The organism is Paenibacillus sp. MDMC362 (genome assembly GCF_003269305.1).
Taxonomy (GTDB): Bacteria; Bacillota; Bacilli; order Paenibacillales; family Paenibacillaceae; genus Paenibacillus_AQ.
Genome location: NZ_QLYT01000061.1, coordinates 1 through 57,671, shown reverse-complemented (window position 1 = coordinate 57,671; position 57,671 = coordinate 1). Strand labels below are relative to the sequence as shown.

Annotated in this window: 49 protein-coding genes, 2 pseudogenes and 1 other annotated feature (1 of these 52 running past the window's edge); of the genes and pseudogenes, 18 read left to right on the top strand and 33 right to left on the bottom strand. The window is 51.2% G+C overall.

The genetic code is table 11. The features are described from left to right. Window positions 1-225 (bottom strand): annotated as a pseudogene (locus DP091_RS26275) (SAM-dependent methyltransferase); its annotated part reaches 540 nt to the left of the window's first position; the annotation flags it as partial. Between the two features lie 18 nt (window positions 226-243). Continuing rightward, entirely contained in the window at window positions 244-1,062 is an 819-nt protein-coding gene (locus DP091_RS26270; protein ID WP_113061094.1) for a nucleotidyltransferase domain-containing protein, read from the bottom strand. Window positions 1,063-1,267: 205 nt separating this feature from the next. Between DP091_RS26270 and DP091_RS26265 the strand changes: the two genes are divergently transcribed. Next, window positions 1,268-2,599: a helix-turn-helix transcriptional regulator gene (locus DP091_RS26265; protein WP_113061089.1), complete on the top strand. Its 1,332-nt coding sequence runs from the start codon at window positions 1,268-1,270 to the stop codon at window positions 2,597-2,599. Next, window positions 2,568-3,383: a WYL domain-containing protein gene (locus tag DP091_RS26260; protein ID WP_113061088.1), complete on the top strand. Its 816-nt coding sequence runs from the start codon at window positions 2,568-2,570 to the stop codon at window positions 3,381-3,383. Before DP091_RS26265 ends, DP091_RS26260 begins: the two co-directional genes overlap by 32 nt. Before the next feature lie 171 nt (window positions 3,384-3,554). Here the strand turns inward: DP091_RS26260 and tatC are convergent, their stop codons facing one another. From tatC to DP091_RS26235, 5 genes are all read right to left on the bottom strand, one after another. Next, on the bottom strand, window positions 3,555-4,334 hold the full coding sequence (gene tatC, locus DP091_RS26255; RefSeq protein WP_113061087.1) for a twin-arginine translocase subunit TatC: 780 nt from the start codon (window positions 4,332-4,334) through the stop codon (window positions 3,555-3,557). A gap of 78 nt (window positions 4,335-4,412) precedes the next feature. Further along, complete coding sequence (locus DP091_RS26250) at window positions 4,413-4,649, bottom strand: twin-arginine translocase TatA/TatE family subunit (protein ID WP_076324711.1); 237 nt, start codon at window positions 4,647-4,649, stop codon at window positions 4,413-4,415. Between the two features lie 219 nt (window positions 4,650-4,868). Further along, window positions 4,869-5,360, bottom strand: coding sequence for a MogA/MoaB family molybdenum cofactor biosynthesis protein (locus DP091_RS26245; protein ID WP_076324712.1), 492 nt, complete (start codon window positions 5,358-5,360; stop codon window positions 4,869-4,871). 49 nt (window positions 5,361-5,409) lie between these two features. Then, window positions 5,410-5,886, bottom strand: coding sequence for a cyclic pyranopterin monophosphate synthase MoaC (moaC, locus tag DP091_RS26240; RefSeq protein ID WP_071222520.1), 477 nt, complete (start codon window positions 5,884-5,886; stop codon window positions 5,410-5,412). A 3-nt stretch (window positions 5,887-5,889) separates the two neighbouring features. Beyond that, window positions 5,890-6,537 carry a 5-formyltetrahydrofolate cyclo-ligase gene (locus DP091_RS26235; RefSeq protein ID WP_258394703.1) on the bottom strand — a complete coding sequence of 216 codons (648 nt, stop codon included), beginning with the start codon at window positions 6,535-6,537 and terminating at the stop codon, window positions 5,890-5,892. Window positions 6,538-6,891: 354 nt separating this feature from the next. On the opposite strand from DP091_RS26235, the gene DP091_RS26230 reads away from it, so the two are divergent. After that, window positions 6,892-8,844, top strand: a complete 1,953-nt coding sequence (locus DP091_RS26230; RefSeq protein WP_113061085.1) for an ABC-F family ATP-binding cassette domain-containing protein — start codon at window positions 6,892-6,894, stop codon at window positions 8,842-8,844. A 479-nt stretch (window positions 8,845-9,323) separates the two neighbouring features. Here the strand turns inward: DP091_RS26230 and DP091_RS26225 are convergent, their stop codons facing one another. From DP091_RS26225 to tsaE, 6 genes are all read right to left on the bottom strand, one after another. Next, entirely contained in the window at window positions 9,324-10,847 is a 1,524-nt protein-coding gene (locus tag DP091_RS26225; protein WP_113061084.1) for a 2-isopropylmalate synthase, read from the bottom strand. Between the two features lie 153 nt (window positions 10,848-11,000). Continuing rightward, window positions 11,001-11,339 (bottom strand) — a binding site (T-box leader). A 198-nt stretch (window positions 11,340-11,537) separates the two neighbouring features. Beyond that, complete coding sequence (locus tag DP091_RS26220; RefSeq protein ID WP_113061083.1) at window positions 11,538-11,768, bottom strand: hypothetical protein; 231 nt, start codon at window positions 11,766-11,768, stop codon at window positions 11,538-11,540. Between the two features lie 94 nt (window positions 11,769-11,862). Next, the gene (gene tsaD / locus DP091_RS26215; protein WP_113061082.1) at window positions 11,863-12,912 is read right to left on the bottom strand and encodes a tRNA (adenosine(37)-N6)-threonylcarbamoyltransferase complex transferase subunit TsaD; all 1,050 of its coding nucleotides are present in this window, start codon (window positions 12,910-12,912) and stop codon (window positions 11,863-11,865) included. Further along, window positions 12,909-13,433, bottom strand: coding sequence for a ribosomal protein S18-alanine N-acetyltransferase (gene rimI, locus DP091_RS26210; protein WP_071222510.1), 525 nt, complete (start codon window positions 13,431-13,433; stop codon window positions 12,909-12,911). The genes tsaD and rimI overlap by 4 nt, the downstream gene beginning before the upstream one ends. A gap of 19 nt (window positions 13,434-13,452) precedes the next feature. Continuing rightward, the gene (tsaB, locus tag DP091_RS26205) at window positions 13,453-14,244 is read right to left on the bottom strand and encodes a tRNA (adenosine(37)-N6)-threonylcarbamoyltransferase complex dimerization subunit type 1 TsaB (RefSeq protein ID WP_113061081.1); all 792 of its coding nucleotides are present in this window, start codon (window positions 14,242-14,244) and stop codon (window positions 13,453-13,455) included. Further along, a complete protein-coding gene (gene tsaE / locus DP091_RS26200) occupies window positions 14,231-14,701 on the bottom strand; it encodes a tRNA (adenosine(37)-N6)-threonylcarbamoyltransferase complex ATPase subunit type 1 TsaE (RefSeq protein ID WP_113061080.1) in 471 nt (156 codons plus the stop codon). Before tsaE ends, tsaB begins: the two co-directional genes overlap by 14 nt. 250 nt (window positions 14,702-14,951) lie before the next feature. Here tsaE and DP091_RS32115 point away from each other — a divergent pair, with 250 nt between their 5' ends. Continuing rightward, window positions 14,952-15,479, top strand: coding sequence for an epoxide hydrolase family protein (locus DP091_RS32115; RefSeq protein WP_258394702.1), 528 nt, complete (start codon window positions 14,952-14,954; stop codon window positions 15,477-15,479). A 24-nt stretch (window positions 15,480-15,503) separates the two neighbouring features. Beyond that, entirely contained in the window at window positions 15,504-15,908 is a 405-nt protein-coding gene (locus tag DP091_RS32110; protein WP_258394701.1) for a hypothetical protein, read from the top strand. Window positions 15,909-16,017: 109 nt separating this feature from the next. On the opposite strand, the gene DP091_RS26190 is transcribed toward DP091_RS32110, so the two are convergent. Next, complete coding sequence (locus tag DP091_RS26190) at window positions 16,018-16,200, bottom strand: H-type small acid-soluble spore protein (RefSeq protein ID WP_113061079.1); 183 nt, start codon at window positions 16,198-16,200, stop codon at window positions 16,018-16,020. A gap of 3 nt (window positions 16,201-16,203) precedes the next feature. Further along, complete coding sequence (locus DP091_RS26185) at window positions 16,204-16,491, bottom strand: hypothetical protein (RefSeq protein ID WP_113061078.1); 288 nt, start codon at window positions 16,489-16,491, stop codon at window positions 16,204-16,206. Between the two features lie 393 nt (window positions 16,492-16,884). Between DP091_RS26185 and ku the strand changes: the two genes are divergently transcribed. The 3 genes from ku to ligD are packed head-to-tail and all read left to right on the top strand — an operon-like array spanning window position 16,885 to window position 19,648. Then, window positions 16,885-17,814, top strand: coding sequence for a non-homologous end joining protein Ku (ku, locus tag DP091_RS26180; protein WP_113061077.1), 930 nt, complete (start codon window positions 16,885-16,887; stop codon window positions 17,812-17,814). Window positions 17,815-17,828: 14 nt separating this feature from the next. Then, window positions 17,829-18,725 (top strand): ATP-dependent DNA ligase, encoded by an 897-nt coding sequence (locus tag DP091_RS26175; protein WP_258394700.1) that lies wholly within the window; start codon window positions 17,829-17,831, stop codon window positions 18,723-18,725. A 5-nt stretch (window positions 18,726-18,730) separates the two neighbouring features. Beyond that, the gene (gene ligD, locus DP091_RS26170; RefSeq protein WP_113061075.1) at window positions 18,731-19,648 is read left to right on the top strand and encodes a non-homologous end-joining DNA ligase; all 918 of its coding nucleotides are present in this window, start codon (window positions 18,731-18,733) and stop codon (window positions 19,646-19,648) included. Here ligD and DP091_RS26165 read toward each other — a convergent pair. Continuing rightward, window positions 19,631-20,722: an SPL family radical SAM protein gene (locus DP091_RS26165; RefSeq protein ID WP_113061074.1), complete on the bottom strand. Its 1,092-nt coding sequence runs from the start codon at window positions 20,720-20,722 to the stop codon at window positions 19,631-19,633. The two genes, ligD and DP091_RS26165, sit on opposite strands and share 18 nt — an antisense overlap. A 210-nt stretch (window positions 20,723-20,932) precedes the next feature. Between DP091_RS26165 and DP091_RS26160 the strand changes: the two genes are divergently transcribed. Beyond that, on the top strand, window positions 20,933-22,003 hold the full coding sequence (locus DP091_RS26160; protein ID WP_113061073.1) for a serine hydrolase domain-containing protein: 1,071 nt from the start codon (window positions 20,933-20,935) through the stop codon (window positions 22,001-22,003). Between the two features lie 57 nt (window positions 22,004-22,060). Here the strand turns inward: DP091_RS26160 and DP091_RS26155 are convergent, their stop codons facing one another. Together DP091_RS26155 and cls are read right to left on the bottom strand one after the other, a co-directional pair. Then, a complete protein-coding gene (locus tag DP091_RS26155; protein ID WP_113061072.1) occupies window positions 22,061-22,978 on the bottom strand; it encodes a YitT family protein in 918 nt (305 codons plus the stop codon). A gap of 166 nt (window positions 22,979-23,144) precedes the next feature. Then, window positions 23,145-24,575 (bottom strand): cardiolipin synthase, encoded by a 1,431-nt coding sequence (gene cls / locus DP091_RS26150; RefSeq protein WP_113061071.1) that lies wholly within the window; start codon window positions 24,573-24,575, stop codon window positions 23,145-23,147. Between the two features lie 238 nt (window positions 24,576-24,813). Between cls and DP091_RS26145 the strand changes: the two genes are divergently transcribed. Continuing rightward, complete coding sequence (locus tag DP091_RS26145) at window positions 24,814-25,785, top strand: M23 family metallopeptidase (protein ID WP_113061070.1); 972 nt, start codon at window positions 24,814-24,816, stop codon at window positions 25,783-25,785. A gap of 32 nt (window positions 25,786-25,817) precedes the next feature. After that, window positions 25,818-26,237 (top strand): bactofilin family protein, encoded by a 420-nt coding sequence (locus DP091_RS26140; RefSeq protein WP_113061069.1) that lies wholly within the window; start codon window positions 25,818-25,820, stop codon window positions 26,235-26,237. A 132-nt stretch (window positions 26,238-26,369) separates the two neighbouring features. On the opposite strand, the gene DP091_RS26135 is transcribed toward DP091_RS26140, so the two are convergent. Together DP091_RS26135 and DP091_RS26130 are read right to left on the bottom strand one after the other, a co-directional pair. Beyond that, a complete protein-coding gene (locus tag DP091_RS26135; protein ID WP_258394699.1) occupies window positions 26,370-27,143 on the bottom strand; it encodes an ABC transporter permease in 774 nt (257 codons plus the stop codon). Next, window positions 27,136-28,053 (bottom strand): ABC transporter ATP-binding protein, encoded by a 918-nt coding sequence (locus tag DP091_RS26130; RefSeq protein ID WP_113061067.1) that lies wholly within the window; start codon window positions 28,051-28,053, stop codon window positions 27,136-27,138. The genes DP091_RS26135 and DP091_RS26130 overlap by 8 nt, the downstream gene beginning before the upstream one ends. Window positions 28,054-28,634: 581 nt before the next feature. Here DP091_RS26130 and DP091_RS26125 point away from each other — a divergent pair. Further along, a pseudogene (locus DP091_RS26125) lies at window positions 28,635-28,826 on the top strand (helix-turn-helix domain-containing protein); the annotation flags it as partial. Window positions 28,827-28,936: 110 nt separating this feature from the next. Here DP091_RS26125 and DP091_RS26120 read toward each other — a convergent pair. Further along, a complete protein-coding gene (locus DP091_RS26120) occupies window positions 28,937-29,863 on the bottom strand; it encodes an LCP family glycopolymer transferase (RefSeq protein WP_113061066.1) in 927 nt (308 codons plus the stop codon). Window positions 29,864-30,881: 1,018 nt separating this feature from the next. Between DP091_RS26120 and DP091_RS26110 the strand changes: the two genes are divergently transcribed. Beyond that, entirely contained in the window at window positions 30,882-31,250 is a 369-nt protein-coding gene (locus DP091_RS26110; protein WP_113061064.1) for a helix-turn-helix domain-containing protein, read from the top strand. 90 nt (window positions 31,251-31,340) lie between these two features. On the opposite strand, the gene DP091_RS31495 is transcribed toward DP091_RS26110, so the two are convergent. The 4 genes from DP091_RS31495 to DP091_RS26095 form a co-directional block, all read right to left on the bottom strand. Next, window positions 31,341-31,487 (bottom strand): hypothetical protein, encoded by a 147-nt coding sequence (locus DP091_RS31495; protein WP_162939086.1) that lies wholly within the window; start codon window positions 31,485-31,487, stop codon window positions 31,341-31,343. A 324-nt stretch (window positions 31,488-31,811) separates the two neighbouring features. Continuing rightward, window positions 31,812-36,407 (bottom strand): glutamate synthase large subunit, encoded by a 4,596-nt coding sequence (gltB, locus tag DP091_RS26105; protein WP_113061093.1) that lies wholly within the window; start codon window positions 36,405-36,407, stop codon window positions 31,812-31,814. 546 nt (window positions 36,408-36,953) lie between these two features. Then, window positions 36,954-39,221: a YhgE/Pip domain-containing protein gene (locus DP091_RS26100; RefSeq protein ID WP_113061063.1), complete on the bottom strand. Its 2,268-nt coding sequence runs from the start codon at window positions 39,219-39,221 to the stop codon at window positions 36,954-36,956. 199 nt (window positions 39,222-39,420) lie between these two features. Further along, entirely contained in the window at window positions 39,421-40,002 is a 582-nt protein-coding gene (locus DP091_RS26095) for a TetR/AcrR family transcriptional regulator (protein ID WP_071222484.1), read from the bottom strand. Window positions 40,003-40,336: 334 nt separating this feature from the next. On the opposite strand from DP091_RS26095, the gene DP091_RS26090 reads away from it, so the two are divergent. Next, window positions 40,337-41,512, top strand: coding sequence for an MGDG synthase family glycosyltransferase (locus DP091_RS26090; RefSeq protein ID WP_113061062.1), 1,176 nt, complete (start codon window positions 40,337-40,339; stop codon window positions 41,510-41,512). Between the two features lie 87 nt (window positions 41,513-41,599). On the opposite strand, the gene DP091_RS26085 is transcribed toward DP091_RS26090, so the two are convergent. The 3 genes from DP091_RS26085 to thpR form a co-directional block, all read right to left on the bottom strand. Further along, window positions 41,600-42,283, bottom strand: coding sequence for a metal-dependent hydrolase (locus DP091_RS26085; RefSeq protein WP_113061061.1), 684 nt, complete (start codon window positions 42,281-42,283; stop codon window positions 41,600-41,602). A 42-nt stretch (window positions 42,284-42,325) separates the two neighbouring features. After that, a complete protein-coding gene (locus DP091_RS26080) occupies window positions 42,326-43,222 on the bottom strand; it encodes a cell wall hydrolase (RefSeq protein ID WP_113061060.1) in 897 nt (298 codons plus the stop codon). Between the two features lie 97 nt (window positions 43,223-43,319). Continuing rightward, the gene (thpR, locus tag DP091_RS26075; protein WP_181469928.1) at window positions 43,320-43,901 is read right to left on the bottom strand and encodes an RNA 2',3'-cyclic phosphodiesterase; all 582 of its coding nucleotides are present in this window, start codon (window positions 43,899-43,901) and stop codon (window positions 43,320-43,322) included. Window positions 43,902-44,202: 301 nt separating this feature from the next. Between thpR and DP091_RS26070 the strand changes: the two genes are divergently transcribed. Together DP091_RS26070 and DP091_RS26065 are read left to right on the top strand one after the other, a co-directional pair. Further along, on the top strand, window positions 44,203-45,156 hold the full coding sequence (locus DP091_RS26070; protein WP_113061059.1) for a D-2-hydroxyacid dehydrogenase: 954 nt from the start codon (window positions 44,203-44,205) through the stop codon (window positions 45,154-45,156). 182 nt (window positions 45,157-45,338) lie between these two features. Continuing rightward, the gene (locus DP091_RS26065; protein WP_113061058.1) at window positions 45,339-45,650 is read left to right on the top strand and encodes an MGMT family protein; all 312 of its coding nucleotides are present in this window, start codon (window positions 45,339-45,341) and stop codon (window positions 45,648-45,650) included. Window positions 45,651-45,663: 13 nt separating this feature from the next. Here the strand turns inward: DP091_RS26065 and DP091_RS26060 are convergent, their stop codons facing one another. The 3 genes from DP091_RS26060 to DP091_RS26050 all read right to left on the bottom strand — a co-directional run bounded on the left by DP091_RS26060 (window position 45,664) and on the right by DP091_RS26050 (window position 49,314). After that, on the bottom strand, window positions 45,664-46,644 hold the full coding sequence (locus tag DP091_RS26060) for a TRM11 family SAM-dependent methyltransferase (RefSeq protein ID WP_113061057.1): 981 nt from the start codon (window positions 46,642-46,644) through the stop codon (window positions 45,664-45,666). Window positions 46,645-46,684: 40 nt separating this feature from the next. Then, window positions 46,685-47,788, bottom strand: a complete 1,104-nt coding sequence (locus DP091_RS26055) for an MsnO8 family LLM class oxidoreductase (protein ID WP_113061056.1) — start codon at window positions 47,786-47,788, stop codon at window positions 46,685-46,687. Window positions 47,789-47,898: 110 nt separating this feature from the next. Then, window positions 47,899-49,314: a deoxyguanosinetriphosphate triphosphohydrolase family protein gene (locus DP091_RS26050; RefSeq protein WP_113061055.1), complete on the bottom strand. Its 1,416-nt coding sequence runs from the start codon at window positions 49,312-49,314 to the stop codon at window positions 47,899-47,901. 427 nt (window positions 49,315-49,741) lie between these two features. On the opposite strand from DP091_RS26050, the gene DP091_RS26045 reads away from it, so the two are divergent. Together DP091_RS26045 and DP091_RS26040 are read left to right on the top strand one after the other, a co-directional pair. Continuing rightward, a complete protein-coding gene (locus DP091_RS26045; protein ID WP_113061091.1) occupies window positions 49,742-51,061 on the top strand; it encodes a polysaccharide lyase family 7 protein in 1,320 nt (439 codons plus the stop codon). Between the two features lie 101 nt (window positions 51,062-51,162). Then, window positions 51,163-56,154: an alpha/beta hydrolase fold domain-containing protein gene (locus DP091_RS26040; RefSeq protein ID WP_113061054.1), complete on the top strand. Its 4,992-nt coding sequence runs from the start codon at window positions 51,163-51,165 to the stop codon at window positions 56,152-56,154. A 334-nt stretch (window positions 56,155-56,488) separates the two neighbouring features. Here DP091_RS26040 and DP091_RS26035 read toward each other — a convergent pair whose 3' ends face one another. Continuing rightward, window positions 56,489-57,274, bottom strand: coding sequence for a glycoside hydrolase family 73 protein (locus tag DP091_RS26035; RefSeq protein WP_113061053.1), 786 nt, complete (start codon window positions 57,272-57,274; stop codon window positions 56,489-56,491). Further along, the coding region (locus tag DP091_RS26030) for a phage holin family protein (RefSeq protein ID WP_113061052.1) at window positions 57,261-57,671 on the bottom strand (411 nt) is incomplete at its 5' end. The genes DP091_RS26035 and DP091_RS26030, both read right to left, overlap by 14 nt.

Sequence of the window (57,671 nt, the reverse complement as noted above, 5' to 3'; positions counted from 1 at the left end):
GTTATAACGGGACACGTTCAAATACTCGAAGCTCTCCCCTTGATGCTGTTTGAAGGATACCTCGTTATCCGCATCCTTGAAATACACATTAAACGCAGCTGATTCGGAATACCATCCATATGCCGTTCCTTGCCTCACACTCCGAAGCTGCATGCCGGAGTTCGGGTTCTTCTTCATGAGAAACGAAAACTGCGGATTCGTTGATGTGACCTGTATAATTGCCAAAATGACTCTCTCCTTTCGTCAAACCGTGAATGACTGCGGTCCGCCGGTTCCCCACGCTTCAACCAGGGCGTCCCGAAACAAAGCATCCAGCCTTTGATCCAGATCCGAATCTTGATGCTTCTTATCTTTGGCTAGCAACTCATAATCGTTTAATTTCTCTTCAATGAATGCATGTATGTTAGGAAGCTTCGGCTCAACATCCATCTCTTCACCTGAACGTTTGCGGAGAAGCAATTGATCAATTTCCTGTTTCAGCGCGCTTTCTTGATCTAATAGACGATTCGTAAGCAGCTCGAATTCCATGGGAGGCATCTCGTTGTAGGTTTGAATCCAGTCGCATGCCAGGATCGGACGCAGGACATAGAAATATTTTTTGATTTTAACGTCTCCCCCTTGCAAATACATCCGAAAATTTCCTTTGGCCATGTTCAGGTAGTGGTGCATGCAAGATTTAGGCGAGAACGCAAGCGGAGATATGCTGCGGATTTGCTGGGCGATGCCAAGCGACTCCCTATACTTGATGGGGGACTCCAGCCATTCGAGCAGGGGCGGATTCGACTTGCGAAAAAGCCCCAACGCTTTTTTCAAATCCCAACCGCTCATATCCAGCCTGTCGCTGATCGGCCGCTCAATCACATCTCGCTTGTCGAAGATCGATAAATACCACTCCAAGGGTCTGATATAGATAAACCTTACGTCATAATCGCTGTCTGTCGACGGAAAGCCCCAGGCCCTGCTGCCTGATTCGCAGGCATACAGGATAAGGATCCCTTCCTCCCGCTCAATTCGCTCAAGTTCTTGCTGAATCGTCCAATTCATTTTCTGCGATATATTCATATCCGGAATCTCTCCTTCTGTAGCTGCCGTCTGATTTCCGATAACCTTATTGTCTTCCATACGTTCCTATTTCAACAGGGCGAAAGTATGGCGATAACAAAAAGATGTTATAATTTCCATCCTTTATGCAGTTCCCTATCCTTGCTACAATAGTTACAGACTGGGTCACGTACGATCTAATATATATGACTTGAAGGAGGGCGCCATGGCTCGGGAAAGCTTCGATAAAGAAATCCAGTTCCTTCGCATTCTGGCGCTGGCCGGAGGAGCATACAACCGGCAACAACTGGCCGATCGACTCGGCATTTCGGTACATACCTATGACAAAACGCTTCGAAATTTAAAAAATAGGATTGAATCGCTTCAGCCGCAGCTCTCGGAAGAACAAAGCCTCGCCCTATCCGAAGGCCTGCGCTATTCATACTATGAAACCGCAGATCCGCTCCTGCTGCTGTTGTTCCGCGGCAAATCGCTTAAGGCATCGGAAAGCTTGAGGTTGTCGACGATCCTCACCCAGCTGCAGCATCAGCAGTTGACCGCCAAAGAACTAATCGACCTATGCGGCGATCACTTGCCTGACGGGGAGTCTCTGCCAGATGAGAAGACGATACGGGGAGATCTCAAATACCTGGAGGAAGTCGGAGTCATCGTGAAGACATGCGCAGACCGGCCATACCGATACAGGGGCGCCCGTGATCTGATCGATTCGTTGTCGGATGACGAGCTGCTTGATCTCTACGACTATGTGGACGTCATGTCGAATACGCAGCTACCGTCCGTGCAGGGTTATATGCTCAGGGATAACTTAAAGCGGGCTTTGCGGAAGCGTGACATCGCTGCACACTCAACCGCTGCTTATATTTATAAATATCATTATCCTTCACGCATATTGGACGAAGCGCATCTGCACACCATTTTTCAGGCCATTACCAAAAGAGCTAGAATCCGTTTCCTGTATTTATCACCCAAAAGCACTTCACGCTATGCTTCCCAAAATACGAATCCGCTGTTCCACAGGGAGTCCAAAGGGCTTCGGGAAACGGTGCTGCCGCTGCGCGTGATTTATGACCATCAATACGGCCGTTGGTATCTGATCGGTTATAACGGCAGGCAAGGTCTCATGAAGTTTCGTATGGAGGGATTGACTCAGATCGAAGAAGGCGATGTGGTTGAGGAGGAGGTCTTCCAGCAGCGCCTGGAGGAAGTGCTGGCCGAATTCGAGAATAGTTGGGTTACCGATACCCGTAATCGCACCAAGGTCGTGGCCAGATTTTTCAACCCGGCGGACAGCAAAGTGAATTTCGTGCTGAACCGGGTAAAGGCGCAAGGGCAATGGGGGACCGTTACGATAGAATCCGACGATTCATTTCTATATGAAATCGAAGTGAACGGCACCAGCGAAATCAAGCCCTGGCTCCGGAGCTTCGGCTCCAGCTGCGAGGTGCTCAAGCCCCGCTCCCTTCGCCTGGAGTTCATCAAGGAATGGAAGGAGATTGCCGCTTATTATGAACCAGAATCCGTTCGAGAAAATTTTTAATTATCAGATTATGACGCGGCTTGAGGAAACCGACTCGATTGCCATAACCGCTCAAGAACGGGGATGGCTCAAAATGATGCTGGTGCATCCTGAGGCAGCTAACGCCTTTACGCCTGAAACCTTAAAGCGTCTCGAACAAATCCTTCACATGGAGCGTAGCGGTGCCGAGATGAAGGAGATTATCCTGGAGAAGGCCAAGGGACAGGAACGAAGTGTGTATCACCCGCATCTTCGCACCTTGCGAAGAATGATCATGCAGGATCAGGGATTTCGCTTAAGCTATCGAACGAAGCTTGGAGAAACCCGGAGCAATCAGTCCGGTTTCCCGTTCAAATTAGAGTATTCCATGATCAAACGGGAATGGATGCTGATCTGGTACAGCAAAAGCCGAAGAGGACTCATGTACACGAAACTCGATCATATTCTATATATACAAGGGACTTCTCTCCCTTCCTGCCGGATCGATCGCATCAAGGAACGGCTGCAGAAGTTGATGGAGAATCGCGAGAAGCAAGCCCTTATTGAAATCCATCGGCGATACAACGGGGAATTGTCACGGATCCTGTACGCTTTCTCCTGTTTTGACAAGACCGTCCATTATGATGAAGATTCCAATACCTACCGCATTAAAGTCTCCTATTTGAAGGATGAGTGCGACTTTCTGCTCTCCCGTATTCGCTTTCTCGGACTGCGGGTGAAAGTCGTGGAAGGAAGCGCCCTGCAGGCCCGAATGCAGGAAACCGCAGCGATGGCGCTGGCGAGATATGCTCAAGAGGAAAGTTAGGACGATATGAATAGATAGATCCCTATGAGACCTGGGGCGAATGCACTTATGAAATTGATTACTAACCCTTCGATCCTTGAATCAAAAAACAACCCGCAAACCATACTCCCGTGGGGAGCGGTTAAGCGGGTTGTTCTTATTTTTAAGTGATCCTATATTTTGCCAAAAATCTCACTGTCCATCCTCTTCGTCTACACGTACGTACCGGCTGTCCCGTTCCATATCCGCCTCTAACTGCTTGCGGTAGATCACGGAAGACAGAAACACGCTGAATTCGTACAGCAGCAGCAGCGGAATCGTGACCAGGAAATCCGATATGAAGTCCGGCGGCGTAATGACAACCGCGATGAATACGAGCGCGAAATACGCGAGTTTGCGCATTTTTCGAAGCCGCAGCGGATTCAGAATGCGTATTCTTGTTAAGAACATCACCACAAGCGGCAGCTCAAACAGCAAAGCCAGCGGCAGTACGAGATTGAACATGAAATTCAAGTAATTGGTAATGCCATAGGTCTCCTGGAGTCCCATGCCCTGCGTAATCGCCGTCGTGAACGACAGCGTCATCGGAAACACGATGTAGTAGCCGAACGCGATCCCCACGATGAACAGAATAAACGCATATGGCACATAACGTATGGCCGCCTTCTGCTCTTCTCTGCGCAGCCCCGGCTTGACGAACGCCCACAGCTGATAGAAGATCAGCGGGACGGAAATGACAAGCGAGAAAATGGCGGCGATTTTCATGTAGATCCCGATGCCATCCCAGAAGGAGAAGGCATGCAGCTCAAAGTTCTTGGCTTCTTCGGCCGCCGTCAAATAATGATAGATCGGGTCCGCAACGAAAAGTCCCCCGATTAGACCCGCTACGAATACCACCAGCACGATTATAATTCGTTTGCGAAGCTCGCCCAAATGCTCCACAAGCGCCATATCTTTCACTTGTTCCGACATGTTAACCACCACCCTATATGTGACCCTGACAAAACAAAATCCCTCCCGAAGGAAGGGACTTCAAGCCTTGCTTTATTTCTATTCCGGAAGACGCTTGTCTTCAACCTTGGTTGGCTCAGCGGCAACGGCTTGCTGGGGAGCCTCTTCTTTCTTCTTCGCCGGTGCATCGTCAGCAATAATCTCCCGCGCACCGTCCTTAAACTCACGGAACGTTCTTCCGACCGCACGTCCAAGTTCGGGAAGTTTGTTCGGTCCGAACAAGAGCAGCGCCAAAATAACGAGCAAAATAATACCCGGCACTCCAATTGTACTCATATCTATTCTCCTCCTCGTCCTGCTCAATGCCTTTAAAAGGACTTCAGGATGATCTAAATCCGTCATGCCTTGCACTACAACAGGTGTTCACTCATGGCCATAATCCGACTACTACAGTTGAAACAAGCTCATATACCGCCATCATACCATAATGTAAATCACATATACAGTCTAGAAACGTGACAGATTATTTACATAATTATCTAACAGGAATGTCCCTTAGAGCTGCTCCCGATACTGGCCCGTTACCATTAGCAGTGCTTCCGGAAGCTGATCCATGACCGCCGCCAGATTCTCGTGTACGCCTTTTGGCGAACCCGGCAGATTGACAATCAAGGTACGGCCGCGGACGCCACATACCCCCCGAAACAGCATCGCGCTCCGATTCTTCTGCATGACGGTAGCGCGCATCGCTTCCACAATGCCCGGCACTTCGCGTTCGATGACCCGCTTGGTCGCCTCCGGCGTAACATCCCGGACCGCCAGCTCCGTTCCACCAGTCGTGAGGACAAGGTCCACTTGATAATAATCCGTCAGTTCGATCAATGCCGCAATAATTTCATCCGGCTCGTCCGGTACGATCCGGTATTCAATAATTTCTCCGCTCAGCTCTTCTTCCACCAATTCCCGGATCACTTGAGCGCTCGTATCCTCGCGTTCCCCCCGCGAACCTTTGTCGCTCGCCGTCAGGATCGCCGTTTTCCACACCATCTGCCCTCTCTCCTTCCCACTCGTCCGAATCTCCTATCTCTATGCAATCCTATGTTGTCTCTTGTATGTAATCCCCGCTCTTCCCTCCGGTTTTGCTTACCAGGTAGGTCGGGCCGATGACCATGTCCTTTTGCAGGGCTTTGCACATGTCATAGACCGTCAGCGCTGCGGCGGAAGCTGCTGTCAGAGCTTCCATTTCAACGCCGGTTTTGCCTGTGGTCTTCACAGTCGTTTCTATATATAACTCATCTCTAGCATTATCGCTGAACTCCACATTCACGCCGGTCAACGGCAGCGGATGACACATGGGAATCCAGTTTGACGTGTTTTTGGCAGCCATGATAGCCGCAACCTGCGCTACGGCAAGCACATCTCCCTTGCCGATTTTCCCCTCCTGAATGCGTATCAGCGTATCCGGGTGCATACGAACCGTAGTCTTCGCTACCGCTGTCCGGGCTGTTACATCCTTATCACTGACATCCACCATGCGTGCTCTGCCTTGGCCGTTAAAATGACTCAATTCCATCTCTTATCCCTCCGCTGCATGTCTGGCCGTTGCCGAATGTCCCAGCTCCGTAACCAAACCGTCCAATACCCTATCATGTTCTTCCATAGGGACATGCTCCAAGACTTGAACCTCGTAGCCAATTCCCATCCACAAAGGTTCACCGATCTGGGCGTTGCCTCGCGCTCCCTGACTAAGCCTGTCCGACAGCCGGTCATAATAACCGCCTCCGTATCCAAGTCTTCCGCCCTTCCTGTCAAACGCAAGCCCGGGCACCCAGATGATATCAGGTCCGGGATGATTCCATTTCTGCGACCGCAACGGATCTGGCTCCGGAATGCTGTAAGCTCCGGGAATCAGCTCATTCCATGCCTGAAGCTTATACAATTCCATCGAACGGTCTTGGGGCAGACTTCGGGGAACGATAACCTGAATCCCCTGCTTCCACGCCCATTCAACCAGCGGCCGGGAATCCAGTTCGGAGCGAAAGGGGACATAAATCATCATGCTCTGAAAATGAAGCCGATTCATGACCTCTGAAGCAAACTTGCAGGCTTGCTTCGAACGCTTCGAACGCTCTTCCCCGGATAACTCATCCCTGCGTAATGTCATCACTTTGCGCAGGGCTTCTTTTGCGGATACCCGCTTCAATTCTTCCTCAGGGTTCAACACGTGATCTTTCCTCTCACGCTTATAATTAAGTTTAGTTTACCACTGTTCCTCCCTTTAGCCAAGAATGCCGGAAGTCGCCAATCATGGTCGATTGTTCGGCCATTTTCATGTACACTTACTTTAAGATATCAGAACGTATACACTTCAAAGCATGACCACGCTGAGAATGTACGTCGGTAATCGTTTTTCTTAAGAGATAAGAATGTATTTTCTTCAGGTGCTACCCTCCTTATCTCGCAAGAAAAACTTCCGATATATGCGGTCTGTCTTCTGAGAATGTACGTCGGTAAATGTTTTTTTTATAATGAAGAATTAATGGTACAAACATATAGAATGATGGAGGTTTCACATAACATGCTGCTGCAAGCCAATGGCATTACGAAATTATACGGAGTTACGCCCGTCCTTGACGGGATCAATCTGCAGGTGCTTGAACGCGAAAGAATCGGTCTTGTCGGAGTCAATGGAGCCGGGAAATCGACCCTGCTCAAAATTTTGGCAGGCGAGATGTCTTATGATGGCGGACAAATCTTCAAGGCTAAGGAAACCACCGTTGGTTATCTTGCCCAGAACAGCGGGCTTCAGTCCGATTCGTCGATATGGAACGAGATGCTGGATGTCTTCGCTCCCCTTCTGGAGATGGAGCGCGAGCTGCGTCAGATGGAGGAACAAATTGCCGATCCGAAGTCGAGCGAGGATCCGAAGAAATACCTGGAGCTTCTGGATCGTTATGCGATCCGTTCGGACTGGTTCAAGGATCAGGGCGGTTATGAGATCGAAACACGTATCCGCAGCGTCCTTCACGGCATGGGATTTGGCAGTTTTTCGCCGGACACCTCCATTGCCACATTAAGCGGCGGGCAGAAAACAAGGCTGGCCCTTGCAAAAATATTGCTGCAAGCACCTGACCTGCTCATGCTGGATGAACCGACGAACCATCTGGATATCGCGACCCTCACCTGGCTGGAGGATTATCTGCGCGGCTATTCCGGTTCATTGCTGGTCGTTTCCCACGACCGCTATTTCCTGGATCGTCTTGTAACGACCATCGTTGAGATCGAACGCCGTCATTCCAAAAAATATACGGGGAACTACAGCCGGTATATTGAGCTGAAGGCAGCGGAATACGAATCCCAGCTGAAGCAGTACGAGAAGCAGCAGGATGAGATTTCCCGGATGGAGACCTTCATTCAGCGGAATCTGGTCCGAGCCTCTACGACCAAGCGCGCACAAAGCCGTCGCAAAGCGCTGGATAAAATGGAACGGCTGGACAAACCGCTGGGAGATTTGAAGAAAGCACACTTTTCTTTTGAAGCCGAGTATATGTCAGGTAAGGATGTGCTTCATGTGCGGGATCTGGCGCTTGCGTTCGAGCAGGACAAGCCATTGTTCCGTCAGGTTTCCTTTGATCTCAGCCGCGGGGAAACCGTAGCTTTGATCGGACCCAACGGGGTGGGCAAATCGACGCTCCTGAAATGCCTGATCGGTACGATGAAGCCAACGGCGGGATCGCTGCAATGGGGTACTAAAGTCAAGATCGGCTATTACGATCAAGAGCAATCCGAGCTGAATCCGAGCAATACCGTTCTGGAAGAGCTCTGGGGCACCTATCCGCATATGGAGGAAGCCCGCATCCGTACCGTTCTGGGCAACTTCCTCTTCAGCGGCGAAGATGTGCTCAAGAAGATCAGTTCCTTAAGCGGCGGGGAAAAGGCACGCGTATCGCTTGCCAAGCTGATGCTCCTCGAAGCCAACATGCTCATCTTGGATGAGCCGACGAACCATCTGGACTTATTTGCAAAAGAGGTTCTCGAATCAGCACTCATGGATTACGAAGGCACTTTATTGTTCATATCCCATGACCGTTACTTCCTTAACAAAATGGCCGAGCGCATCATTGAGCTCCATCCGGACGGCATTCAACATTTCCTGGGTAATTATGACGACTATACGGAGAAAAAGCAGGAAATTATCGATATGAATGACGAACCTTCCGAGCCGTTTGCTCGTCACACCCTGAAACAGGAAGGAAAAACCGAAGCTGCCGTCGAGAAACAGGGAGCCGTTTCCTTTGAAGCCGAGAAGCAGGCCAAACGGGAGGAACGAAACCGTCAGCGCAAGCTCGCAAGTCTGGAAGAGCAAATCCATGCTTTGGAATCGGACATATCCGAGTTAGAGGCCGAGATGACCCTGCCGGAGATCTATCAGGATTATATGGCACTCCAAGAACGCCAGCAGTCGTTAGAGGAGAAAAAGAGTCAGCTTGAGCAAATTTTTGCCGAATGGGAGTCATTGCTGGAAGATTAAAAAAAATTCACAAAAGTGTTTCAAATGGAGTTTTGCACTTATACACAAACTTATCCCCAAAAATGGTGCATAAGTTTACCATGAAAATGGCCGAAACGGCCATTTTTTTGTTGTTATACGCGCACTCCCGGTCCTATATCCAGCTTTATCCACTAAGTTATTCACATTATCCACAGTTTCTACCGGAAAATTTGAAAATCCTGTCCCCTCTTTTCAGCCTCTTGCAAAAGACCGATTTATCGACATTTTTCTCGCTTATACACATTTTTTGGCGGATATGTGGATAACGTTGTTCACAACTTGACAGAATTATATGTCTTATATACTGGACTTCTATATAGACTTATCTCTTGTTATCGGCAAGTTTTATCGAGCTTGATTATGAAAAAAGCGACCTTCCTCCATCCGGTTCGGAAGGTCGCTTATGCCATCAATCATAGTAGCGTTAGACGCCTAAGGTTCCCTATTCAGCTTTTCGCCTAGACCGACATCAACGCCGAGTTGCATGCAGCAACGTATGCCAGGCCTGCCGCCATAACGATATCCTGATGCACAGCCGTTCCGCGGAAGATCTTGCCCGCCTTCTCAACCGTGACCGCCGCTTCGGCATGCGCGTCTTCGCCGCTGCTTAACGAGTGGAGCTCCAGATCGCCAAAGCGGATATCGCTGCTAATTCCTTGGCTGATTGCCGAGATAACGGCTTGCACCGGACCGTCCGCCACGCTGGAGTAGGTGGCTTCCGTTTGCTCGCTCAAATGATGCAGCGTGACAGCCGCGACCCGGCTGCTGCCCGTTCCCGAGATGACCTGCGCCTCGGTCAGCTCATATACTTGGGCTGGTCTGCCCAAAGTGCTGCTCACCATTTGCAGCAGCTGGTCATCGCTGACCACCTTCTGACGATCGGCAGTCTCCTTGAAGGTATCGTACAAGGACTCCATCTCGCCTCCATCAAGCTGAACACCGTACCGGGCAAGACGGTCCCTCAGCGCATGACGACCGGAATGCTTGCCCAGCACAATCATGCTCCGCGGAATCCCCAGCTTTTCCGGATCCATAATCTCGTAGGTGCTTCGATCCTTCAGCAGACCGTCCTGGTGGATGCCGGACTCATGCTGGAAGGCGTTCCGGCCAACTACAGGTTTATTAAAAGCGATTGGAAAATGCATCGCACCGCTAACGAGACGAGATACTTGATACAGCTTCTCGGCCGTAATGCCCGTCTCTGCCCGCAGCATGTCACCCCGGGTAGACAGAGCCATGACCAGTTCCTCCAGTGCACAGTTGCCTGTACGCTCGCCTACCCCATTCACGGTAACCTCGATTTGGCTGGCGCCATTCTCGATCGCGGCCAGGCTGTTGGCCACAGCCAAACCGAGATCATTGTGGCAGTGGGCGCTATAGGCGACCGTTTTTCCGCCACGAGCGCCTTCCCGCACCCGTCGAAACATCTCGCCGTATTCATTCGGAAGCGCATATCCCACCGTATCGGGCAGATTGATTATCGTTGCACCCTCTTCAATGACGGCCTCCACCATCTCAATCAAGTCGTCAATGCCGGTACGCGAGGCATCCATCGCCGTAAATTCAACCACGTCGCTGAACTGCTTCGCATAAGCTGTCATCTCACGTGCCCTTGCCACTACATCCGGACGACTCATGCGCAGCTGGTGGCGAAGATGGATGTCGGAAGACGAAATAAACAGGTGGATTCGCCTTTTGGCCGCATCCTGGGTGGCCTTGACGGCAGCATCAATATCCCCTTTCACGGCCCGCGCGAATCCGCATATCTCGACCTGCTGCAGCTGTCTCGAGATGGCCTGCACAGCGGCAAACTCCCCGGGACTGGACACCGGAAATCCGGGCTCCATCACATCAACGCCCAGCTCAGCCAGCTTTCCGGCCAGCACAATTTTCTGTTCAGGCTGCAGGCTTGCTCCCGGTGCCTGTTCCCCGTCCCGCAACGTTGTATCGAATATTTGGATGCTCCTCATGGATTCACTCATTTTGTATACTCCTCCTTGGTTATGGTATGACCCGATTTCCTACGGAAATGTTGTTCCGTCTGTTCCATATGTTCGCTTTACGTCCGCACGTCGACTTGCGTCCGCATCCCACCCTGCTGCTGCCGGCAGCAAAAAAGCCCGCCATCTCTTCATATAAGAGACGACGGGCTTAGACCCTCCGTGGTACCACTCTAATTGACGCGCCTAAGTTCGCAGCTGTTCTTCCGCGACAAATACACGTCCACTCATGTCCATCTCCTCATACCGGCCGGGTCATGAAGAGAATGGACATCCTGATGACGGAGGAAACTCCGTAAGAGAGTACAGCTGCATTCAGGGTCGTTGGTCTGTCTTGCTCCATCAACCGATGCTTACTGCTGTTCCCCTCTTCCGCTCCCGGGCGAGATTCGAAGGTTGCTGCCGCTGCGTTACACCAAACCCGCAGCTCTCTGTAGACGGCTCCCTTTTACTGCTCCCGTTCATTGCGTTTATTCGATATGTTGTTATGCTGACGATCATATCCTTCGGATCGGATCACCCTATCCGGGGATTCCGCTTTTATCTGCGGATTGGAAGTGAAGCTCTTTGTCAGATTGATTCGTATTTAACTGTCCAAGCATGCAAAAAAGCCTGCCATCTCTTATTCAAGAGACGACAGGCTATCCTATCGCGGTACCACTCTTGTTGACTCTAAGCTCCCGGGATCATCATGCTGTCTCCCGGACCTAAAGCCCCCTCCATCGCCAAACCACAAATGATTTGTGCGCAGCCATTCTCACGGAGGCCATCCCGTAGCAAGGTCAAACTCCGCAATTCGATCCGTGCCTGATCGCACTTCGCTGCGCAAGGTTCCCCAGCTCCGCTCCCAGGTGAGTTCAGGTCCCTCTCGTCTGCGTTGCACCGTCCCGCAGCTCTCTTCATCCAAGGTTCACCTTACTAGTCCTGTTCTTCGCGTTTCAACATTCTGGAATTTGATCAAGATTATACTTCCTATACAAATAGGTGTCAAGTGGCTTTAACTAAATGGCTCCGCCCAAAGCTCCAGGGACATTTGCGGGTCGGCCTTCATATCGAGCGGCGTAAAACTCCCCTGCTTCCATTTCAGATGCGCCGCGGCAGCAATCATCGCTCCGTTGTCGGTACAATACTGAAATGGCGGGATCGTCAGCAATATCCCTTCCTTCTCGCAGCGTTCAGACAAGGCTTTACGAAGTCCGCGATTGGCGGCAACGCCGCCGCACAGCAGCAGCTGCTTGGCATCATATGCTCCGACCGCGCGAACCGCCTTTTCCACGAGCACTTCAACCACGGATTCCTGGAAACCCCGGGCTATCGCTTCCGTCCGGACTTCCTCTCCACGCATTTTGCTCTGATTGACGACATTTAATACGGCCGATTTCAGACCGCTGAAACTGAAGTCGTAGGAATCCGGCCCCAGCCATACGCGGGGAAGCTCTACGACCTCCTCGGCCTCCAATGCCATTCGGTCGACATGCGGCCCCCCGGGATACGGGAAGCCAAGCGCCCTGGCCACCTTGTCGTACGCTTCGCCAACCGCATCATCCCGCGTCCTGCCGATCAACTCAAAGCTGCCTTCGTCTTTCATGTAGACCAGCTCGGTGTGACCGCCGGAGACAACCAGCGCCATGCAAGGGTAAGCGATATCGCCCACAAAACGATTGGCATAGATATGACCCGCAATATGATGCGTGCCAATCAGCGGCTTGCCAAGCGCAAACGCCAGGCTTTTAGCAGCCATAACGCCAACGAGAAGCGCTCCAACCAGGCCAGGACCCTGCGTTACGGCGATCGCCGACAAATCCTTCATTTCAATGCCGGCCTCAGCTACCGCTTGTTCAATAATGAGCGTGATACTCTCCACATGCTTGCGGGAAGCCACCTCGGGCACCACCCCGCCAAAAGCCTTATGTGTTTCAATCTGGCTGGCAATGACACTGGACAAAACCTCGCAGCCATCCTTTACAACGGCAACCGAGGTTTCATCGCAGCTCGTTTCTATCGCCAATATGCAGCTGTGCTGCCGGTTTACTCTTTCTTCGTTCATGATAGCCTTTGACTTCCTTCCTCGCCATCGTCCTCCCGATAAGGGGGCAGATCTGCCCACATGATGAGTGCGTCTTCCTGATTATCGGAATAATACCCCTTCCGGACACCGGCTGGTTTAAACCCTTTTTTGATATATAAGTGCTGGGCAACGTGATTGGATACCCGAACTTCCAGCGTCATTTTCTCCATTCCCATATAGGCGGCTGTCTTCATCAATTCCGTAAGCAGACGATCGCCCCACTTGCGTCCGCGATACTGCTCCAGAAGGGCAATATTCGTAACGTGCGCTTCATCCACGATCGTCCACATACCTGCATATCCTACCGTTTTGCCTTCGTACTCCATAATCATATAACGTGCAAAATGATTCAGTTTCAGCTCATTGTGAAAAGCTTCCTCGGTCCAGGGCACGGTGAACGCCTCGCGCTCCACCACGAGGACCTCCGGAATATCCTCCAAGGTCATCAACCGAAAGGACAAACCGTCTTCACCATCTACCGGCTTCTTCTGCTGATCCATGACGAATCCAACGCTCCCTTCACCGCTTACGCAGCAGGTTCGCTTCCGCTTCGGAAAGCTGTGTATAATTGGGTACTAGTGTATGCACATCATCCTTTTCCCCGGCGAGCAGCCTCGCTGCGCCCAAGTACCCCAACCAGCGGCCTTCGAGCGAGTACGGATGAATATGCAGCCGTTCTCCGAACCCCGGCTCAAGCCCGCGTGCGGTTTCGGCATGGAGCTCCACTTCCCCAATAAACCAAAGGCAGACCGGGCGCTCCTCTTCAGGCAGCTTGCTGATACGTTCCTTTATGGCTTCCACCCAGGATTGCATCAGGCGAATACCGTCTGCCTCCAGACGTATCGGTGCACTCTCCCGGCTCTCAGATTCGGCAGCGAATAATGCCGTGTACACCTGCCCCCGTCTTGCATCCAGCAGCGGAATGATCCAGTGGACTCCCGCCTTAGGCTCGGCTTCGTTCCATCCGGACTTCAGGCCCCCCCATGCAAGGGCATGCAGGCTGGATACCCCGACAACCGGGATGTGATTAGCCCATGCTAATGTTTTGGCAGCCGTTACCGCAATCCGGATCCCTGTATAGGATCCCGGCCCTACTCCCACGGCAATGCCGTCCATCTGGTTCATGCCGAGGCCTGCTTCAGCAAGCGCCTGAGCCATCACCGGATGCAGATGCACCGAGTGATTGCGGTCTGCGTTCGTGTTCACTTCCGACAGCAGCTTGTCCTGCTCCATCACGGATACCGCCAGCGATGCCGTAGACGTATCCAGCGCCAAAAACCGCTGCTGCGGCTTCGTGTCATTGTTGTTCATTCCAGCTACCCCATTTTTCATTCAAATCCCGGCACCACTCGCCATAGGGCTCGCCCTGGCTTGAAAGTGTGATGGTCCGGTGCGTTTCGCCTGTCGTTTCAAGCTGGATATGCAGATACCGCTCAGGCAACAGCTCCGTGATCAGGCTGCTCCACTCCACGAGACAAACCCCTTCGCCAAAAAAATACTCATCCAGCCCGAGCTCATCCGCTTCATCGATCGACAAACGGTACACATCCATATGGTAGAGCGGCAGACGCCCCTCGTATTCTTTAATAATCGTAAATGTCGGGCTATTCACAACCCCGTTCACACCAAGGTGCTGTGCAAATTGTTTGGAGAATGCCGTTTTTCCTGCTCCAAGATCCCCGTCCAGTCCGATGACAGTCCCTGGCTCCGCTCTAGCGGCCAGCCAAGCAGCAAGCTGCTCCGTCTCCTCCAGACTGCTTGAAACCATTCGAAACTGGCCCTCCGTACGGCCATTGTTCACTGATAACCCACCCTTTACTTAGTTTGCCCATATCTCAAAATACTTGATCTTCATTATATCGGTCCTCCCAACCCGCTGCAAGAACATGAGTTTCGCCTTCCTAACTCAAGTGAGAAAAGGAAACGTCAAACCCGTTTCAAACACTGACACTACGTAGTCAATTATCAAACATTATAGTGAGACCATAACGATGATAAAAGATTTGAGGAGGATTATGATGAACCGCACGAATGTATCGACTACAGCCCCATATTCAGAAGAAACCATACTTCCATTTCGCATTCAAATTCCAGAGTCGGACCTGCTTGACCTTAAGGAACGTTTAACCCGCACTCGCTGGCCTGATGACCTGGAGGATCATCAATGGGAATATGGCACGCCGCTGTCTTACCTGAAAAAATTATCAACCTATTGGAAGGAAGTTTATGACTGGCGTAAATATGAAGCTATGTTGAATGAATTCCCACAATTCCTGACCACCATCGATGGGCAAAACATTCACTTCCTGCATGTTCGCTCCCCTGAGCCTGATGCGCTCCCTCTAATCATAACCCATGGCTGGCCCGGATCGATTGTGGAGTTTACCCGCATGATTGAACCGCTCACCAATCCCGGCAAGTACGGTGGAGATCCGTCCGATGCTTTTCATCTCGTGATTCCGTCCCTCCCAGGCTTCGGCTTTTCCGGGCACACTACCGAACGCGGATGGAACATCGAGCGTGTCGCTAAACGTGGAATGAATTAATGCGCCGCCTGGGCTATGAACGATATGGAGCACAGGGGGGAGATACCGGGAGCATGGTTTCAGCGGAACTTGGCCGGATCGCTGCTGAGCGAATCATTGGCGTGCATTGTAACGGTCTGTCGGTGTTTCCAACCGGAGATCCGGCTGAAAGCGAGAAATGTCTCAATCTACTGGCTGACAGCAACGGCAGGCTCCTCCGCAAGAATCTATAAAGAAAGCTCGAACAATTGGGGAGCGCCGGCACCATATTCCTCGGTACCCACCGGCGTGGCGGTCTTCCCCAACGACCTCTCCATTCGCAGTATGCTCGAGAAGCAGTACAATGTCGTCCATTGGTCAGAGTTCGACCGCGGCGGCCATTTCGCCGCATTGGAAGCTCCTGATCTGCTGACTGATGATATCCGGTTATTTTTCAGAGAGATTCGCTAACGGCAGGGTCAACACAAACACACCTTATCCGGGGTACGGCGTCCCGAGTAAGGTGTGTTTTTTCGGTTCATTAAACAGTTACCCGGAATTCTAGAGGCCCTGCAATAAGCTACTCGCCTTCTTCTAGCCGGTCTACGTTCACGGTCAGGGTATTGGTCGAACGGGAGCCGACCTGGACGGTGGCCATTCCGTTCTGCTGATCTACATGCTCGATCCACACGGACTCCCCTTCCAGGTTGACCTTGTAAATATCCTTGGAGTTAAAAATCTCTACGGCGCGCTGTATCTCCATACGTTAATCCTCCTTCTCCCTATTTCTTGGCGATTCGTCCACAATGTCCATCGTATCAGTTGTGGAAGGGCCGATCAGCCCATTATCTAGGGTGACATTACCTCCGCCAAGGCCTTCGTTGATCATCCGGTCAATATCGAACATCGTAGATTCCCGAGAGATCTCGCTTTCCTTCGAGGTCAGGCTGTTCCAATCGACCATGTCCCCATTCACCGATTCTGCAGCGGAATGATCCGAGGCCCTGTCCTTTTGTATCTCTTCCGACGTTTCGGTTTCTCTAGGCTCCGTCATGACGAAAATTACCTCCTTATACAGGCAGCGTTCAACGTCAATATGCCACAAACGGGTTCTAATTATGCAATCCTGAGCTATAACTCATACTAGAGTCTTTTTTTGGGCACACTGATAGAGGTAGTACAAAAAGTCCGCTTTTGATCACGAAGCAAATCAGGAAGCAGCTCGGCATCGAATCTTGAATTCAGCCGGGCCTTCCGGTGCTCACGTACCCAAAACGTACGCTCCGCTTCTCAGTCCCTATCTTCATCCAACCTTCTCGGTGCTGAAAACCGACCTTTTTGAACACGCACTGATAGAGGTAGTACAAAAAAAGTCATAGTAGTCGTTTATTACGTTTACTACACGGTCATACCCAACATATTAGAATTCGATAGGAGGTTTCATAGAATGCATACGGTATGGAAAGGCGCGATCAGCTTTGGTCTGGTGCACGTGCCTGTCAAGATGTTCTCGGCCACGGAAGATAAGGATATTTCGATGCGGTATATTCACAAGGAGTGCGGCAGCCCGCTTTCTTACATCCGCAAATGCCCGGTATGTGAAGAAGAAGTGGGCTGGGAGGAAATTACGAAGGGATACGAGTATGAGAAGGGGAAATTCGTACTGTTCGAAAAAGAGGAACTGGAGCAGTTGGCGGAACAGAACAGCAAAAACATCACGATTCTGGACTTTGTGGATCTGACCGAAATTGACCCGATTTATTTTCAAAAGACGTATTACCTCTCGCCGGATCAAGCAGGCGCAAACGCATACCGGCTCCTCCTGGAAGCGATGAAGCAGTCCGGCAAAATCGGCATCGCCAAAATCGCCATTCGCTCGAAGAGCAGTCTGGCCGCGATCCGGGTGCTTGATGAATGCTTGTCGATCGAGACGATTTTCTACCCGGATGAGATTCGGCCAATCGCCCAGGTCCCGAATTTGCCTGAAAGAACCGAGGTCAACTCCAAGGAACTCGATATGGCCAAATTGCTGATTGAGCAGCTGTCGACTCCCTTTGATCCTGAGAAATATACGGATGATTATCGCGAACGTCTGCTGGATCTGATCAACAGCAAAGTATCCGGTGAAGAAATCAAAATTGCCCCTGCTCGCCAGGAGACCAACGTGGTCGATCTGATGGCTGCCCTCCAGGCAAGCATCGAAGCTGTAAAGCCGATCGGAACGGATCCGGGCACCAAACCAAAGCCGCGTAAAACGACCCGGAAGACGGCAGCCAAAGAACCTGCTGCCAAAGTCAGCGGCGGAGAAGGCGACCTTGACGCACCGAAGCCGAAGCGCCGAACAACCAAATCCAAGAAATCCGACTCCACTTCCTGATCCGTATGGGACAAATGCAAAATCTGCTGCCCAAAGAGCCGATGGCACCGATCTCGACGGACCAGATCACGACGGGCGAGGATTGGGGTTATCAGCTGAAATGGGACGGCGTGCGCATTCTCGCCGGACTTGACCAAAACCGCGTATCGCTATATTCCCGCAAGCTGCTCGATAAAACGTCGCTGTATCCCGAAGTCGTTCAGGCATTATCCGGCATGCATGAACGGCGACTTCTTTTGGATGGTGAGGTTGTCTATTTTCATCCGGAGCTGGGTCGTCCCGTGTTTCAGAAGGTTCTTCAGCGGGAGCGTTCGCGTGCGATCAGCACGAACGCTCCTCTGTTTACTTATGTTCTCTTCGATGTTCTGGTGGACGGCGACCAAGACTTGCGTAAGCTGCCCTATCTTGAACGTCACCACCGCCTGAAGGAGATCGTTTCCGACACGCCGGGCTTGCTGACCGCGGATCTGTTTCTTGAAGGCGAGCATTTATGGAATTGGGCCGAAGCACGGGGTTGGGAGGGAATTGTAATGAAGCGCCTTTCCTCTCCTTATCGTGAAGGCAAGAAACACCGGGATTGGTACAAGAAAAAGATTGCCGTGAACATGGCAGCCACCGCCGTCGCCATGATCATCAGGGAAGGCCGTGTGGCCAGCCTTGTCATTGCCGATGACGATGGCAATTACATCGGCCGTGCCTCCCTGGGGCTTAATGAGCAGACAAAGAAAAGACTTCTGCAATATGCCGAAATGCATCGTGCTGACGCGATATGGAGTACGCTCCATACCGACCTGAAGAAGGAACAGCTGGCCTGGCTTAGTCAGCCGCTTTCAGTTCAGGTCACATTTCTCGAGTGGAGTCAGGATGGCATGATGCGCCATCCCAAGCTCGTATCGATAGAGGGGGTGTAAATCATATGGCTCGTACCGTCAAAGGCACCCTGACGATTGAGGGACAGGAGATTCAAATTACGAATCCAGACAAACCGCTTTGGCCGGAAGTCGGCATTACCAAAGCGATGTATCTGCAAAAGCTTGCAGCCATCTCCCCCTTCCTGCTCCGGTACTGCCGGGGCAGGCTGCTCACGACCATTCGGTATCCGCACGGAGTCGAAGGCGAATCCTTTTATCAGAAAAATGCGCCGGAGCCGCTGCCTCCTTTTGTTCAGACCTATCTGCACGAAAATATTAACTACGTGCTGCTCAACGGACTGCCGGAGCTGCTCTGGCTGGGGAACCTGGCTGCGCTTGAGTTTCACCCTTCACTGCATCTCGCAGGCAGCAATCTGCCCTGCGAATGGATGATTGATCTGGATCCAACGCTGCCGGAGGAACCCCGCATCATGGAGGCGACGGCCATTGTAGGGGACGTACTGTCCTCGTTGGGCCTGTCCTCCGTCCCGAAAACATCAGGTGCTACCGGGGTCCAGATCATCGTTCCCATTCAGGAAGGCATTACGTTCGATGAACTTCGAACGGTCGGCCAATTCGTGGGACAATATGTAACCGAGAAATTCCCCAAGCTGTTCACCATTGAACGGCTGAAGAAGAATCGCGGCGATAGAATCTACTTCGATTATCTTCAGCATTACAGCGGAAGAACACTTGCCGCTCCATACACCCCGCGGGCCCGGCGGCTGGGAACCGTCTCTACACCGCTCACTTGGGACGAGGTCCGTCAGGACGTTTCTCCCACGGAGTTTCATCTGCTGAACATCGAGGAACGGCTAAGAGAGAAGGGGGACCTGCTGCAGACCCTGCCTCCTCAACCGATAGAGAACGTCATCCGACATCTGAAGCCACAAGGAAAGGCAGTGTCAAAAAGGAAAGGATAGCTGCTCAACATCCGGCATAAGCTCGTCCCCGGAGACCGGTGCAGCCGGTTGCGGCAGCTTCCTTGGCTGTGCAGGAGCAACCAAATTTTGGACTGAACGAAGTTGATCGCGAGCGCCTTCCACCTGCGCCCCTTCCACTTGAGAAGTCCCGCTTCCGATCGTCCCTGACTGGCTCACGCCAGCAGCAGATGCCTCCGTGGTCAGCCCATTCAGTTCACATTCGTTCTGCAGCCTGGCTGCCATCGACTTGAAGGAACGTACGTAATGCTCTTCGGCATATGCGCCCTGCGCATATAACTCACGGTAAGGCTGAACCACTTCAGGAAACTGGTGTTTCAGTGTTTCGATATACCATTTCTTCACATCGCGCGAGAGTCTGAGCAGCGAGATCATGGCAAAGGAAACGCCTCTTACCTTCGCCTGCAACAAGAGCTCCCTCAGTTCCGATTCCTTATCCGTTAAAAAGGGCAGCACAGGCGCCACAAACAAACCCGTTCTTATGCCTGCAGCCGATAATCGGTGGATCGTATCGAGCCTGCCCTCCGGATGAGGCGATGCCGGCTCCAGCTTCCGAATGATGTCCCCATTCAGCGTGTTGAGACTCATGTTGACGGATACATTCTCCATCTGTGTCAATATGTCCAAATCCCTGAGCACGAGCGGAGAGCGCGTTGTAATGCTCGTGGAGATGCGGTATTTAGCTAGCAGCTTCAGGCACTCCCTCGTAATGCCCTCCTTGCTCTCGATCGGCTGATACGGGTCGGTTGCCGTACCGATCGTAACCTGTCCAATCGATCTCCGCATCGCTTCAATATCATGATCAAACTTCCTCGCCGCACTCGATAACTGCTTCTCCAGCGCTTCCGCTGCATTCGACTTCATAAAGATATGATGCTGAAACTCATCCTCCGCTCCCATGCCGATAAAGGACTGGAAAGCGCGAGCATAACAAAAACTGCAGCCATGCCCGCATCCGCGGTACGGATTGATGGACCAATCGAAGGGCATCCTCTCTTCCTTCACTCTGTTTAAAGTCTGTTTGGTGGTTATGCGTTCATATTGCGTACGAGCCATTCCTCTTCCTCCCCTCTAATCCTGTATTGTTGTATTTTATATTTTAACAAACATATGTTCCTATTATAAGTGGTTTTTACTGGATTTACAAACCAACCTCCTGCACGCTTCACGACCAGCCATCCAAGCATGCCCCGAACCACGCATCGTACGCACGGGAGCAGTGTGCACGATGCACACATGGTTGAACTTATAGGAGGTATACGGAGAATGGGAAGAGCCCTGGAGCAGTCTCTTCTGGATGAATGGTTGGAGCGGATCGCGAATAAAAAGAATGTGTTTAGCACGGTTCTGTGCGTCGAGGACCAGGAGCAATCACTATCCCTTGTCAGCAGCGGCGGGGCAATGAAGACGGAAGACCGCTATTTCATTGCCAGCGTGACCAAATTGTACGTGACAGCCGTAATCTTGAAATTACGAGCGGAGCAGCGGATTGGACTCTATGATCCTATCGGCAAGTACCTCCCCGAAGAGATCTTGACGGGACTGCATAGGATGGAGAACAAGGATTACTCTGAAAAAATCACCGTCAAACAGTTAATGTCCAATAATTCAGGCATCCCGGACTATTTTTCTGGAAAGGTCTTCTCCGACCTCATCGCCGGGCATGATCAGGCTTGGAGTCTGGACAAAACATTGAATGCGGCCAGACGGCAAAAGCCTAAATTCAAACCTGACCAGAGAAATAAAGCCCAGTATTCCGACACCAATTACCGGCTGCTTGGCCGAATGATCGAGAATATCAAGGGCGAACCCATTCAGAACGTATTCAAGGAGTACATTTTCGACAGGCTGAATCTGACACAGACGTACTTTTTTCATGATCCCGAGGATACAAGCCCCGTTCCTTTCTATTACAAGAAAAAGCGTTTGGACCTTCCTCTGTACATGGCGTCAATCGGAGCGGAAGGCGGCATCGTCTCAACGGCAAGGGAAACGATGATGTTCCTGCGCTCCTTTTTTAACGGGGAACTGTTTCCAATAGGGGATCTGGATGAACTCCAGAGACAATGGAATTTTCTCTGGGCACCGGGCCCCTTTTTTTATGGCACCGGCATTTCAAGACAGCCGCTATCTCCATTCAGCCTGGGACGGGGACTCATCGGTCACTGGGGTCAATCCGGCGCATTTGCCTTCCATCACCCCGAATCAGGACTCTATTTCACCGGAACCGTGAACCAGGCTGTCGGTCAATCCGCGGCTGTGCAGGCAATGACAAGAATCATTCGCCATTATGGGCGGGAGAAGAAGATGCTTCACTTGCGCTCAGACACCCCTTAAACAAAAAAATGCTCCACCCGTGTTAACTCTCAACGCAGGTGGAACATAGCACTTTGATTAATGTATGGCCTTCTTCTTGAAGCGGCCGCCCTTCACATCATGGATGTTACCGATGGCGACAAAAGCCTGGGAATCCCAATCTTCCACGATGGATTTGAGCTTCGCTTCTTCCAAACGGGTGATGACAACAAAGATAACCTTCTTGCTGTCCCCGGAATATGCACCCTCTCCATCCAGATAGGTTACGCCGCGTCCCAAACGTTGGGTTAACGCATCACCGATCTCCTTATGCTTATCACTGATAATCCATACCGATTTGGATTGATCGATGCCTTCGATTGTTATGTCAATCAGCTTAAATGCCAGGTAGTATGCAATCAGCGAGTACATGGCATGATCCCAACCGAAAATAAATCCAGCGCTGCCCAGAATAAATACGTTAATGAACATCACGATTTCACCGACAGAGAACGGTGTCTTCTTGTTGATCAGAATGGCCACGATTTCCGTGCCGTCCAAGGAGCCGCCGGACCGGATTACAAGACCTACCCCGATCCCGAGCAGTACGCCGCCAAACACGGCCGCTAGCAGCGGATCGATGGTAATCGGATCAACGGGATGCAGAAAATAAGTTCCAATGGACATGACCACTACAGCGAACAGCGTGGATAATGCAAAAGTTTTCCCGATCTGTTTATATCCCATGAACAAAAATGGAAGGTTGAATAAGGTCAGGAATATACCCAGCGGAAAATCCGTGATATGGGAAACCATAATGGATATCCCGGTAATGCCTCCGTCAATAATTTTGTTGGGCACCAGAAAGATCTCCAGCCCTACTGCCATTAGTACAGCACCGAAAGTTAAGAACACCAGACGACGGAGAAGCTTCAAGGTGGTTGAGCCTGCCTTGGGATTCTCCGGCTTCTGCTGCTCCGCTTTCACTTGTGCAAGAATCTTCACATCACTTGACATAAATCTCCCCCGTTCAACTTATGAAAAATAAGCTAATTTATATTTATAAGTGAAACCCTTATAAATATTCTATCATATAAACAAATGCTGGACATAGAACTTTCAGGCTTCTTCCTGAATTTCGCTTGCTTGCCCTTCATTCTTACATATCATGTAGATGTTAAAGCTAAAGCATGGGAGACAGCATCCTGCATAATATTTCGGCAGCTTTCTGCCATCTTCCGCGCTGACGAAACACTTCCGGATCCATAAGCCTGCTCTGTTTGAGATCCTCCTTAAAATCCGCGACCAACCGCTCTATGGGCAGCTGATCAAACAGCACGGCGGTCAGCTCGAAATTACAGAAAAAACTCCGCATATCCATATTGGCCGTACCGACCGAGCCGAGAAGCTCGTCCACAATGAGCACCTTGGCATGGATGAATCCTTTTTCATACTCGTAGAAGGTAACTCCCGCTGCCAGCAGCTCTTCCACATAAGACAAGCTCGCCATTTTCACAAAACGGGAATCCGCACGATCCGGAATAATGATCCTTACATCCACACCGCTCACCGCCGCCGTCTTCAGCGCCTCATATATTCCTTCATCCGGAATGAAATAAGGCGTGGTGATCCATATCCGTTCTTTGGCTACGGATATCGCCCCAAAGCACATCTCCTGAATGGCATTCCAGTTCAGATCCGGTCCGCTGCTCAATATTTGCACTTGCTCATCCCCGGTGCATTGATGCTCCGGGAACAGCCCGAAATCCGCAATACGCTCTCCGGATGCAAGCTTCCAATCGTGCAAAAAAACGTTTTGCAGGAAGTAGACCGCATCTCCCCTTACCTCCAGATGCGTATCGCGCCAGTAGCCCATTTTCGGATATTCGCCCAGATAGTCGTCCCCGACGTTAATCCCGCCAAGAAAACCGATTATGCCGTCCACCACGACGATTTTACGGTGATTGCGGTAATTGATTCTGCGGCTGAACATCGAAACCATGGCGGGCAGGAAGAAATAGAACTCCACTCCCGATTCCTTGAACCGTCGAATGAACGTTTTCTTGAGTTTATAACTGCCAAGCCCGTCACAAACCAGGCGTACCTTGACGCCTTCTTGCGCCTTTCGGATCATGACCTCCTGAAACTTCGTGCCGATCCGGTCATGACGAAAGATATAGAACTCCACATGGATGTGATCTTTAGCCTGTTCCATGGCACGCAGCATGGCATCGTAAGTCTCTTCTCCATCCGCCAACACGCGGCTCTGATTACAGCCTGTAATCGGGCTCTCCGATAAGTGATTGAGCAGATTGAACAAACGGTCATTATGATGAAATTCCGGATTGTTCATGCCTTCTTTGTTCCGAACAACGGCTGCCCGATCCCACAAGTGCCCCCTTAGCTCCTGAAACAGTCTGGAGCCCCGCTTGCGAATCTTCAACCGTTTCTGATAGTCCCTGGCCACAAAGAAATAGAGTACAAACCCGATCAATGGGAGGCAAAATAAAATAAACAGCCAGGCCACGGCCTTGGACGGATTCCGAAACTCCAGCAACAGCACTGCAACCATCTGCAAAATAAAAGTAATAAGTGCAACCAGAAGCCACATCATACCGGCAGCCTCCTCACCATGAATAATAGTCGTATTTAGAATCGAATAACTACACTACATCATTGACCAATTCCATATGTATTTATTCAATTACCCAATGGCGCACCATACTGAATAAATTCTCTTATCTAATAATTTTTGACATGTTCTTCGAAAGAATAGAATACATACTAGATAAGGAGCTGGCCAAGTCTAGCGGGTACCATGATCCATAAACGATGTATGGAAGGGAGATGCCATGAAAACCACACACCGTAAACAACGCTTAACCTTGCTGGTGCTTCGGGATGCCCAGCATTCAGTCAAACAGATCCATCTGTCCAAGCCTCTAATGATAGCGGTGCCCGCGGCCGCTGTTTTGTCCATCGCCGGACTGATCGTTTCCCTGCAGATCCAGTCGGCCCAGACGATCTCGGGGCTGGAGCAGCAGCTGATGCTCAAAAACCTGGAAGCCTTAAAGATGGAAGTGACGGTGACCGACAAGGAAGAAGCCATAGAACGTCTAAACAAAGCCATCATTCAGCTTTCGGGCGAAGCAGAGCAAACGAAGGTCCAGATGGAGCGCGTTCAGCAGCTGGAGCAGGAGCTCCAGCAGTTTATTCAGAAGCACGGCAGCTTGACAGGACAAACCTCCTCCATCACAGCTGATGATAAGCAGCATGTAGGAGGGGAGTTCATTGCCGTTCATGAGAATGAAATGTTAAGTCTCGCGCAGGAGACTCAGGATGATTTCGAGGAGATTCAGCAGTTGATTTCCCGCATGGAGCAGCATATTCCGCGTACGCTGGATCAAGCTCAGGAAACTCAAGAGAAACGTGAAGGCACACCCTCTCTATGGCCGACGACCTCCAAGCGGCTGACCTCGAATTTCGGTTATCGGAGCGATCCTTTTACCGGGCGTTCGGCCTATCATGCCGGCATCGATATTGCAGGTAGAACCGGCGATCCGATTTATGCCGCAGGTGCCGGTGAGGTGACGGCAGCGGAACGCAGCGGAGCGCGAGGGCTTTATATCGTCGTCAAACATCCGAATGGGCTGGAGACCTGGTACATGCATCTGGACAGTCTGGACGTGTCGGTAGGCGATCATGTCGATCAAGGCGATACCATCGGCAAGCTGGGGTCTTCCGGGCGAAGCACAGGCCCTCATCTTCATTTTCAGGTCGTCAAAAACAACCAGACGATTGATCCGTTGCCTTATCTGCAGTAACCACATTCATTCTTGATGAGGAGGAATATAATATGAAAAAGAAAAACAAGAACAAGCGGGCTTCAGAGCGAACGGATACGCTGATTGGGCCGGGAAGCGAAGTGGAGGGCGTGCTGCAATGCGAGGATAACCTGCGGATTGACGGCCGCTTCAACGGCTCCATCGAAAGCCAAGGCTGTGTCACCATCGGCGAAGAAGCCATTGCCCGCTCCAATATCTCCGCTCGGGAAGTCATCGTGGCCGGCAAGGTGTACGGCGATGTAACGGCAGAAAACAAACTGACCATTACGCCTACGGGACAAATGTACGGAGATGTTTACGCCGCTTCCCTGATCGTTATGGAAGGCGGACTCCTGAATGGAGCAAGCCGGATGGACTATCCAACCTCCAATCAAGATGCAGCCGAGTTAACGGACACCACACTGCCGCTTCAGCGTTCGGAAGCAGGTTAACCTAAGCATATGGACGACACCTCGAACCCGGCAGTTTTATATAGAGCGGCTAGTTCTTTCAGCAGACTAATCAAAGAGCCCCTTCCCACCCAGGTTCACACGGGCAGAAGGAGCTCTTTTCTTATTCATAAATTAAGCTGCAACGTCTCTCCTCGTAAAGGCCAACCAAGAGATGAGCATGAACAACAAGCTATAAACAACCAGAATCGTGATGGAGAAACCGAGCCCCACACCCCCAGGTCCAACCGGTGACTGAATGTAGCCGCTCAGGTCGGTGTGGAGAAAGAGTAAGTACTTCGCCCATGCAAACCGCTCCGGATTAAAGATGAAACCGAAAATATCCTTGGTGAACAGAACCAGCAGCGATAATCCAATCGCCAAACCGCCTGAACGAAACACTGTAGATAGCGTAAATGCAATCAGCGAGATGACCAGCGCCTGGATCGTATCGGTCAGCAGGAGAAGCAGCGAATGGTTCATCGAAGATCGCTCGAATCCGCCCGACAATCCGGTATTTCCGGAGAATAACAGCAGCGACATGGCGATCCCCACCACAGCCGTGATTCCTGCACAGAGGAGACCGAATAGAATCAGAGCGGTGAATTTGGACAACAGAATCTTCCCTCGGCTCCACGGCCGAATCAGCAGCAATTTGATGGTCCCTCCGGCAAACTCACCTGCCACGATATCCGCCGCGATGATCACCGTGAAGATCGTGCTCAGGTAGATGGTGAAACTCTCCGTCCATGTGAATACGGTCCAGACATCCATCGGCGCATCCGTAAAGTACAGCATGGTTGGCATAGCCACGTTAAACAAGAGAAGAATCGCCAGCATGACCCATGTCCGTACGCGATAGTAAATTTTCATATTCTCATTGGCTACAAGGCGGGTAAAGTTATTCAACAACGAATCCCCCTCCCGTCATTTCCAGGAATTGATCCTCAAGCGACCGGGTCAGAGGCTGTATGGCATAGACGCGTATGCCGGCCCCGACCAATGTCGCGTTGATATCCGCAATCATATTCTCGTCACCGCGTACAATGATTCGATGATCGCGGGCTGACGCTTGAAATTGTTGGAGCAGCGCCGCCGCTGCTTCCGCGTCATTGACGGTAAATGCCGTCTCTTCAAACACGCGCTCTCCTTCAGCCGTCCGCAGCTGCCGGATATCAATCAGCTTGCCGTGACGTATAATGCCAACGGTATCACACATCAGCTCCATCTCGGACAGCAAATGACTGGAGACGAATACGGTCGTCTCTTCCTCCTGCGTCAATCTGCGCAAATAATCTCGCAGCTCCCGAATGCCCTGCGGGTCCAAGCCATTCGTAGGCTCGTCCAGGATCAGAAGCTTCGGCCGGTGCAGCAGTGCCTGCGCCACGCCGAGCCGTTGGCGCATCCCCAGCGAATAGGTCTGCACTTTCTCATGAATCCGATTCCCGAGCCCTACGAGTTCCACTACCTCATCGATACGTTCCTTGGTAATGCCCTGAATCATGCGCGCAAAATGCTTCAGGTTGTTATAACCTGACAAAAATTTATACATCTCCGGGTTCTCGACGATCGCACCAATCTGGGCGGCTGCCTGCTCATAATTGTTCCGTATGCTGTAACCCCCGATGGTAATATCCCCTTGAGTGATGGACATCAGCCCGACCATCATCCGAATGGTCGTTGTCTTGCCAGCCCCGTTCGGTCCAAGAAATCCGAAGATTTGTCCAGACGGAATATCTAAAGTCACATTATCCACCAAAACCTTGGACGAGATTTTCTTCGTAACCCCGAGCAGTCTTACCAGCGGTTCCTGCTTCATGTAATCTATTCTCCTTTGCCCTTGTATCATGCAATCTCCACAATTATACAATACTAGAGCAAAGGACAAAATTGTTGAATGCATGACCCCTATATTGCTGTTAATGGAGCCGTCTACTCGCGATGCACCAACAAAGCCGATTGACACGCCTTGCAGACTCCCGCCGGAACATTATGCTTATAGAATCCGGTTTTATACAAGCTGTGGCTTTGTGAAATAGGAAGCATTCGACAGCAACTGACGCAATACATCATTACTTCTTTCATCCCGTCATCTCCTCTTTCGGGATAGATGCATCTATTCTATGCACAGCATGATACAAAATGTATCCACTACAAAAATTCTATATAAATTGTTACTCTTTGTCAAACCAAAATCAACCAAATTATGATGAGACTACAGGACCTTGGATAACCATGATATCGGAAAGATAAGGATACATTTTTTTCTAAATTTTTAATAATTGATACAATATGTATTGACGATCGATGGAATTTAAGATACATTTTGTATCATACTAGATATTTTATATGATATAGGTTTCCTCTAAATTAATGGAACCTGTAGAGAGGTGATTGTGAATGTCATATGGATCTCGCATTGCAAAATTGCGGGAGCAAAAAGGTTGGACCCAGGAAGAGCTATCCGAACGAATTGGTATCAGTCGGGCTTCTTTATCACACTATGAGAAAGATCGCAGAGAACCGAATTTGGAAACGCTAACAAGATTAGCGGACGTATTTCAAACCACGATTGATCAAATCATTGGAAGATAACCTGTTCAATCCCCCACTCAAAAATAATCAAAACAACCAAAAACTTCGATATTCTACTCCACACACAAAAACCCCCTCTACTCAAAAAGGGGGTTTTGTGTTACGAGTCATTCCATATACGCTTGTAACGTAGACGTTATCTTTTCTCTTTCTTGATCACCGACGATATAATACCAAATCCCATTCATTTTTTGCCCATGGCCTGCGATTTCAACCTGCTCAACCTTTTTCAGTTTTTGACGGTACTCTGTTACAAACATCTTCATCTCTTCAAACGATATATCCGTTTTGACACTGTCTCCGATGTTATCCAGAAGTGATTCCAGCTTAAAAACAGTCGAAATCCTTATCAACTTATTCAAGATCCCCTTCAGAACCTCCCGCTGCCTTGCATTTCTGCCTAAATCCCCCTTAGGATCTTCAAACCGCATACGCGAGAATGCCAATGCTTCCTCACCATTTAAGTTCAATTTCCCTTGATCAAAGTCATAGCCTGCATATTCGAACCGCATATGGTTATCCACGGTGACTCCACCCAATGAATCTACAATGCTGGAGAAGCCCTCCATGTCCACTTTAATGTAGTAATCGATAGGGAATTGCAAAAAATTCTCCACGCTGCTGATCGACATCTCAACGCCTCCAAAGGCATAGGCATGGTTAATTTTATCCACCGTTCCATGTCCTACGATATCAGTCCTGGTATCACGTGGAATGTTAAACATCAGCACTGACCCCTTTGCAGGGTTTACGGCCATTAATATCATGACGTCCGATCGTCCACGATCATAGGGCCTTTGGTCTACACCCAAAACCAGAACAGTAAATGGATCAGCGTCCTTCATGTTTTTTTCTCCGACCTGAACAGTCGTCCGATCATGTACGAATGTTGGAGTTACAGGCGAAGGCTCCCGCTCTTCGTATATCCGGTCTGCTGTCGATTTAATGGATTGATACGTATACAGAAGATAAGCTGAAGGCAGCAGTATAAGAATAGCCAGCAGCGACAGGACCCATTTCCTTGTCATTTTCATCCAGTGATGCCTCCATTGCGTTGACCTTAATACTGTCCCGTTAAAGGTCGATGTTGAATCATAACTTAAGAATAATACAGTGAAATCATCGTGAACAAAGATTAGGAGAAGGGAAACCAGCAGAAATATGTATCGAGGATACTTCATGATTACAATGAACTAATTATACAACTCCAATTCAGATTAGATAAAAATCTACATATGAAATCATATAATCAAGTCTCTTTATTAGGTAGGAGAAAAACAACGACATTCTAAACCTATCCCTCTTCATGCATACGGATTTAAGGTAAAAGAACTAATGACCAAGCAACGTAAATATAGTAGAATAGCAATAAACCATGATAATGATGCATCGGGATTCCCTGTTCGCTGCAGGCTATCCATCAATTACGTTTCAGTTATAGAGACTCATTTTATTCGACTCGCTGTGACCGAACATCATTCGGTTCAACATACCCACGATACGGGTCTTTTTATCGCCGTCTGTATGGAATTCAGTATGATACAACTGGCGTCCATAAAAGAGCCCCCTTGATTCAATGTGGCCCGAAAGCAGAATATGATCCACATTATCATCAATTTCGTAACCCAATATAATATTAGAATGAATCGGTATTTCCCAAGGACATAGGAATACAAGACCACTGGGCACCAACTCTAGCGGTGTAACGGAGTGACTTTTCCCATGGATGGTTAATTGCCCGATCTGCATGACTCTAATCCTTACCGTAATTTGGTGTTGCCGTTCTCGTAACATTGGAGGTAACCCATCCGCTCCTTATTATAATTTTTTGGTATGGGACATTTCTACACTGGATAAAATGATACTAACTGTACCCAAACCTTTACATTGCAGATACAATATGTATCTCGTTAATGTTTATAATACGATACACATTGTATCTAGTCAATAAAAAGTAATCTTTTTATCTGTATAATAAACCGGCAATTTTAACTTATAGATCTATTCAATTAACTTCTATAGATACAAGCCATTCGAAAGGGGGATCAATGCGTGAGCTACGGAGAACGAATATCTGAATTACGTGAACAGCATGGGTGGACTCAGGAAGAACTCGCTACCTCTGTCGGTATTACACGTGCTGCACTATCCCATTATGAAAAAAATCGGCGTAAGCCCGATTTCGAAACATTGACCCGCCTGGCAGATCTGTTTGACGTATCCATAGATTATCTGATCGGGAGAACGACACAGGAAAAGACGGTGCTTGATGCGGAGGTTCGATCATTTGTGGACGGACTTGAACTTTCCGATGAGGATTTATTGGAACGCTTTAACCTTACAGTGGACGGCCGTAAGCTGACTGAAGATGAAGCGAAGCGATTTATTGCATTTGTTCGCATGGAACGGGCCATGAAATAACGTTTCATGCCCAAGAACTACAAATCCCCGACTTGTAGGATATTACGATCACAACATGTCGGGGATTTTCTTGTCACCATGAGATCATATCTAATCTTCCCGTAATTCCTCCATTTGCAGCCATTTATCAGGATGGATTCCCAATTGAGTCATGAGCTTATTGATGTCGATGTTCGTTTTCTGCTGGTCAAGCCGCTGCTCGGTGCTTCCGGAGCCTCTCTCCTTGTCCACACTCATTTCCACAACTACCTCGCTTATCTATAATTTCCTCTCCATCCTAGCTGCCAATACTTGTTGAAATTACCATGTATACAGCAACAACAACCAATTAAACAACTTACTTACCAATATTATAACGAACGAATCCACATGATGCTGTCGTCTTATGGAGCCTTTGTCCTATGCTTCCGGTTCTAATTTTGTCGAATTTTCTTTTGGAATATTTTGTTGAAAACCATAATTTCTTAACAATGCCATCGTAATTTATTTATATATGAAAAAAAAACCACATTGCATTCATTAAAGAACACAATGTGGTTTCTGTTGATCTATCATCAGATGTTAGTTCCCTGTACGAGCCAACTCTTTCATATTTGCCTCAAATGCGGCGAGAAGCGCAGCTTCACCTGCCAGCCCTTGGTCTTGAGCCTTCTCGATATGCAGCAGCATGCGTTTGTAATCCTTCGGAATGATACGGACAAAGCGGCTCAGCGCCTGATCCCAATCCCCTAGAATTTGCTGTGCAGGCACACTGCCCGTGTACTGCTCATGCTGCCGGATAAGACGATGGAGTGCTTCCGCTTCTGCTGTTTCCTCTACGCGCTCAAGGAGTACCATCTCCAGATTGCAGCGATCCACAAAAGTTCCTTCAGGATCATAGACGTAGGCCACCCCGCCGGACATCCCGGCCGCGAAGTTCCGTCCGGTTTCACCGAGAACGACTACCCGGCCGCCGGTCATGTATTCACAGCCATGATCGCCGACGCCTTCGACCACAATGCTCGCGCCCGAGTTACGAACGGCAAAGCGTTCGCCGGCAATGCCTCTTACATAAGCTTCGCCGCCTGTAGCACCATAAAACGCAGTATTACCGGCAATGATGTTCTCCTCGGCTTTGAAGGTTGCTTTCGGTGAAGGCTTCACGATCAGCTTCCCGCCGGAAAGGCCTTTACCGATATAGTCATTCGCATCTCCTTCAACCGTCAGTGTCATCCCTTTTGGCACAAAGGCACCAAAGCTCTGGCCTGCGGACCCCACGAAGTTAAAACGAATCGTGTCTTCCGGCAGTCCGGCAGCGCCGTATTTGCGCGTGACTTCACTGCCCAAAATCGTACCCACTGCACGATCCACGTTTGTGATTGGGAAGGTGCCTTCCACCGCCGCTCCCGATTCCAATGCGGGCGCAGCGCTGCCAAGCAGCGAACGCATATCCAGCGTTTCTTCCAGGCCATGATTCTGTCGTTGCGTACGATAGCGAGTGCTGCCTTCCGGAAGCTCCGGCGTATACAGCAATGCGGAGATATCCACGCCTTTCTTCTTCCAGTGATGATCCGCTTTGACGGCATCCAGGCAGTCGGTACGTCCAATCATCTCATTAATGGTGCGGAAACCAAGCTCTGCCATCAGCTCGCGCATGTCTTGAGCGACAAAGCGCATAAAGTTGGCAACATGCTCCGGATCTCCTGTAAAGTTCTTACGCAGCTCCGGATTCTGAGTGGCTACGCCAACCGGGCAGGTGTCCATTTGACAGACACGCATCATGATACATCCGATGGCAACCAATGGTGCCGTAGAGAACCCATACTCTTCAGCTCCAAGCAGAGCCGCTACCACCAAGTCGCGTCCGTTCAGCATTTTGCCATCCGTCTCGAGCACGACGCGATCACGCAGATTGTTCATGATGAGCGTCTGATGGGTCTCGGCAAGGCCAAGCTCCCAAGGCATACCGGCATGACGGATCGAGCCTTGCGGCGAAGCCCCCGTACCGCCATCGTAACCGCTGACCAGAATGATATCCGCGCGGCCCTTCGCAACACCTGCAGCGATCGTACCCACACCCACCTCGGATACGAGCTTCACGTTAATATCCGCACGTGGATTGGAGTTCTTCAGGTCGTAAATAAGCTCCGCCAAATCCTCAATGGAGTAGATATCATGATGCGGCGGCGGCGAGATCAGGCCAACACCCGGCGTCGAACCGCGAACCTCGGCTACCCAAGGATACACTTTACGGCCCGGCAGCTGTCCGCCTTCGCCCGGCTTCGCGCCCTGCGCCATCTTAATCTGGATTTCGTCCGCGTTCACCAGGTAGTTGGAGGTTACGCCGAAACGTCCCGAAGCCACCTGCTTGATGGCGCTGCGACGGGAATCGCCGTTAGCATCCGGGATGAAACGGGCCGGATCCTCTCCGCCTTCACCCGTATTGCTCTTGCCTCCGATGCGGTTCATCCCAATCGCAAGGCTCTCATGCGCTTCCTTGCTGATCGAGCCGAATGACATCGCGCCCGTTTTGAATCGGCGCATGATGGATTCTACGGATTCAACCTCATCCAGCGGTACCGGTTCGCCGACCGGCTTGATTTCGAGCAGTGAGCGCAGCGTAAGATGCTGCTCATTCTCACCTTTCACAAGCTCTGCGTATTTCTTGTAAGTTGCGTAGTCATTGGTTCGGACAGCTTGCTGCAGCAAATGGATGGTTCTCGGGTTGAACAAATGCTCTTCCCCGTCAGCTCTCCATTGGTATTCGCCTGCTGAGTCCAGCGCTTTATCGTTGCCGTCCTTATCAGTAAAGGCACGCTCGTGATGAGCCAGGGCTTCCTTGGCCACTTCTTCCAGACCGATCCCCCCGATACGGGACGGCGTCCGTGTGAAATAGCTTTCTACGAAATCTTCTTTGAGGCCGACAGCCTCAAAGATTTGGGCCCCGCGGTAAGATTGGATCGTGGAGATTCCCATTTTCGATAAAACTTTGACGACGCTCTTGCTTGCCGCTTTAATGTAATTCTTCACGGCTTTCTCATGCGAGATCCCGCGAAGCATGCCTTCCGCAATCATGTCATCCAGTGTTTCAAACGCCAGATACGGGTTGACCGCGCTCACGCCGTAACCGAGCAGCAGGGCGTAATGATGCACTTCGCGGGGCTCACCGGATTCAAGCAGGATCGCCACCTTGGTCCGGGTTCCCTGACGGATCAGATGATGGTGGAGTGATGATACGGCAAGCAGCGATGGAATCGCCGCATTGTCTTTATCCACACCGCGGTCCGACAAGATCAAGATGTTATGGCCCTTGGCGATGACCCGGTCCGCTGCCTCGCAGAGGGTATTGATCGCTTCACGAAGCCCTTCTGCTCCTTCCGCTGCCGGGAAGAATATCGGAATGGTCATGGACTTGAAGCCGGGACGGCGAACGTGGCGCAGCTTCGCAAAATCTTCATTCGAAAGCACCGGCGAATCCAGACGGATGTGACGGCAGCTTTCGGGCTCGGGCTTCAGCAGATTGCGCTCCGGACCGATCGTTGTTGCCGTCGAAGTGACCAGTTCTTCTCGAATCGCATCAATCGGCGGGTTCGTCACCTGGGCGAACATCTGCTTGAAATAGTTGAACAGCCGCTGCGGACGGTCGGATAACACCGCAAGCGGTGCATCGTATCCCATGGATGCGACAGCTTCCGCACCCGTGATCGCCATCGGCTCGATGACTTTGCGCAGCTCCTCATACGTGTAACCGAAGGCTTGCTGCAGCTGACGTACATTTTCATGCTTCGGATCCGGCAGTTCCGGCGCGTCAGGGAGATCATGCAGCTCTACCAGATGCTCATCCAGCCATTCAGAGTATGGAAGTTCCGCGGCAATGCTTGCCTTGACTTCTTCGTCAGAGATGATCCGGCCTTCCTTCGTGTCAACGAGCAGCATCCGGCCAGGACGCAAGCGGTCCTTGTACAGCACGTTTTCCGGCGGAATATCCAGAACGCCCGCTTCGGAGGACAGAATGATCAGATCGTCCTTTGTTACATAATAACGGGATGGACGCAGTCCGTTCCGGTCCAGGGTAGCTCCGATCTGAACGCCGTCCGTGAACGCCATCGCAGCCGGGCCGTCCCATGGCTCCATCAGCGTGCTGTGGTATTCATAGAATGCTTTTTTGGTCTTATCCATGCTCTCATGGTTGCTCCACGGCTCAGGGACCATCATCATGGCCACATGCGGCAGGGAACGACCGCTGAGATACAGGAATTCAAATGTATTATCGAACATCCCGGTATCGGATCCGTCCGGGTTGATGACAGGTTTAACCTTCTCGAGATCGCTTCCGAACAGTTCATGCTCGAACAGCGACTGACGGGCATGCATCCAGTTTACATTCCCGCGCAGCGTGTTGATCTCGCCGTTGTGAATCATGAAGCGGTACGGATGCGCACGTTCCCAGCTTGGGAACGTGTTCGTACTGAAACGGGAGTGAATCAGCGCTATAGCGGATTCCAATCCCTCTTGCTGCAGATCCAGGTAAAATTCCCCTACCTGCTCCGTCGTTAACATGCCTTTGTATACGATTTTTCGGCAGGACAGGCTGGATACATAGAAGCTGTCGCCTTCGGGCTTGCCGCTGTAACGGATAGCCAGCTCGGCGCGGCGGCGGATGACATACAGCTTGCGCTCGAACGAGAGATCATCCTGAATGTCGGAACTTCGTCCGATAAACACTTGGCGGACGTACGGCTTTGCGGCCTTTGCGGATTTACCCAGCATTTCATCATGCGTCGGGACATCACGGAATCCAAGCAGGGTCTGGCCTTCTTCAGCAATGATCGAAGCCAACTGGTCCTCATGGGCCGAACGGACGGCAGGGTCATGGGATAGGAACAGCATGCCGGCACCATAATGCCCGGCTTCCGGAAGCTCAAAGCCCAGCTTCGCTGCTTCGGCGGCGAAGAAGGAGTGAGGAATTTGCAGCATAATCCCAGCGCCGTCACCGGAATTCGGTTCGCTGCCCTGTCCGCCGCGATGCTCCATATTGGCAAGCATGGTCAGCGCGCTGCTAACGATTTCATGGGATGGCTTACCCTTGATATGGGCAACAAATCCCATACCGCAAGCATCTTTTTCAAACTGCGGATCATAGAGGCCCTGTTTCTGGGGAAAATCGGTATGTTTCATAAGATGCAACCTTTCCTTGTATAGAATAAAATGCTGCTGATCAATAACAGAAAACATAAAGGTTGGACATCAATCCTCTCCTGCAGTGGACACACTGTCACGAGGTGATGCAGTATTGTGCAAAAGCGACAAGGGGTAACATTTACCTGACACGTAAGATTTATTAGTTCTATATATTTTATCACCGTCATACAGTGCAGGCAATTCAAAGTTTTTATGAATTTGATAAGAATTGTTTTTATGAGAGTTATCACAATACACAGTTAAAAATTATGTAGAATAGTGCAAAAAAACATGCAAATAAAACATTCCGAACAGGCGGTTTTGTTCACCTTCTCTACTTTCCACAACCATCCGCTCGTCTTTTTCCCTTCACCTTCTCTCCAACAGGAGCGACAAGTGATCATACGCCATGATCCAATATAAGATGATACGACTCCGAGGTTGGTTCACCATGGCCACGCACCCGAGCATCAAAAAAGGACTTCCCCAAGATCTGCTCGACCATCGGGAAAGTCCTCTTCCTTCATATAATAGATATCTTGTTTATGCAGTCAACGCTGTATTGGCGTCTGCTGCTTTCTTGTTATTTCGGGTAGCCAGGAAGTACACGGCGGTCAGTGCCAGGCATACGAGACCGAATCCGGCCAGTACACCCACATTGACCCACATCCCATCGAAACTTCCCGTGGAAATGACGTCCTTGTAGCCTTTTACGCTGTATGTCATCGGCAGGAGCGGATTCAATGCCTTCATCCAGTTCGGAATCAGCTCTACCGGGAATGTGCCTGCGCTTGTTGTCAATTGAAGGATCAGGATAACGATGACGACGAAGCGTCCAGGCTGATCCAACCAGGTTACAAACATTTGCACCAGGAACATGAACGACAAACTCGTAATGATGGAGAAGAGATAGAAGAGCGGAACGCTCTGCACCTCAAGCTTCAATCCGTACAGCATAACGACCGATGCCAGCAGCGCTTGAATCAATCCCATACCGGCAAAGGAAAGCGTACGGCTGACAAACCGGTTCCAGCCCGATGCGTTCGGTACCGATGCTTCGCGGATCGGCAGGATAATCGTACAGAGCAAGGCTCCGACAAACAAACCGAGCGACAGGAAGTAAGGCGCGAATCCCGTACCGTAGTTCGGCACTTCGTTCACTTTGTGCTCTTCAACCTGTACCGGTCCGGCAAACATGGTGACCGTTTCGTCGGTTGTTTTGATATCGCCTGTCTTGGCGGCAGCCTCGTTCAGCTTGCCTGCAAGCTCTCCGCTGCCTTCCTTCAATTCACTCATCCCGTTTACCAGCTCACCGGCTCCGGAATCCAGCTTTTTCGAGCCGTCGGCAAGCGTTGTAACGCCACTTCCGAGCTTGCCCGCTCCTCCTGCAAGCTGCTGCGTCCCTTGCGAAAGGGTGGCTGCTCCGCTTGCGAGCTGTTTACCGCCGGCTGCCGCTTCGCTCAGCTTCGTGCCGAACAGCTTCATGCCGTCAGCCAATTGGCTTTGGCCGGCGCTCAGCTGTTTGGCACCAGCCAGCAGCTCTTGACCGCCAGCTGCGAGCTGTTTGCCGCCTTCAGCCAGCTGATTCGCCCCTGCGCTCAGCTTGCCTGCGCCTTCCTGCAGCTGAAGCGTGCCTTGATTCAGCTCGGCTGCGCCTTGTGCCAGCTGTTTCTGACCGGCATTCAGCCCGCTTGTGCCGTTGGCAACGGATTGGCTCGCAGCCAACAGCTGCTGAACCTCCGGACTTTGCGCCAGCTCCGGATTGCTTTCAGCCAGTTTCTTCAATCCGTCTGCAACGGCCTTGGCGCCTTGCTCCAAGGAAGCCGTAGCCTCCAGCGATTGATTCAGCCCGGCTTTCAGGCTGCTGCTGCCTTCATGAGCGCTTTTCGCGCCTGCCGCTAGCTGGGAAGCCCCTGCCTGATTGGCCTGGAGGCCTTCATTCAGAGTGGTACTGCCGGCTGCGGCAGATTCAATCCCCGCTTGCAGCTTGGCACCGCCCTTGCTTGCTTCCTCAGCTCCCGCTTGCAGCTTGCTGTGACCCGCTTTAAGCTGATCCAAGCCGGAAGCGAGGGTAGCGGCTCCTGTGTTCAACTTGCCTGCACCGTTATTCAGCTCCTGCACGCCTTTGGTCAAAGGCGCGATTCCATCCTGAAGCTCCTGTGTGCCGCTGACGAGTTTAGCCAGATTTTCCTTCAGCTTCACGGCACCGTCATCCAGCTTCACGGCACCTTCGGATATCTTGGTTGCACCATCACCTGCTTCGCTCAAGCCATCGGATACCTTGGCTACTTGATCGAACAGAGTTTCCGTATAGGCTTCCGTCACTTTCGCGGACACCTTGGACTGAATCTGCTTCACCGCAGATCCCCCAATTTGGGCCGCCAGGAAGTTGTAGCCTTCATTCGGCTCAAATACGATCTGCGCAGGCTGCGGATGTTCATCCATTAAAGTTGTCGCCTGCTGTGAGAAATTCTCGGGGATGCTGATGGTCATGTAGTACTTGTTATCCTGCATGCCCTGCTCCGCTTCCTGCCGATTAACGAATTGCCAATTAAAATCTTTTCCCTTCTTCAGCTCGGCAACCAGATCCTCGCCAGCATGAAGCGTCTTTCCTTCAAAAACAGCGCCCTGGTCATTATTGACGACCGCAACGGGCAAATCCTCCATCTTCCCGTACGGGTCCCAGAAGGCCCCGAGGAACATACCGCTGTACATGACCGGTATGAATAGCACCGCGATGATCGGAATCAATATTTTTTTATTCCGAACGGCAGCGCCAAGATCTTTTGCAAATACAGATAATGACTTCATCCCAGTCTCTCTCCTTTTTTTCTCTAGATAACCAGCCGACATGAATCTGCATCAGAGCAGATCACATTCCAGTACAGAATGACCAATATCCTCAATCAGTCAGTTTAGGCCAAAAAAAACGATCCCTGGCAAGGAAGACGATCCCTCAAAGCCTCGAGAGTCCGCCTTCCTCATCACGAAAGAGGTTCCTATATCCTTCTTATGAAGTAGCCTTCAACCCGTCAGCCAAAAACACCATCATATATTCCTTGATCTGTTCCTTGCTCAGCGGCTTATGGAGCTGATTGAAGTCCGTCGTGAGGGCAACGTACAGTTTCAGCATCACGAAGGATACCACTTGAGCATCCAGCGGCTTGAGCTCACCGATCGATATGGCCTGCTCCACAATTCCCTCGAGATATCCGACGATCCCGTTCTCCACCTTCGTTAACCCTTCATGCGCCTTCGGCGTGCCAATATCCCGTACCTCTTGCGATAGCTTAATGAACAGCTCATGCTCGCCTCGGAATTCAAGCAGCGCATCCAGCACGCGATACAGATTGTCGAAGAAATCTCTGTCCTTCCGGATCTCCCGCTCGGCAATACGCTTCATCTCCATAATGGCCGACAGCAAAATCTCGTCAAACAGCTCATCCTTATTCGTGAAAAACGTGTAGATCGTACCTTTCCCTACATTTGCAATCTTTGCCACCTGTTCCATCGTCGTCGCTTTATATCCGAACAAAGCAAACGACTTGGAGGCAGCATCCAGCACCTGCTTCCGACGGTCCACAGCTGACATGCTTACCCCTCCTTCTTGATCTTTTTAAGATTGGCCTCATTTCAAAAACTGACCAAAATACTTTTTCGGTCATTCAGTCAAAAGTTACTTTACCAGACAATCGGATGCATTGCAATATCTTTTCGTTAAATTTTTTAATATTCTGAATGCAGGGTTCAAATTTTATCATGACGTCTAATGTAATGGGGGACGCTCTGACTCCCGGCCGTAAAATAATTGAAATGCTTTTCCCTTTTGCGCGTATACTTATGATGCATACTCTTTTTTTTCGCGCCGCTCTTCAAAAAATGATTCCTGTTTTGTAAGATAGAGGGAGAAAGAAGTAGGTGAAACCATGCGATATACAAGAGTGCTCCTCTTTTCCGAGGGTTTCGGCACAGGTCATACGCAAGCAGCGTATGCGCTGGCTGAAGGTATACAACGGATGAATCCCGGCATCCACTGCCGCGTCATTGAGCTTGGCAATTTTTTAAATCCAACCGTGGGGCCGTTAATCTTATCCGCTTATCGAAAAACCGTCAGCACCCGCCCGCGCCTTGTCGGCATGCTGTACCGTTCGCAATATAAGAAATCGCTAAACCGTTTGACGCGGCTCGCGCTGCACCGTATATTCTACGCGCAGGCTCAGCAGGTCATCGAGCAGCTGAAACCGGATCTTATCATATGTACCCACCCCTTCCCAAATGCCGTGGTCTCCCGCCTGAAGCGTCAGGGACTCGAGGTTCCGCTCTATACGCTGATTACCGACTATGATGCCCATGGCACCTGGGTCAATCCGGAAGTGGATGAATATCTCGTATCAACGCCTCATGTGAAACAAATGCTGCTGCGGCGGGACATTCAGCCCGAGCTCGTTCATGTGACCGGCATTCCGGTGCACCCCAAGTTCTGGGAGAGAGGCAATCGAGAAGCGCTTCAAGCCGAGCTTCAATTAAAAAACATGCCAACCGTACTGATTATGGGGGGTGGTTGGGGTCTCGTATTCAACAAGGAGCTGCTGAGCAAGCTGGCCAGCAGGGCCGATGATATCCAGTTGGTCTTCTGTATGGGACAGAACGAGAAGCTGGTTGCCAGCATGCGCGAGGACCCGATCTTTCAGCATCGCAACATTCATGTTCTCGGGTATCGCGACGATATACATAACCTCATGGAAGTGTCGGATTTGCTCATTACCAAGCCTGGCGGGATGACGTGTACAGAGGGTGCCGCCAAGGGAATTCCCATGCTGTTCTATGAGCCGATCCCGGGACAAGAAGAAGTGAATTCCCATTTCTTTGTCAGCGAAGGCTATGCGGAAATTTTGGACTCCCCTTCCGTGATCGACAAATGGCTGAACCTGCTGTCCGATCATTATGATCAGGTGAGTAAGAAACGTTATGGAGCCGGCCTGCGGCGCATACCGCATCTGGAGCCCGACCACTGCGCCAGCCAGGTGATGGGATTGCTGACCGAAGGGCGCATGCCGGATTGTCATGAGGAAACCGTCAAACTGTTGGCGGACCAGCCCTAATATCTATAGCATGCTCTATTGAACTTTTACCCCAAAAAAAGCTTCCCTGTCACGAAGACAGGGAAGCTTTTTATATGAAAAATCCATCTAGATTTCCAGCGTTTCTCCAGCCTTCAATGGATGTCCCTGAATGCCTGTTTTGGCTAGTTCGTCGCAGAAGGCCCCTGCATCCTGTTTAATGCCCGGGAACGTGTCATAATGGACTGGGATAACATGCTTCGCTCGAATCCACTGTGCGGCCAACAGGGCGTCCTGCGGGCCCATCGTCAATAAATCCCCTATTGGCAGCGCAGCTGCATCAATTGGGTTCATCTCTCCGATCAACCGCATATCGCCAAACAAACTCGTATCGCCCGCATGATAGAATGTTTTCCCGCCCATCGTCAGAATGACGCCTCCAGGCTGCCCTGCATAGATCCAGGTGTCCCCTACCGAAATGGATGAAGAATGAAAGGCCGGGGTAAACTTCACCTTAAAACCATCGAATTGCGCGCTTCCGCCGATGTTCATTCCATGGGATTTGGCACCCAGGCTGCCGCAATACACAGCGAGTTCATAGACTGCGATAATCGGGCAATCATTCTGCTTCGCAATCTCGATGCAATCGCCAAAATGATCGGAGTGCCCATGCGTCAGCACAACCGCATCCACCTTTACGTCCTTGGGCTCAATGCCGGAGCCAGGATTCCCTGATAGCAGCGGGTCGATGATCACACGAACTCCGCCTTCTTCCACCAAAATGCTAGAATGGCCGTAATACGTAATATTCATGCTTAAACACACCTCCTACATCCTAGTTTACCCATACGGGGACTACTTGTAAAAAGAGTGATTTCCTATTTTTTTAACAAATGTTCTTGAATGATGTACCGTCAGGTCCTGAGCCAGCTTCAAAGACAGGAAGAAGTACGTATCGTCCTTTACCTCTTTTTGGCCATGAAGTGCCGCATTCACGGATTTAATCGTCTCTTTGTTCGGCTTGACACGTTTAAGACGCCCGTTCGCTACAGGACTAAATTGGTGCTTTTGATAGATGACATCGGTAATCGTATCGGGAAAATTAGCGGACCGCAGCCGGTTTAAGACAACGTTAGCAACGGCTACTTTGCCTTCGTACGGTTCGCCTTCCGCCTCTGCCATGACAATCTTCTGGAGCAGAAGCAGTTCTTCAGCTGACAAATCATAGGTCCAGGTCGCTTTGTCTTTCTGATCCTGGGTTAACGTATTTGTTCTTGTGAAGAATAAAGTTGTGGGGGGTGATAAGCTTTCAGTCTGAGATTTGACGACATGCGTCCCCTTTTGTTTTGCCGGTTTCCCGTCCGCAGCCTGAGATTTCGATGGTTTCTTTTTCTCATCTGCAGCCTTCAATGCTTGTTGCGAGTTCCAATATCCGTTTTCAGCCAAACCTATGCCTTTTGCGTTTGAAAAAGCATGACTCTTGCTCCCCGGCTTATTCCACTCTTGGAAAACAATTGAAGACAAAATATTGACAGGTTCCCTATCCTGTTTGGTACTCGCTTCTTTTACGAATAGATCAGGGTCGTTTACAGGAGCCGGGGCTGCCGTAACGAATTTCGGCATATCCTGCTGCTGTTCTTCCCCTTCCGCCTTTGTCTGCATTCCAAGTAAACTTATAAGAGACAAACTCACAAAGAGCGCTCCGATGAGCAGCGCAACCCAGCGATTTTGCCGTAGCACTTTCATAACCATATTTTTCCTCCTATGATGTCGGCACATTCCTACACTATGTAACCACATTTTTAGGCATTGAAAACATGGTAATTTTATGAACATTCTATTTTCAGTTTCAGAAAATGGTCGAAAGCCGCGCCACGCCTACTGTTTCGTACATTGGAGTTGCATGCAAATTTGTTCGAAAAAGAACGAGCTGCTGCACTTCCCATTGGATGGGCCTGGGTCCTGTTCCGATAACATCCAATGAAAATTTGTGGCTTCCTTGAAATTTCCGGCCAACCGTAATATGCGGACGAAAGGGGCGCTCCTCCGGCACAAATCCGAAAGCCTCCATCCTCGATACCACCGATTGCTGAAGCTGAGACAGAGCATTTAAATCCCCGCCGACTCCTGCCCATAAAATTCTTGGCGAGGCGCTTGCCCCGAACACACCGGCGTCATAAAGGCCAAGCTTGAAGGGCTTATGCTCCTTAGCGACTTCCTGCAGCGCCGCTGCGAGCTCCGCTATGCGATTTGACGGCGTATCGCCTAGAAACTGTAAGGTAATGTGGTAATCCTGCGGATGAACCCATTTTTTGAAAGTTACTTGCTCCCCCAATGTTTCCGTCCAGTCCTGAATTCGGGACGATACCTCCGAAGGCAGATGTACGGCAACAAATAAACGATCCATAGCTCCCTCAGCCGAATGGCTCAACTAAGACACTTCCTTCCAATCTCTTTTATCCTAAGCAGCCGCTGGCCGCTATAGGCACCATGTTTTCTTGGTTCGTTTATAGTTTGAGCAATAATACCTGAAAATAGTATGAGGGGTACATCAAATTCGCCTAAAAATATGATGAAGCTTCAATTTACCATAAACCGGACAAAAATTCATGTACAAATTTTCCAATCCGGACAGTTCGTTCATGCGCAAAGTGATGATTTCTGATAATATGTTCCCAAAGAGCGTTACGCTTTTATTCTGGTTTATATCACATTCCTTAGGAGGTAGCACCATGCCGAAAATCGTTGCCATACACGACTTAACCACGGAACAACAGCAAAAAATCAAGGATATCGCCCCCGACTACGAGCTGCTGGTTACGAAAGCGAAAGAGCTTACGCCAAGCATCGTTCAGGATGCCGAAATCATGATCGGCTGGTCACGCTCCATACAGGAGGATATATTGTCTGCGGACAGCAAACTGAAATGGATTCAAGCATGGTCAGCCGGTGTCGATAAAATGCCGCTCAAAGAGCTCGAAGAAAAGGGCATTCAGCTTACCAATGCCAGCGGCGTACATAGCGTTCCGATCACGGAGCATATTTTTGCGATGATTCTGGCCTTCACGCGCAATCTTCATCTAGCAATTCGCCAGCAATCCAATAACCAATGGGATACGTCCGGCACGTTCACGGAACTGGCCGGCAAAACCATCGTCATCGTCGGCGTCGGCCAGATCGGCAGTCATACGGCGCGCGTGGCCCAGGCGTTCGGCATGCGGACCGTCGGTGTACGCCATTCCGGCAAATCCGATCCTTATGTGGAAGCGATGTACAAGGTCGATCAGCTCGATGAAGCGCTGGCTGAAGGTGATTATATCGTAAACATCCTGCCGCTTACGGATGATACCCGCGGACTGTTCGATGAGGCGAGATTCTCGGCGATGAAGGACTCCGCCTTCTTCGTTAATGTAGGCCGGGGTCAAACCGTAGTAACCGAAGACATGATTCGGGCACTTCAAGCCGGGTCATTGGCGGGTGCGGGACTGGATGTGTTCGAGGAAGAGCCGCTTCCGTCAGACCATCCGCTGTGGACCTTGGACAACGTCATCATGACCCCGCATATGGCGGGCGACACGGATCGCTACGGCGAGCGTGCCGTGGATATTTTCCTGGAGAATTTGCAGAATTATGTAGGCGGTAAGCCCCTGTCGCGAAATGTAATCGACTATAGCAAGTCGTACTAAGACCAGGTAACCAGTTCTTAAATACAGCTTTACTCCTGCTCTCAAAGGAGACGGGGGATCGATCATGCAACCAAAGACCATAAGATCCATACAACAAAAGGAACGTCCCTAGGTTTCCATACCTTCCGGGACGCCCCTTTTATTTTTTCAACTACATTTATACGCAATGGGAGAGAGAATCGATGCAGCCGTATACGCAACGTGTAATTGAAGTGATCCGGAGCATTCCGGAAGGATACGTCATGACGTATGGACAGGTGGCCAGACTGGCCGGCAGCCCAAGGGGTGCACGGCAGGTCGTCAGAATACTTCACACCCTCAGTCACATTCACAAGCTGCCGTGGCATCGGGTCGTCAACGCAAAGGGAGAAATCGCCATCAAGGACGATGAATCGAGACTCATGCAGGAGCTGTACCTCCAAGGCGAGGGCGTTGCCGTCAATCCCAAAGGCATCATCGATTTAGAGAAATATCGTTATGACCCAGGAGAATAGATAGGTGGCACCACTATTCGCACAACCAGATATCCCTCACAAAACTCCCCTTCCGGGTCGTGCAATGACGCAGGACCTTCCAGCCCGAACTCATCAGTTGCTCACGTAAAGGTTCTGTGCTAACGATGACAGCTCGATCTGACAACCGACGTAAGCTTTGCAGCATCTGCAGCTTCTCTTCCTCCGGGAAAACGGAGCACAGATTATACGGAAGGTCCAGGATTGCGGCATCATAATGCCCTTGAAGTGTATTCATATCCTGAATGGCAACTATGTTGTCATCATAACCGTAGTGCCTCAGATTCACCCTCGCTCCCCGAATGGCAAGCGGATTGATGTCACGCCCCTCGGCCGCGATTCCCATCGAGAACGCCTCAATTAATACATTCCCCATGCCGCAGCAGGGATCCAGGAGCGTCACTTCGCTCAATCGAGGAACTGCCAGGTTGACCAGCGCCCTCGCGATGCGCGAGCTGAGGCCTGTGGAGTAATTTTGCGGCTTCTGTTTATGCTTCAGCCATGCGCGTTCAGGTTCATGAAGGATTCCCAATCTCCAGATGCCGCCTGTTGATATCATACCGAGCGTGACATCCGGGACTTTCATCTGTGCAATTCCTGTAATTTGGCGGCCTACCACCCGCTCATACCTGCGTGATTGTTCATAACTGAACCGATCTCCCGCCTTGAGACAGACGACTTTGAAACTTGCGTGGTTAAGATGAATGCGGCCTGCTTGCTCGGCCATTTCATCGATGGATTCGCCGGTCATCCTGACGTCGATGCAGGCCGATAAGAACGGGCTCCGATCCGGATCAACCCATTGCTCGCTTTCCAGCCAATCCTCACCGTCAGGTTCATGACCGAACAGCTCCGTCAGTTCCATCAAGCACAGCTCACGCTCCGTTTCATGACAGGCATAAGTATACAGATAAGTGGACTTATCGCTTATGAAGGATGGACCAAAAGTAGTGTCATAATCGTTTGAATGCATCATTTATTTCGTCTCTCTTCTATTATATATGTGCAGCAGTTGACTACTGCTCCATTAACAGCCGATAGGATTCCAGCCGTGCATTGTAATCACTTACCGGCGTGACGACCAGGAACTCGTCACACCGATACTGCTCTGCCATATGCTGCAGTCTGTTTCGCACACTTGCAGGCTTGCCGACGATTAACCGCTGGGATGGGCCTGACGAATCGGAACCGGACGGGGCCGGATCTCCGGATTCTGACGCTGAATTTTTCTGAGGATCCCCGTCATGGATCGTGGCTGTTCTGCCACTGGAATGTGTATCACTGCCGCCCCCACCAACTTCTGCTTGTCCGATCGCAGCCAAGACGGGGCTTTGTTCATGACCGGCCGTTTCCTTACGGCCCGCCGGTACGCTGCCCTGCCCTGGTCTGGGTATCTCTGCGGCAAGCTTCTGCGCCTGTTCCTCCGTCGCCGCGCATACCACGCTTACCGCCACCATTGTGCGCGGTTCTTGCAGAAAAGCGCTTGGACGATAAGCTTCCCTGTAAGATTGGAGAACTTCCGCCCCGTCCGTATCGCTCATAAACTGGCCGAATACATAGCCCGTACCGAATTCAGCCGCATATCCCGCACTCTTCGTATTCGTGCCGAGCATCCACATTACGGGCGAGGTTGCGGGCACCGGCTTCGCAGCCACTGGCACGTCTTCGTAGCGATACCGATCCTCCAGCAGTTCGGTCAAAGCCCGAATCCGCTGCGGCAAATCCGCTACATGACCCAGGAAATTTCCGCTGAGCGCCATGCTCGTATGCGCCGAACCTCCCGGCGCCCGCCCAATCCCGAGATCGATGCGTCCGGGATACAGCGCTGCAAGCATGCGGAAATTCTCCGCAACCTTCAGCGGGCTGTAGTGGGGCAGCAGCACGGCCCCGGAGCCGAGCCGAATGCGCTTTGTCCTAGCGCCGATATGGGATAGCAAAATCTCGGGCGATGCACAGGACAGATGCTCCAGATCATGGTGCTCTGCCGCCCAGTAGCGCTCGTAGCCCCATGCTTCCGCATTCTGTGCCAATATCACCGCTTGCTGCAAGGCTTCTTCGAACGTACTCTCTCCAAAACGCGGAACCAGATCAAGCACGCTCAGTTTCAATTGGTTATTCATGCAATCCCCCTTTCCGTCAGCATTTCAACTTCCTATAGAATAAACTGCAGGTTCATTAGCAGGTGGTAGATGAACCAACATCAGTGCAACCACACACCTGCTCGCCGCTGCTAATCCAAATCGTAGATCGAACCTACCTTGAGGCCGTACAGCTCGTTGTAGATTTTCTCGGCGAAAGCGTCCGTCATGCCCGCGATATAATCAATCACCATATGCTCCCACGTCCAGATCGGCTGCGCCCGCTTCTGGTCCGCTTCATAGCGCTGAAGCCAATCGGAAGGAATGATCGCCGTGGAGGCAACAGGATCGAGAAAAGCGTCCCACAGACGCTTGATAATCCATTCGCTGCGCTTCTGCAGGCGCTGAACCCGCAGGTCGCGAATCATGGTCACCCAGGCAAAACTCTTCAGGACGCTGACGGTACGCAGCATATCCTCGTCTTCCACGCCGTCTTTGACAAACGTCACCTTTTTCCAATCTCCGTTCGTAATTACGCCCAAGCTGCCTACAAACAGGCTGACCCAGTAGGCCTTGACCTCCCGCCGGGTACGGGAATAGTCATTCTCGCAGGTCGGCATTTTCTCGTTCCATATTTTCAGAAACTCGTCCAGCACCAAATCCACTTTCGGCTGGATCTGCTCCTTGGTCCATCCCTTCCATACCTCGTCTTCCAGCGTCATGATCTTCTGCACGATCAGTTTGTTCAAGTGACTGTCCCGCAAAAAGTGTTCATGCACCTCGATCTTCCCTGCTTTGATGCCATCTTCCAGATCATGCGCGGAATAGGCGATGTCATCGCAAAGATCCATCAGCTGCGCTTCGAGCGTTCGATGCGCGCCGGGAATTTGCCACTCCCTCCGGATATGGGAGATGTATTCCCATTCATGCCGGTACATCCCCTTGTGATTATCCAACCCGGAGAACGGATATTTATTGATGCCAAGCAGCACCGCATCAGACAGATTGAGTCCGTTGACGTTCTCTCTTTTCTCCAAAAACATGATCAGCCGAAAATTGTGCGCATTCCCTTCAAAATGCTCATATTTACGCCGCATCGCCTGCTGTACCTCAGCGGCCTGCTCCGGTGTCGGCGTTCCCGGCTGACGTGTCAGCTCCTTCTCGGTTCTCCGGTCGATATGCTTCTCCAGAATGCCCTGCAGCACCTCTTCGCCCTTGTGACCGAATGGAGGATGCCCAAAATCATGCGCGATCGCCGCGCATTCCACCACCTCGGGGTCAATCATCAGCCCGGCGTTTTCCGCCTGTTCCGGCATCACTTCAGGGTAATTGCGGGTCAGGCTTCGCGCCGCTTCACGCGCAATCTGCGCAACCTCAAGCGAATGCGTTAAGCGCGTCCGGTAATAATCGCCGGTGCCGGCACCGAATACCTGTGATTTTCCTTGCAGCCGGCGGAACGTCGGCGAATGGATCAGGCGCGAATAATCCCGCTCGTAAACCGCGCGCGAAGCATCCGACTTCGTTTGCTCCGGATATTGGCGATGCTCTCTAAGCTCCTTCAGCGTCATTTATCCCACTCCTGTTTTATCTGTATAGGGTCGATTCGAAATCGTTCGTTCTTTAGATTATATGCCATCCGGCAGCTGAAAGAAAAATATGATTTCCAAGTAAACCCGTTCCTCCTTGTATACCCGAATTGTCACATCGGCTATCCGCTAGGCGCGATATTCCCGTCAGGGTGGTGGATGGAGCAAAACATTAACAAGATGATTTGCAATCTCCACTACGCTATTTCGCACCCTCAGGAGGCAGAAGCATCAATAATTCCTCCATTATGCAAAAACGCCAAGCGCTTATAGGATTAACACAAGACCTGTGCGCACATTCTTGCTACGTTGATAGGTAAGCGCTGTCATTTGTTTCTTAAAGCGCGCAACGGAAAGGAGGGAAATGATAATTCATAAGGGTTTTCACCATTATACGGGAGGGATTTCTGTGAAACGAAGGCATGCTTTTTCGAAAAAAATAACGTTCTGCCTGCTCAGTGCAGCCATGCTGTTTGCTCCTCTGTTTGAAGGACACGGATTGGCCGCCGGAGAGAGCCAATACTCGGTTTCCGCATCGGCAAGCAGCTACGACTCTCGCTGCGCTTGCGATGCTACGAAAGCGGTGGACGGCAGTCTTAGCACACGCTGGTCCGGCGAAGGCGACGGCACTTGGCTGAAGCTGGATCTAGGATCTGTCAACCCGGTTTCAATGGTTAAAATCGCGTTTTACAACGGAGATTCGCGAACCTTCACCTTCGATATTCAAACCTCAACCGATGGCTCCAACTGGATTCAAGCACGGAACGCTGTCACTAGCGCTCAAAACAACCAGCTGCAATCCTTCTCCATCCCCGTTGCGGAAGCCCGGTATGTACGCATTGTGGGCTATGGCAACACCTCAAATGACTGGAACAGTTACACAGAGGTCGAAATATGGGGAGGCACTGCGGATGGAGGAGGCGAGGCACTGGATCCTGCTAAACCACCTTCTGGAAATTTTGACCTAAGCAAGTGGAAAATCACCCTGCCCGACGCGTCCGAGATCCAGGCCGAAACACTCGCCAGTGGGTATGAGCATCCGGATTGGTTCTATACCGATCCCGTCACCGGCGGCATGGTATTTACATCGCCTAATATCGGTGAGACCACCACGAACAGCACCTACACCCGCTCCGAGCTTCGGGAAATGCTGAATCCATCGACGAACAGCGCTTCCTCATGGGCCAACAACTGGGTAACCTCTACCTCCTCCCCATCCATAAAATCTCAGGCAGGCGGCGTGGATGGAACGATGAAGGCTACCTTACGCGTGGATCATGTCTCCGTCAGTGGGATCGAAGCCGATAAAATCGGCCGCGTCGTGGTCGGGCAAATCCATGGCCCAAGCACCGAACCGATACGGCTCTATTACCACAAGCGTCCTTCGGACAGCAAGGGTGCCGTTTATTTTGGAACCGATGACCTGGACAACAACAACACCTGGGTGAACATTCTCGGCGGACCGAACCAGCTTAATCCTGCAAACGGCATCGCCCTCGGCCAGAAATGGAGCTATGAAATCAAAGTGACCGGGCTTTTTATGACAGTGAAAATAACCCCTGAGGGCGGACCGGCCACCACGGTGACGCATACTCTCCCTAGCGGTTATAACGATAAGTATCTGTACTTCAAAGCCGGCGTCTACAACCAAAACAAATCGGATACCACCCCGGACCAATCCGACCATGTCAAAGCTACTTTCTTCTCTCTAACGCACCTGCACCCTTAACATCCACTTGTAAATCCCATGCCCGGGGCAGTCACGCGCCTGCTTCCGGGATTTCTTAAACGAACTTCATGCACCCATATTGAAAAGCGAGGGATGAAATATTGAAAAAGAAACTTTACCGGATCTCGTGTCTGATCCTCTGCCTTCTGATCCTAATGACCGTCATGGTTTCACCAGCGCAGCTTATGGCCGTATCGGCACAACCTGCGGCAGCGGTTGATCTTGCAGATAAATCTTTGGCATCAAATTCCGATCCCCTGCCGGAACCAGAAGGGCCGGATATTCTCTTCTTCTCCGATAATTTTGATTCGGAGCGCTACGGAACCACGGGTGGTGTCGTCATCCCGCTGCCTTGGGTTCAGACCGGGGATGGCGGGAGTAAAGCCAAAACCTCTGTGTCCAACAGCGCGCCGTCCACGCCAAACCTTATGAAGATCGATGTAACCGACTCCGTCTATCTGCCCGTCAATACGACGGGGTATGGCAACATCAAGTTAAGCTATTATACAAGAGCTTCATCCTATGTCAGCGGAAGCATTGTGGCCGAGTGGTCCGGTGACGGCGGAGCGACCTGGAGCACGCTGGAGGAGTTTAAACTGGCCCCGGGAACGCCCGAAGCGCCGCGCAGCGAATCCAACATGCTGAAGACTTGGACGCTGCCGCTGGAAGCCAACAGTAACCCAAATGTACGAATCCAGTTCCGGGTAGGTGATCCGATGAACGCGAATATGTACATCGACAGCGTCTCGCTGTCAGGCCAGGCCATCCCCGGCATTCCGCCTGCGGTCGATCCCGTGCCTGAACCCCCGCCGACCGAAACCGGCCCATACCCTGCTCCGGAAGGCGTAACCCTCTATGAGGACGTTTTGATCGGCAAAGCCGGGGATCGAGATCTCTATACGTCCATCGCTGTTCCGAGTACGCCGCCAGCCGAACCTATGCCGGTCATGATTTACATTCACGGCGGAGGCTGGAATAAAGGCGACCGCAAAAACGCCCTGGGCAGCATCTGCAACTATGTCGTTAAACGCGGGTACATCGGCGTATCCTTAAGCTACCGTCTAACCCCCGAAGCGCCTTACCCGGCCCAAATTCAAGACGTGAAGCTGGCCATACGGTATTTGCGCGCCCATGCCGAGCAGTACCACATCGATCCGAGTCGTATCGGCGTTTGGGGAACTTCGGCGGGAGGGCATCTCGCTTCCCTGCTGGGAACGACCGGAGACCTGACCAAAGAGGATACGGTCACGCTGGATACCGGGGATACGGTTCATCTGCCCGATATCGAAGGCGCCGGAGGCTGGCCGGAATACTCCACCAAGGTGCAGGCCGTGGTGGATTGGTACGGACCGGCCGATTTCACGACCGATTTTGCCGACCGCTACAGCTCGGTCACAAAGCTGCTCGGCGGGCATAACGCCCTGTCCGTCCCAATTGAAGCACGGCTTGCCATGCCGGGAACGTATGCCACTCCTGATGATCCGCCGTTCTGGATCCGCCATGGAGACGCGGATGCCACCATTCCCTACACGGACAGTGTCACATTCGCCGATCAGTTGACAGCCGCCGGAGTACCGGTCGTGGATTTTGAGATCGTCCCCGGACAGGGCCACGGCTTCACCGGAGAAGCCAAAGCAGTCGCGGATGCGGAAGCTTGGGCCTTCATGGAGCAGCACGTAAAAAATTTGGAGGTAACGACGCCGACCCTCTACAAAGACGGCTACACGCCGCCTGATCCGACGGATCCTACAGATCCAACCAATCCAACGGACCCGACCGATCCTACAGATCCCTCTCCGGGCGTTCCCGTTGAGGTTGGCCGTTTGGGCCCTACAGACGATGCTCTGATCGACAGCTCTAAACCTGACACCAATATCAACTCGGCTACAGGCACAAGTTTCGGACTTCTCAGCGTATCATCCGGTACAACCAACAAAAAAGTTGTCTATTACAAATTCGATGCTTCCGCCCTGAGCGATCCGGAATTCCGCTACGAATTTCAGGTCGCTGCAAAAAAAGGCACCAGCAACACGGATCTAGAACTCTCCCTTTATGGAATCGAGGACACGGCTTGGAATGAAAACGATCTAACCTGGAACAATGCGCCCGTGAACAGCCTCGATCCAAATGCTTATATTGGATCGTTTACGGTAAAGGCCGAGAATAGCGGGCGGCCGGAGGTGTACAGCGTCGATGTGACGGACTATGTCCGCAGTCGTCTTGCGAATGGCAGCGTATCTTTTCTCCTTGCGGATGCGGCCCATACCGGTGTCAGCGTCAATATCTATACCAAGGAAGCCAACGGCTCCAGCAATCCAAGGCCTGTGTTGGTCGTAAGCGAGTTGGTGGATTCCAGTCAGGATACGACGCCGCCGTCCTGGCCGGACGGAAGCCGTCTGTCCGTCAGCAGTATCGGCGAAGATTATGTGCACCTGGCATGGTCTTCGGCGGAAGACAACAAGTTGGTTGCGAAGTATAACGTTTATCAAAACGACGTCAAAGTATCGGAGCTGGACTCCGACATCACCCGCTATGAAACGGAAGCACTGTCTCCGCACACGGAGTACAGCTATAAGGTCGAGGCCGTGGATGCCGCCGGAAACGTCAGTCCAGTTCCGCTAACGTTATCAGTTACGACGCTTAGTGCTCCCTTAGCGCCTTGGCCTGTGGCCTCCGTCACGGCAAGCGGCAGCGACGGCAACATCGAGGATAATACCCTGGACCAGAATTTGTACACCCGCTGGTCTGCCGCCGGCGACGGTCCGTGGATCATGTACGATCTGGGCGAGACCCGGGACATCGGCTATCTGGGCATTGCCTTCTATAAAGGGGACGTTCGCGCTACGGAGATCGATATCGAAATCTCAGATGACGGCGTGACCTGGTCTCCCCTTTTCAACGGTTCGAGCAGCGGAACCACCACCGCGATGCAGCCTTTTAACGTTCCGGACACGAGTGCACGTTACGTGAAGCTGACCGGGCGCGGAAATTCGGACGGCAGTGCCTATACGAGCCTGACGGAGGTCCATATCTATCCGCCTTTCGCTAACGGGGATACGCCCGTGTCGATCATTCCGGATTTTGTGCCGCAGCCGCCGGATGGTACCGTTCCTTTTACCGCTCCAGGGATGAAAAATGCGGACGGCAGCGACCATCCGGTGCATCAGGCTTTTGTTGCTACCGGAAGGACGTTGAACGTGGTGGACTACGGGGCTGATCCGTCGGATAACGGTTCGGACGATCGACCGGCAATTCAACGAGCGATAGATGAAGCACTCCCGGGAGACGAGGTGTTTTTCCCGAACGGCGTGTACAACTTAAACAGTACTCCCGATGATCTGACCAATCTGATACTGAAATCGGAGGTCAATTTACGGGGGGAAAGCCAGAACGGCGCGATCCTCAAGACCTCGCTGAACAAGGTCCGGAACAGCACGATGCTGAGATCCGCCAAACAGCATGATCTGACCATCTCCAACCTGACGCTGACTTCCGCTTGGGAAGGTCAATATACGACCGATCACAGAATCAACAACCCGGATGCCGGCGGTCCGGACATGATGATCATTGCCGCTAATTATGGCGAGACGCCATCGTACAACATCACGATCGACGGCGTAACGATCGAAAAATTCAGCCGCATGGGCGTCCGCATCGAGAACAGCCATGATATCGTTGTCCGAAACACCACGTTCCGAAATGCTACGGACCTTGGACCGGGCGGTGCCGGGTACGGCGTATCCATTCAGGGCGTGCCGAAGGTCGACCGCAATGGGTTTGCTAATGATACCCGGTGGAATCTGGTCGAGGACTCTTCCTTCGAGGGGCCTTATCTGCGTCACGGCGCGCTCATACAGTATGTGGCCCATAACAACGTGATCCGGCGCAATGAATTCAACCAAGTCCGGTTAGATGCGATTGATCTGCATGGGGAACTGGAGTATTTTAACGAGATTCACAATAACCTGATCACCGACATGCCGTATGGCGGCGGCATCGGCATCGGAAATACCGGGGGAACCGCACCGACCAATCACAGCAAATCCGGCCCGCAAAACTATATCCACGACAACACGATCCGCAATGCGCGGGAAGGTATCGTCGTATCAATGGGATCGCCGGATACCATTATTGAGAACAACCGGATCGAGAATACCGTCGACATTCCGGACGCCTCCGGTATCAACATTTTGAACGGGCCGGGCACAATCATCAAGGGCAACACAATCCGCCAGAACACCGCCGAGCATTATTGGGGCATCCTGCTTGAGCACGACAACGGGGACACCAACGCGGGCGGCATCGGAGCCGGAGACCCGGAGAACGTGCAGATTCTGAACAACACCATCACCGGGAACAGCAACGGGATTCAGCTTAAGGCAGGTAAGAATATCAAGCTAAGCGGCAATACGCTGGATAACATAGGCGAGAACTTTACGGCGGCTCCTGGCGTCACGTATAGCGATCTCACCGTAGGCTTGGAGTACAGTACGACCACCCCCACAAATGGAGACGTTATTGCAGCCTTAGTCTCGAATAGTCCAATTACCGTCATCAATAACGGTGGATCTCCAACTTACAAATTTACCGAGAACGGTTCATTTACCTTCGAATATGAGGATGCAGACGGCAACCAAGGTACGATAACGGCAACCGTATCGAACATCGATAAAGTCGCCCCAGTGCTTACGGTTACACTCTCGCCTTCCGTACTAAAGGCGCCAAACCGCAAAATGGTCGATATTCACGCTGACCTGGAATCTAGCGATGAAGGCTCTGGCGTTGCGTCAGTCGTGCTGACCTCTATCAGCGTGGAGAGTGCGGGCGGCAAGGGGCATAGCTGGGATATACAGGAGAATTTGAACGGGAGAGATAAGGAAACCGGTAAAAGTGAAAGCAAAAACAATCGAGGCGATGGTGGCGACCGGGGACCGGATATACAAGATGCCGAGTTCGGTACCTATGATACCCATTTCCGGCTGCGGGCCGAGAAATCGGAGCGTGGCCAAAGCCGAATCTACACCGTGACTTATACCGTGACGGACCATGTGGGGAATCAAGCGCAGGCAGCAGGGACGGTGAGGGTGAAGTGAGCTGAGTTGTATGTTAAGGAACTCACGAGGAGGAGCATGTTATTCTACGTTTACGTAGTGAATTATTATTAAGGTGAATGCACGGACAGGAATTCATCGAACAATCAAGCATGAAATTCGTCGGAAGGGTAAGGAATGTTCGAATTCACTAATATCAAACGATTCCGGGAAATGAATAACCGAATCTGCTAGTAAAACACTAACTGATATATATCTCCCCATACAACAAAAGCTGCCCATACCGCTCTAACGGTTGGGCAGCTTTATTGTTCAAAATAACGCTTCATTATATAGATGTGACCTGAGAGAGCAGCTTGCACGTTATATTCTCGATTCACTTACTTGGTCTATCGAAAAACCCCAAACGGTGCAGCACGGTCATGATTCGATAAAAATCAAAACTGCCCTCAGGATCATGCAATACTTCTGCCTGCTGTGCAGCTTGTACTGCCGGTTCTGCCCAAGCTGGAACTTTAGCCGGTTTCTCTGTCTCTACGGCCTTGAGCCTTGTGTTCAACTGCTTCATGGCATTGCTCTGCTCCTCTAACAATTTTATAGCAGAAGCATATTGCTTACTAAGCTGCTGCATCTGCTCTTGTGTTTTTTGCAGCTCGGCCGTCAATTGTTCAATTTTCATGCGTTCCTCCTCCTCTGGATTAAGCAAATCATATTGATGGAGCAAATTCTGCTCCATTAAGGCGATGAGTTTTTTCGGATAATTAGGGTCTGTAGCGTACCCTCCCCTCCAAATCTCGGTCGCCGCCGTTTTATAATTCGCCCATAACACGCCATGGTAACGCTGTGGCTTATCTCGCGTGCCGTTTAGGATCAGTCGGGTATGATCGGCAACCGATTCACTCCAGCTGTTATACTTACGAAACTGGGCTTGGGTCGTATAGGGCGTCTGCCCCCGGTATTCGGTTGTCTGCATGGTGACGCTTCCCGCCGGACCGGTTCCTTTGATGCCAAACAGATTGTTCGCTTTTTGCGTTAGACCGCTCATTCCCCAATTGGATTCCAAAATTGCTTGAGCGAGCGTAAGCGAAGCAGGCACCCCGTACTGGCGCATATCCTGGGTGGCTATAGGTGCCAGCTTGGCTATAAATTCAGAGGGTTTCATCCTTTTTCTCCTCCTTTCGTGAGGTTGGTTTATCCCCTTCTTCGGATTTGATCTGGAATACCTGTACCACATTACGCAGGGACTGGGGGATCGGTACCCCCATTCTCCCCACGTTCTCAATAATAGACAGCAGCTCATTCGCGAGATAGAAGAAGATCACCGTATTTTGAAAATAATTCATCTCCCCCAGCACCCGGTCCACCAGATGCATCAGGGCGATGATAAGAAAAATGGTCATTTTGCGTGCAATTCCAGTATAACCAATACGGCTGCGCAGCTCGCCGTTCATCCAGGCCGCGCCCCATCCGGTCAACCAATCGATCACCACGAACCACAACAACAGATGCAGCGGCAACGACCATCCGCCCCAGACGTACCCTGTCACGGCCCCCGTCCC

Coding starts and splice junctions, on each gene's coding strand:
- DP091_RS26155 (WP_113061072.1), bottom strand. CDS start 22,978: ATGTCAAGTGATGTGAAGATTCTTGCACAAGTGAAAGCGGAGCAGCAG.
- DP091_RS26185 (WP_113061078.1), bottom strand. CDS start 16,491: ATGACGGAGCCTAGAGAAACCGAAACGTCGGAAGAGATACAAAAGGAC.
- DP091_RS31495 (WP_162939086.1), bottom strand. CDS start 31,487: ATGAGTGTGGACAAGGAGAGAGGCTCCGGAAGCACCGAGCAGCGGCTT.
- tatC (WP_113061087.1), bottom strand. CDS start 4,334: ATGTCGGAACAAGTGAAAGATATGGCGCTTGTGGAGCATTTGGGCGAG.
- ku (WP_113061077.1), top strand. CDS start 16,885: ATGCATACGGTATGGAAAGGCGCGATCAGCTTTGGTCTGGTGCACGTG.
- DP091_RS26120 (WP_113061066.1), bottom strand. CDS start 29,863: ATGAAAATGACAAGGAAATGGGTCCTGTCGCTGCTGGCTATTCTTATA.
- DP091_RS26145 (WP_113061070.1), top strand. CDS start 24,814: ATGAAAACCACACACCGTAAACAACGCTTAACCTTGCTGGTGCTTCGG.
- DP091_RS26265 (WP_113061089.1), top strand. CDS start 1,268: ATGGCTCGGGAAAGCTTCGATAAAGAAATCCAGTTCCTTCGCATTCTG.
- DP091_RS32110 (WP_258394701.1), top strand. CDS start 15,504: ATGGAGCACAGGGGGGAGATACCGGGAGCATGGTTTCAGCGGAACTTG.
- tsaB (WP_113061081.1), bottom strand. CDS start 14,244: ATGAACAACAATGACACGAAGCCGCAGCAGCGGTTTTTGGCGCTGGAT.
- DP091_RS26060 (WP_113061057.1), bottom strand. CDS start 46,644: ATGATGCATTCAAACGATTATGACACTACTTTTGGTCCATCCTTCATA.
- DP091_RS26055 (WP_113061056.1), bottom strand. CDS start 47,788: ATGAATAACCAATTGAAACTGAGCGTGCTTGATCTGGTTCCGCGTTTT.
- tsaD (WP_113061082.1), bottom strand. CDS start 12,912: ATGAACGAAGAAAGAGTAAACCGGCAGCACAGCTGCATATTGGCGATA.
- DP091_RS26165 (WP_113061074.1), bottom strand. CDS start 20,722: ATGGCTCGTACGCAATATGAACGCATAACCACCAAACAGACTTTAAAC.
- cls (WP_113061071.1), bottom strand. CDS start 24,575: ATGATGTGGCTTCTGGTTGCACTTATTACTTTTATTTTGCAGATGGTT.
- DP091_RS26245 (WP_076324712.1), bottom strand. CDS start 5,360: ATGGTGTGGAAAACGGCGATCCTGACGGCGAGCGACAAAGGTTCGCGG.
- rimI (WP_071222510.1), bottom strand. CDS start 13,433: ATGGATCAGCAGAAGAAGCCGGTAGATGGTGAAGACGGTTTGTCCTTT.
- DP091_RS26080 (WP_113061060.1), bottom strand. CDS start 43,222: ATGGTTATGAAAGTGCTACGGCAAAATCGCTGGGTTGCGCTGCTCATC.
- DP091_RS26100 (WP_113061063.1), bottom strand. CDS start 39,221: ATGAAGTCATTATCTGTATTTGCAAAAGATCTTGGCGCTGCCGTTCGG.
- DP091_RS26130 (WP_113061067.1), bottom strand. CDS start 28,053: ATGAAGCAGGAACCGCTGGTAAGACTGCTCGGGGTTACGAAGAAAATC.
- DP091_RS26225 (WP_113061084.1), bottom strand. CDS start 10,847: ATGAGTGAATCCATGAGGAGCATCCAAATATTCGATACAACGTTGCGG.
- DP091_RS26090 (WP_113061062.1), top strand. CDS start 40,337: ATGCGATATACAAGAGTGCTCCTCTTTTCCGAGGGTTTCGGCACAGGT.
- DP091_RS26050 (WP_113061055.1), bottom strand. CDS start 49,314: ATGACGCTGAAGGAGCTTAGAGAGCATCGCCAATATCCGGAGCAAACG.
- DP091_RS26140 (WP_113061069.1), top strand. CDS start 25,818: ATGAAAAAGAAAAACAAGAACAAGCGGGCTTCAGAGCGAACGGATACG.
- DP091_RS26230 (WP_113061085.1), top strand. CDS start 6,892: ATGCTGCTGCAAGCCAATGGCATTACGAAATTATACGGAGTTACGCCC.
- DP091_RS26065 (WP_113061058.1), top strand. CDS start 45,339: ATGCAGCCGTATACGCAACGTGTAATTGAAGTGATCCGGAGCATTCCG.
- DP091_RS26270 (WP_113061094.1), bottom strand. CDS start 1,062: ATGAATATATCGCAGAAAATGAATTGGACGATTCAGCAAGAACTTGAG.
- DP091_RS26220 (WP_113061083.1), bottom strand. CDS start 11,768: ATGAAGAGAGCTGCGGGACGGTGCAACGCAGACGAGAGGGACCTGAAC.
- DP091_RS32115 (WP_258394702.1), top strand. CDS start 14,952: ATGAACCGCACGAATGTATCGACTACAGCCCCATATTCAGAAGAAACC.
- DP091_RS26260 (WP_113061088.1), top strand. CDS start 2,568: ATGAACCAGAATCCGTTCGAGAAAATTTTTAATTATCAGATTATGACG.
- DP091_RS26160 (WP_113061073.1), top strand. CDS start 20,933: ATGGGAAGAGCCCTGGAGCAGTCTCTTCTGGATGAATGGTTGGAGCGG.
- DP091_RS26085 (WP_113061061.1), bottom strand. CDS start 42,283: ATGAATATTACGTATTACGGCCATTCTAGCATTTTGGTGGAAGAAGGC.
- gltB (WP_113061093.1), bottom strand. CDS start 36,407: ATGAAACATACCGATTTTCCCCAGAAACAGGGCCTCTATGATCCGCAG.
- DP091_RS26190 (WP_113061079.1), bottom strand. CDS start 16,200: ATGGAGATACAGCGCGCCGTAGAGATTTTTAACTCCAAGGATATTTAC.
- ligD (WP_113061075.1), top strand. CDS start 18,731: ATGGCTCGTACCGTCAAAGGCACCCTGACGATTGAGGGACAGGAGATT.
- tsaE (WP_113061080.1), bottom strand. CDS start 14,701: ATGGTTTCAAGCAGTCTGGAGGAGACGGAGCAGCTTGCTGCTTGGCTG.
- DP091_RS26250 (WP_076324711.1), bottom strand. CDS start 4,649: ATGAGTACAATTGGAGTGCCGGGTATTATTTTGCTCGTTATTTTGGCG.
- moaC (WP_071222520.1), bottom strand. CDS start 5,886: ATGGAATTGAGTCATTTTAACGGCCAAGGCAGAGCACGCATGGTGGAT.
- DP091_RS26175 (WP_258394700.1), top strand. CDS start 17,829: ATGCAAAATCTGCTGCCCAAAGAGCCGATGGCACCGATCTCGACGGAC.
- DP091_RS26035 (WP_113061053.1), bottom strand. CDS start 57,274: ATGAAACCCTCTGAATTTATAGCCAAGCTGGCACCTATAGCCACCCAG.
- DP091_RS26095 (WP_071222484.1), bottom strand. CDS start 40,002: ATGTCAGCTGTGGACCGTCGGAAGCAGGTGCTGGATGCTGCCTCCAAG.
- DP091_RS26070 (WP_113061059.1), top strand. CDS start 44,203: ATGCCGAAAATCGTTGCCATACACGACTTAACCACGGAACAACAGCAA.